Source organism: Paenibacillus sp. alder61 (genome assembly GCF_020179875.1).
In the GTDB taxonomy this organism is placed as follows: domain Bacteria; phylum Bacillota; class Bacilli; order Paenibacillales; family Paenibacillaceae; genus Fontibacillus; species Fontibacillus faecis.
This window is the reverse complement of sequence record NZ_JAIUDG010000032.1, coordinates 1-56,901: the sequence shown is the minus strand read 5'-3', so window position 1 is coordinate 56,901 and position 56,901 is coordinate 1. Positions and strand designations below refer to the sequence as shown.

The following is a 56,901-nucleotide window of genomic DNA, read 5'->3' as shown; positions in this document are numbered from 1 at the left end:
TCTGTTTCCAAAGAAATGCAGGATATCGCGCGGTTTCGGGTATGTTATACATATGGAATCCGAGACAAAGGAGGCGTCGCAGCAATGAATCCCAAATGGTGGAAAGAGAGCGTGGTCTACCAGATTTATCCGATCAGCTTCATGGATTCGAATGGAGACGGGATCGGTGATCTTCGCGGCATTATATCCAAGCTGGATTATTTGAAAGACCTTGGCGTCGACGTAATCTGGGTATGCCCGATCTATAAATCCCCCAATCATGACAACGGTTACGACATTAGCGATTATTGCGACATCATGAAGGAATTCGGCACCATGGAAGATTTTGATCTGATGCTGAAGGAAATCCATCTCCGCGGCATGAAGCTGATGATGGATCTGGTGCTGAACCACACTTCCCATGAGCACCCGTGGTTTCAAGAGTCCCGGAAATCCAAGGATAATCCGAAACGGGATTTCTACATATGGCGCAAAGGGAAAAACGGAGGCCCGCCGAACAACTGGGAATCTTACTTCAGCGGCTCGGTATGGGAGTATGACGAAGCGACCGACGAATACTATCTGCACCTTTATTCCAAATATCAGCCCGATTTAAACTGGGAACATCCCGAGGTTGTCGCGAAACTCCACGATATGGTCGAGTGGTGGCTGAAAAAAGGCGTGGACGGTTTCCGTTTCGACGCCATCGCGCACATTGTGAAGCAGCATGGGCTTCCGGACGCCGAGAATCCGCATCAGACCACGACGGTAAGGGCGTACGAGATGTTTTCCAATCTGGACGATGTGCATACCCTGCTGCAAAACTTGTATGACAAGGTACTCTATTTTTACGATATTATGACGGTGGGAGAAACTTCGGGACTCGGTCCCGAACAGGCGCTGGATTACGTGGGCGACGGACGACGCGAGTTAAACATGACCTTTCAGTTTGAGCATATGTTTCTCGACGCCGCTTCCGCGGGCAGCGGAAAGTGGGACACCGTGCCATGGAATCTGATCGAGCTGAAAAAAGTGATGAGCAACTGGCAGACGGTTCTCCATAACCGCGGATGGAACGCCAATTATTTGTGCAACCATGATCAGCCGCGATCGGTATCCCGCTTCGGCGACGATGTGACCTGCCGGGTACCTTCGGCAAAAATGCTCGCGACCTTTATTCATACGCTGGAAGGTACGCCGTATATATATCAGGGAGAAGAAATCGGCATGACCAACGTGGCCTTCGATTCCATCGACGAATACCGGGATGTGGAAACGCTGAATTACTATGAGGAGAAGCGGACAAGCGGAGTGCCGGAAGCAGAGATAATGCGGGCGATTCACAAGAAAAGCCGGGATAACGCCCGGACGCCGATGCAATGGGATGCCACCGAACACGCCGGTTTTACCGAGGGGACCCCTTGGATTAAAGTGAATTCCAATTATATGGAGATCAATGTGGTCCAAGCGATGAAGGACCCTGACTCGATTTATCATTATTACAAAAGGCTGATTCAACTGCGCAAGAAGTTCAAGGTTATCGTTTACGGAGAATATAGGCTGCTGCTACCGCTTCATGAGGAGATTTATGCCTATACCCGTACGCTTGATAATGAGGTTCTGCTTGTTATTTTGAATTTCTTCGGCAAAGAGCCGATCTTCGAAATGCCCGAAGGGCTCGATCCCCAAGGGATGGAACTGCTTATCTCCAATTACGAGCCGAGAAAGGGAGAGGACTTGGCCCGATTGAAACTGCGCCCGTTCGAGGCTCGGGTCTATTTGAAAAAGCTATAAGGGGTTAAGAAGGGGGCGTGCGTATGAGAATCGGAGTTGTGTCCGACACGCATATGCCGAAAAAGGGGAAGGAACTTCCGCCCGCGCTTTTGGCGGCTTTCCAGCGGCTTGATTTAATTATCCATCTGGGCGATTGGACCTCGCTTCTGGTGTATGACCAGTTGGCGGCTCTGGCCCCTGTCGAGGGAATTGCCGGGAACAACGACCCCGGGGAGATCGTCAGGCGGTTTGGTTACCGGAAAATATTGACCTTGGGCCACGGCCGGGTGAGAGTCGGATTAACCCACGGCCATTTGCCGGAAGGGCGGGGGACGGCCCGGGAAAAAGCGGGGCGGGCTTTCCCCGACGAACGGCTGGACGCGATTTTGTTCGGGCATTCCCATAAGCCGCTATTGGAGCGGGAAAACGGGATTTTGCTGTTCAATCCGGGATCCCCGACAGACAAACGGAAGCAGAAGTACTACTCGGCTGGAATCCTCGAGGTGACGAATTCGGGGCTAACGGCCAAGCATCTCTATTTTGAACGAAGCAACTGAGCCCGGGCGGGGCTCTTTTTTTCTTATAACTAGGAGGGTCAAACCCGTTGACGTATAATTGACCACCATTTAATATAGGAATAATACTTGCTTTAATACTTTCATCTATAAAAGCGGTAATAGGTTTGCGGTCTAAACAGTTGAAGCGACAAATTACTAAAAGGGAGAGGGGATCTAGAAATGAAGTTCAGGAAGAAGGTCAGTATGTTTTTGGCGGTATCGGCTTTATTGGTAGGTGTTGTAGGCTGCGGTAACAACGGGGGAAACAACGCGGCATCGGGAGCTAAGGGCGGTGAAGCCGCTCCGGCCAATTCCGGGGCCGCGGTGGAGACGGAAGGTAAAACGTACAAAATCGCGATCTCGCAATATGTGGAGCATCCGTCTTTGGACGCGACGCGCGAGGGTTTCATGGCGGCGCTGAAGGATGCCGGGCTGGTAGAGAACGAAAACCTGAAGGTGGATTACAACAACGCGCAGGCCGACCCGACCAATAATATGTCAATCGCGCAAAAAATCGCCGGCGAAAAATATGATTTGGTGCTTGCCATCGCTACGCCGCCGGCCATCGCGGTAGCGAGTCAGGTCAAAGAATCGCCGATCCTGTTTGCGGCGGTCACCGATCCGCTCGATGCTAAGCTTGTTAAAAACTTGGAGAAGCCGGGCGGCAACATCTCCGGCGCTTCCGATACGAACCCCGAGGCGATTTCCAAGCTTATGGATTTTATCGCCACCAACTTCAAGGATGTCAAAAATGTCGGCGTCGTCATGAATCAAGGGGAGCCGAACGCCGTCGTTATGACCGGATTGGCGGAGAAGGCGCTCGAGAAGCACGGGATTAAGCTTGTGAAAGCTTCCGTCACCAACACGTCCGAAGTGAAGCAGGCGGCCGAATCGCTCGTGGGACGCGTGGACGCCATTTACATTACCCTCGACAACACCGTTGTTGAAGCGGTTAATACGGTGATTCAGGTCGCTAACGAGCATGATATTCCTTTCTTCTCCAGCGACCGTGACACGGTAGAGAACGGAGCTTTTGCCACCGTCGGATTCAAGTATTACGATCACGGCTACCAAGTCGGCCAAATGGCGGTCGAGGTCTTGAAGAACGGCAAGAACGTCGGCGATATGAAAGTGACGATGCCGGATAAGCTGGATGTGATCATGAACCTGAAAGCGGCCTCCGAACAAGGCATTGAAGTAACCGACGCGATGAAGGACCAGGTTCAGGACAAGGAGAACAACATCATCGAATAGGTGCGGACGTTTTGCTGAATATTTAGGAGGTAATCACCATGATGAACTCATTACTCGGGGCCGTGGAATCAGGCTTGATTTATGCGCTGATGGCACTTGGCGTATACATTACTTTCCGGATTCTGGACTTTCCGGATTTGACCGTTGACGGGAGCTTTACGACCGGGGGCGCGATCGCCGCGGTTATGATCTCGGGGGGGAGCTCCCCCTGGATCGCTTCGATCTGCGCCATGTTGGGGGGATTTGTTGCCGGCGCCGTGACGGGCCTGCTGCATACCAAAGGCAAAATTAACGGTCTGTTGTCGGGGATCTTGATGATGATCGCCTTGCATTCCATCAATATGCGGATTATGAACAGTCCGAACGTCAGCTTGCTAGGGGAAAGTACGGTTTTCGAATCGATCAAGCCGCTCGTTCTCATGCCGATCATCGTCATCCTCGTCAAGGTGCTGCTCGACCTGTTTCTTCGCACGGAGCTGGGGCTTGCTCTCCGCGCGACGGGCGATAATCAGCGGATGATCCGCAGCTTCGGCACCCACACGGACAATACGATCATTTTGGGTCTCAGCCTTTCCAATGGCCTTGTCGCGTTGTCCGGCGCTTTTATCGCCCAGCAGTCCGGCTTTGCCGACATCTCTTCGGGGATCGGCATGATCGTCATCGGCTTGGCGTCGGTCATCATCGGCGAAGCGATTTTCGGCGCGAGAACCGTATTTTTCGCCACGCTTGCGGCGGTACTGGGCTCGATCGTATATCGCATCGTCGTGGCTTTGGCCTTGCGGATCGAATGGATGGAGCAAACCGACTTGAAGCTGATTACGGCCGTCATCGTCGTATTCGCTCTGGTGGTACCGACCGTCCGCCGCTCCTGGAAACAGAAAGGTCTGGCCCGCAAAAGAACGCTGGAGATTGTGTCCGGGGCCGAGCAGAAACAGATTGGAGGTGGTCTCTGATGCTGAAGCTATCGAGCGTATCCAAGCTGTTTCATCCCGGTTCGCCGGACGAGAAGATCGCCTTGGTCAATGTGAACTTGCATTTGCAGCCGGGTGATTTTGTGACCGTCATCGGAAGTAACGGGGCCGGCAAGTCGACGCTGATGAACATGATCTCCGGCGTCCTTAAACCGGATGCCGGGCAGATCCTGATAGGCGGCCGGGATATCGGCCATCTGCCGGAGTACAAGCGGAGCCGCTGGATCGGCCGCGTCTTCCAGGATCCGATGGCCGGGACGGCCCCGCACATGACCATCGAGGAGAATCTCGCGATGGCCTATTCCCGGGGGAAATCCCGCGGCCTGCGGATCGGCGTCTCGGCCAAGCGCCGCGGCATGTTCCGCGACGAACTCAGCCGCCTGGGCATCGGCCTGGAAGGGCGGCTGAAGGCGAAGGTCGGTACGTTGTCCGGCGGTGAGCGCCAGGCGCTAAGCCTGCTGATGGCGACGTTTACGAAGCCGGAAATTTTGCTCCTTGACGAGCATACGGCCGCGCTCGATCCGGCCCGGGCCGAACTGGTCACGCGCCTGACGCAGTCGATCGTCAGCGAACTGAAACTGACGACTTTGATGGTCACCCATAACATGGAGCAGGCGATCCGACTCGGCAACCGCCTGATTATGATGGACCGCGGCCGCATCATTCTCGACATCGACGAGAAAACGAAGCGCGACCTGACCATGGAACGGTTAATCGGGGAGTTTGAGCGGATCAGCGGTCACAAGCTGTCCGACGACCGGGTCGTCCTCGGCTCCTGACCACATAAAACAGCCTATTGTATGCGTGGCGTTTCCCTATCGCATACAATAGGCTTATTTTATTTCCTTATAATGAGGAATCCATAAGGAGATTAACGGACCCTCATATTCTCATCGCGGCGGATTCCGTCCTTAAGCAGCCAAATATGGAATGCGTATTCAAACAGCCCCAAGACCAGAGCGATCAAGAATATTTCACCCATGGAGAGCGTCCAGCCGGCATTGGCGGAGATCGCCCAAATGAACGCGAAGGCCAGGACAAAGTCGGAGAGGGTGGCGACGATATTGTTGGTTCGAGGCAGGATGAACAAATCGCCCAACAAATAAGCCAATGCGGACAGCGCAACGGCCGTCAGAAGCGAACCGATAAAAGAGGCATTGCTGAGAAGCATCATCATAGCGACGACGATGACCCCGTTCCCGAGCAGCTTTACCAAAATTTTATCCATGATTTCACCTCCTTTGAATTGAAACCTGATTTTACTGTTTATATAGAACCTAGGCTTCCCTGCTACATTACCTCATATGCGGGATGCATGAAACAGGAGGGAGATAAACAATATTAGTAAAGGCGCAACGGGTTTAAAAACGACAATACGAAATTATAAGGAGCGGAGATAAACATGGTACAGGATTGTATCATCGTAGGTGGAGGGATAGCCGGGCTGCAGGCGGCGATTCAGTTGGGACGGTATGACGTTCACCGAATTCTCGTGCTTGACGCTGAGCGGGGGAGGTCCGTGCTCTGCCGGAATTACCGGAACATTCTCGGATTTCCGGAAGGGATATCGGGCCCGGAGCTGCGAAAAAGAGGGCGGTTGCAGGCCGAATCCCTGGGAGTGCTCTTTCAGACAGCGGAAGTGGTCAAGGCGGAACGGGCGGAGGAGACGTTTAAGCTGACCGATCAGGCGGGGAACACCTATATTACGCGAACGCTGCTGCTCGCCACCGGAATCACCGATCGTATTCCCGGGATTGCCGGTATGGCCGACGTGCTGGGCTCCACGGTCTATATTTGTCCAGACTGCGACGGCCATGAGATTCAGGACCGGGACACGGTGTTGATGGGCGCCGGAGATGCGGGAGCGGACATGGCTCTAGTATTGGCGGAACGCGCCCGTTCCTTAGTGTACATTAACCATGAAGCCATCCGGGTCACGGAGGACCGAATGGCCAAGCTGCGGGCAGCCGGCATACGATACGAAACCGGGATCATTTCTGAAGTCGTGGCCAAGCAAGGCGACCGGATCGATGCGGTTATTTTGGAAGATGGGCGAACCTTTGCCGCCGAGCGGGGATTTATCGCGTTTGGAGGCAACCGGGTTCATTCGGATCTGGCGGGGCAGTTAGGCGTTGAACTTAGCGGAAACCGGCATGTGCTGACCGATCCGCGGAGCAAAAAAACAAATGTGGAGGGCGTGTTTGCTGCCGGAGATCTGGGAGTTCACGCGGAGCAGGTGACCGTCGCCATGGGCGAGGGATCGCTCGCGGCGATTTGGATACATAAAGCGCTCCGTCCGTGATATAATCAGAAATCGGAGGGGATGACCATGATATTGGAAGTAGCCGAGCTGAATGTCAAGCCGGGTTTAATCAATGAATTTGAGAGCAATTTCCGCCAAGCTTCCAAAATCATTTCGCAAATGCCCGGGTACATAGAGCATGAGCTCCACAAATGCGTGGAAACGGCGGATAAGTATCTGCTGCTCGTCAAGTGGCATTCGATTACCGATCACGAAGTAGGCTTCCGCAAATCGCCGCAATATGAGGAGTGGAAGGCTTTGCTGCATCATTTCTACGATCCTTTTCCAACGGTCGAGCATTATGTCCAGATCCGAATTTAAAGACTATATGATCGATGACGCGACGTTGGAGGATTTGAAGGAGATCGTGGAGATCTATAACGAAACGATTGCGGGCCGGATGGTTACCGCCGATTTGGAACCGATTACCGTGGAGAGCCGGCTTGGCTGGTTTAAGGAGCATTCGCCCGATTTTCGTCCACTGTGGGTGATGAGAGCGAACGGAAAGGTCATCGCGTGGCTTAGTTTTCAATCCTTCTACGGAAGGCCGGCTTATTTGGCAACGGCTGAAATCAGTATTTACATCTCGGGCGAATACCGTTCCCGGGGAATCGGCAGTATCTTGCTGAGGAGGGCATTGGCGTATTGTCCGCGAATTGCCGTCAAGACGGTTTTGGGATTTGTGTTTGCCCATAATGGACCTAGCCTGGCTCTTCTGGAGAAGCACGGCTTTGAGAAGTGGGCCTTTTTGCCCCGCGTAGCCAATATGGATGGGGTGGAACGAGATTTGGTCATTCTGGGGAGAAGAGTCGAACCAGGCGACGGAATGGGGAACGAAGGCGTTGAACGAGCTTATTGAACATTTCACCGGATGGCTGTTGGAAATTACCGGACTTACGGGCTTCGGTATTCTGTTGATTACGCTTCCCCTGGCCCTGATTCAAGGGATCGTGGGAGTTTTTCCTTTTGCTACTTTAGTTATGCTGCATATTTCCGTGCTGGGTGTCAAGGAAGGATTGCTGGCCAGTTGGGTTGCCGGATCTTTCGCCGGCATGGTGGTATATCTGCTCTGTAAATTTTTGTTTGCCGACCGGTTTCACCGCAGATGGTTGTCCAAACTGAACAAATACGAAAAATGGCAAAAAAGCCTGGACAGATACGGCGTATGGGCCGTTATTTTTCTTCGTACTATCCCGATCATGCCCAACAACCTGATCTCGTTCATGTCCGCCATTTCCAACATCAAAACGCGTTCGTACACCTGGTCGAATATCGTAGGCAATTTGTCGAGTATTTGGCTGTTCGGCATCCTCAGCGCTTCCATCGTTTTTCCCGGCATGGATTTGCGAATCCTGATACTTTCCTACCTTGTTTTCTTGATCGTCCTGCTGGCGTTGTTCTTTGTCCGGCAGCGGCTGCTGATTAAGAAAGACCGGGGAATGTCCGCGCAAGCGAAATAAAAGCTGCGTTTCCCTATCAGGGAGGCGCAGCTTTTTGGTGTAAGCTTATTTTTTGTGAAAAGATTAGCATTATTTGCTAAAATAAGTAGCAAGCTATACATACGTGTATAACATGCTGACAAGTGGGGGAGACATTTATGAATTCTGCGGAAACGCCGGCTAAGCCGGGGCAGCGAAAGCTGCTCTTCAGCGCCGGACTCAGCTGGATGTTCGATGCGATGGATGTCGGCATCATTTCATTTATTGCGGCCGCTCTGGCTACCGAGTGGAGCTTGACGCCGCAGCAAACCGGGTTATTCACCAGTATGAACTCCGTCGGGATGGCTGTAGGGGCCGCGATCGCCGGAATTATGGCCGATAAATACGGAAGGAGAGCGGTGCTGCTTTGGACGCTGCTGATCTTCTCCATCGCCAGCGGATTATCGGCCGCGGCCACCAGTTTTGCGGTGTTGCTGCTGCTTCGCTTTATTGCCGGTTTTGGGCTCGGCGGAGAGTTACCTGTGGCCTCCACGCTCGTTTCCGAATCCGTCCCGGTGAAAGACCGGGGGAGGGCGGTGGTCCTGCTGGAAAGTTTTTGGGCCGCCGGATGGATCGCCGCCGCTCTAATCGCCTATTTCGTCATCCCGAAATACGGCTGGCAGACCGCCTTTATCATCGGTGCCGTTCCAGCGCTCTATGCGCTCTATTTGCGCAAATCGATTCAAGACCCGCCGCGGTTTAAGGAGCAGGCCCGCGCCGGCGCCGCGGCAAGACTGTCCGTCCGGGAGCGCTTCGTATCGGTATGGGCAAGCCCGCACCGAAAATCCACGATCATGCTGTGGGTTCTCTGGTTTACGGTGGTATTTTCCTATTACGGCATGTTTCTGTGGCTGCCCAATGTGATGCTGCTTAAAGGCTTCAGTTTGGTAAAAAGCTTCGAGTACGTGCTGATTATGACGCTGGCCCAATTGCCGGGCTACTTTACGGCGGCTTACTTCATCGAGAAGTTTGGCCGTAAATTCGTCCTGGTCGTCTATTTGCTCCTGACCGCGGCCAGTGCCGCATGGTTCGGCAATTCGACCAGCGAGGGAATGCTGATCGCCGCCGGCATTTGCCTTTCCTTCTTCAACCTGGGAGCATGGGGCGGCATGTACGCTTATACCCCGGAGCTGTATCCGACCCGCGTGCGATCCACGGGAGTGGGCTTGGCCGCCTCCTTTGGCCGGATCGGCGGGATTATCGGGCCTTATCTGGTGGGCATGCTCGTCGCCCGGGAGGTCGCGATCGGGGCGATTTTCTGGATTTTCTTCGCCGCGATTCTCATTGGGGCCGCGGCGGTGTTGTGGCTGGGAACCGAAACCAAAGGCCGGGAATTAACCGACTGAAAAAAGCAATGCTAAAAAGTCTCCATCGCTCATATAAAAAGGAGCGTGGAGACTTTTTAGCATGCCGTGTCAGCTCCAGGAATCGGTGTCGAGACTCTCGCCCGGCTTCAGGGCATGCCCTTGAATTTGGAGCTTGCCGAGGCGGTTCACGAATTGTTCGCCGTCTTGGGCGATCAACCCGAACGTGTTGTAATGGACGGGAACGACGTGTTTAGGCTCCAGCCATTCGGCCGCAATGAGCGCTTCTTCCGGCCCCATGGTAAAGTAATCGCCGATCGGGAGAAACGCGAGATTGATCGAATGGCGCATCTTGATCAGCTTCATGTCGCTGAACAGAGCGGTATCTCCCGCGTGATAAATAATAAAGCCGTTCAGGTCAAGCACGATGCCCGCCGCAACGCCAAGGTAAACATTCGTTCCGTTTATCACTACGGAGGAACTATGCAGGGCGGGGGTGAATGTCAAGCGGCCGAAGGGAAACTGAAACGATCCGCCGAGATTCATCCCGACCGTGGTCAATCCCTTCGCTTTAAAGTAGTCCGCCAGCTCCACGATGCCCACGATCGTAGCCCCGGTGTGTTTGGCGATGGCCTCGGCATCCCCGAGATGGTCGAAGTGACCGTGAGTGAGCAGCACGTAATCCGCTTCGATCTCGTCAGCTTTCGCTGCGGCGGCAGGATTTCCGGTCAGGAAAGGATCAATAATCAACCGGTACTGGCCTGTGTCGATGTGTACGCAGGAATGTCCCAAATAGGTCAATTTCATCATGGATCGCTCCTTTACTCATTGGAATTACACTCTTTTCCATTATAAACGGAGCGATCCAAACTCTCAAAATCTAGGATTACCCCCCCGGTCAGTTTTCCGGCCAGGATACCGTAGCGATGTGCGGGCGGTCATAGGCGGAGGCCCAATAATATCCGCCGGCCACGATCCGCTGAGGCCAGAAACCGACCATGCCGGAGGCAGGCGGGAGTGCTTCGGAGGTCGCCGTGGCGTAGCCGTCGGCATCGGTCTGCAGATCCACGTATTTGCCGCCGTTATAAACAAAGCGGCCATGCACCTCTGCGGGGATGCCTTCGCCGGTTTCCAGATCGATCACCTGCAGGGTGACTTTCGCCCGGGTACCGTCAAACGTAACGTTCATGTCGCCGACGATCATCGGGCGCAGATAGGTGGAGGTGGTGACGGATGCCACCTCGGCGGAAGCCGGGCCGATATTTCCGCTGATGTCCACCGCCGCCACTCTGTAGTAATAAACGGTATCCGGAAGCAGCCCGGAATCCCGGTAAGACAAATCGCGGGATCTGCCCCCGATAAGAGAGTCGTCCGGTACGAATCCGGGCTCCGTGCTGCGATAAATGATATATTCTTCGATATCGGAATCGTCGGTGGCGCGGCCGTAATTCAAATCGATGGAGCTATGATTGACCGTCGAAGCCGTAGGGTCTCCGTTCAAGGGAGAAGGCGGCGAAACGTCGGGCGGATCCATCGTCCACTTGAAGCCGCCGGGCCCCCATTCGGAGGGAAGCCAGCGAATGGAATCGTAATGGTGCATGGCGATACCGCCAAACGCCGGATGCTCCGCAAATGCGGCGTACACCTTATCCAGCTCCGCTTCCATATAGGTTCTGCCTTCCTCGCGGAACGTGATCGTTTCGGGATCTCCGCTGTTGGCGATATCGAGCGTTTCCACGCCGACGACGACCGAACCGGGTTTCCCGATAGAAGCCGCGTAATCCAGTTCGCCTTGCGCCTGAACGATAATGCCCGCGCTGCCATCCGCGGTGTCCCGGTAATCCATGATCGAGATGTAATCGCTCATATCCTGAACATGCTCGGAGAGCCATTTGGTTTCACCGTTCCAGGTGATATCCTGGGCGACATCGCTGCTGTCGAACCAGCGGGGAATAGCGGGACCGAAGGGAAGGTGAATCCCGGCCGTATCCCTGCGTTCAATCATTTTTTGCAGAATGTCCAGGTATTGAAGCTGTACTTCCGGTTTTTGCGCACGGAATTCGGGCAGAATATAAGGCTCGATATCGACATTGACCCCGTCAAACCGCTCTTCGGGTGCGGAGGACAGATTGTAGTTGATCACCTTCTCCATCTCGCGGATGGCATAGCCGTGAAAGGGAGCGAGCGCGCCATAGTAGGGAGGAACGGTCCCCCCGGCGATACAGGCATGCACCTGATAACCGTTGTCGTGGGCCCATTTCACAAATTCCCGGACCCGTTCCGGCTCATCTTCAAGAATATCCACGCCTTCATACGGGAACACTCCGATGTAAAACGTGGTGATCGGATCGGACCCGAAGGTGTCCGTATCGTCCGCAAGCGCTTTCAATGCATGTTTCGAACCGGGATTCAAAAAGAGATTATACGCGGCTTTTTCCCAAATCCAGATCGCCCGGTCTTGAGGTTGGAGCGTATTAGGCTCCACATTCTTCAGTCCCGTGTAAACATACGAGGTCGTGCTGCGGCCTTCGTTTCCGTATTCATCGATCGCTCTGGCTTCGATGCTGAAGGTTTCGTTCTTGGATTTCTTGGTGTTCCAAATGTACTCGTACTGCCCTTTTCGGGGCAGAGCCGTTGCCCAGGGACCGCCGTTGATCCGGACCTCGACACGATCGATGTCGTTTTTGGCGTCTACCCGGACTTTGACGGGAAGCTTCGTGGATCTTTTGATTTTTGACCCGTCTTCGGGACTGACAATTTGCACCTGCGGGATGCTAACCTGCGGATTATCCACGTAGACGGCAGTGGTGGCACTGGATACGCCGTAACGGGTGGAGGTCTGGGTGCCTTTGGCCACAAGGGAGATCGTTCCATCGAACCTGGAGGTGTCGAGATCGGCAAACCACGTGCCGCTTTCCGAGCCATAGGTGGCTTCCATGACGGTGGGGATTTGCCGGAGCCCGTTCACGACCAGCTTGATATCATAGGTTTCGGAATACTGCCCGCTAATCCTGACTATACCCGGGGGAAGCTGTTCACCCTCCGCAGGGGAATCTAGAGTCAGTCTGGATTCGGCAAAAGCGCTTGGAGCCGGTATTGCGATCAGAGGGACGAGACAGAGGAAGATACAAGCAAACAACCACCTGAACCGAAAGATGCCGGAGAAACGGTGAAGCACAACCTGTTCACGTCTTGGCATAGGGAACCCTCTCTTTCCGGAGCGGCAGCATCGGTCGTTTCCGTTTAGGGGATATGAAAGATAGTGGATACGCTCCAACATCTAATTTTGTAATATTGTGATGCACTTTTTTTGCAGTTGCAATAACCTTAAATTGTCCTTTTTTTGTCAAACATTGATAAAAATATAAAACCCCGTTCCAGCCGGAAGATCAGGACTGAAGATCGGGGTTTTGTTAACCTATTGCTTATTGCGCTACTTTTTGAAGGGCGAGGTCCATCCAACCGACGAGGTCATGGACGGCGATCCCGCCGAAGGAGGAATGTGAGCCGCCCATTTGTTCCAGCAGGACGAGCTGTTCGTTCAATACATCAATGCCTTCTTCGTAAAAAGTAATGGAATTCCCTTCTTTTGAAGGTTTGGTTTCGACACCGGTGTAGATTTTCTTGTTCATGCCTTCACCTTCGGCAAACTCCGTTTTGGCCGTATCGTAGATCGCTTTGGCGCTGTCCCGGTAGGACATGAGAGTGACGCTATCGAATTTGGAGATCATCCAGGAACTTAACGATTGCTCGCTGTCCGGCACTTTGTAATTATCCAGCCAGAAAGGAAGCGCGGCCGAAAGCGGAAGACCTATGTCCGAAGCCTGGGCGACCAGTTGATTGATATTATTCTGCCACTGGTTCACCAGGGCGGCGTAATCCGTTTTCCAGATCGGCAGCAGATAAGGTTCGATGTCTACTTGGATTCCTGCCAGCTTTTCTTCCGGGGCTGCACTTCGTTGATAATCGCGAATCCATGTCATAAACGCGTCCAATTTCGGACGGCTTGTTTCGAGCGCCCAATCCGGGGCGCCGTTCAAGGCATGAATCTCAATGCCCATTTCCGTGGCCTGGCGAATAAAAGAACGGTAGGAGGCAAGATCCACTTTCGTACTGATTTGCAGATACAGGATTCCGACGCCTTGGGACTTTGCAAAGTCAAGCAATTCGGACGAGTCAGTCTGGATAAGAGCGGTGTGCCACAACCAGGTCGTTCTCGCTTTGGAGACGCTCCCGGATTCAGCGTGAACGAACGGGCCGACCAGAAGCGAGCAAAGCAGAAGAGCAGCAAGCAGCACGGCAAATTTGCGGGGGGTAGCGATAGTTTTCACGGAAGATGTACACTCCTTTATTGATCTTCGAGTTGTGGAATTGCGACTAGGAGTAGCGGACGACACAAAAAGGGAACAGATGGAACTCCAGGCCTTACCTCCCGCAAAAGAAAGTCCTCCAGTCTTTAGGTCGAATATCCCTGAATGTCGAGGGAATTATGACTTAAGAAAGGGTTATGCTCATATTTTCGTCAGGATTGTCGAATTTTGACATAGGTCAAAAGGATTATTTTTGCTAAAAAAATAGAAATATTAACAGGGGTATCCAGTTTTCGACGGGTTCACCGGGAACTATAGGCCGGTGGTCCGGTTTATGCGATATAATGAAAAGAAGCTTCAAAGGCCTACAGGTCGGTTATCATAGAAATAAAGGATTTTAAAAGGAGCGGGGCGAAATGAAAATTATCATCACCCAAAGCGAAGCGGTGGAAAGAGGGATCTGGAAACAGGTGATGGAAGCGTTCGGCATCTCTTCCGAAGACGAGATTTGGGAGACGGAACAATTCATTCTGACGGAGGATCAGGCCAGGGAGATGGGGCTGATTCGGTAACACAACGACACTCCCGCATGAAAATAAGGAGTACGCTGGGAAAACATAAGGAGGAGCTAATGCATGAAGGTGGAAATTTGGTCGGACTATGCTTGTCCGTTTTGCTATTTGGGGAAAAGACGATTTGAAAAAGCGCTTGATCTCTTCAAACATAAAGACGAAGTCGAAGTGATCTTCCGCAGTTTTGAGCTTGATCCCTCCATGTCCAAGGAGGTTCAATCGAGCATGCAGGAACTGTTGGCGGCCAAATACGGAATGTCGCTGGAGGAGGCCAAAGCCGCCAATGACCGGGTAGCGGAACAGGCGGAGCAAGAAGGGTTGGTATACAGATTTGCCACGATGATCCCTACCAATACCTTCGATGCGCACCGTTTAACGCAGTATGCCAAAAAGCAAGGGAAGATGGCGGAGATTTCCGAGCGGTTGTTTAAAGCGTATTTTACGGACTCCTTGCATATCGGAGATACCGAAACGTTAATTTTCCTGGCGCAAGGGGCAGGTCTAAACGGGGAAGAGGTGAGCGACCTGCTTAAATCGGACGATTACGGCGAACAGGTGCGTGCGGATGAGAGGCTAGCCGGGGAGTTGGGGATCCGTGCGGTGCCTTGCTTCGTGCTGGACGGAAAATATGCCGTGACGGGAGCCCAGCCCACAGAGGTGTTCCTGAATACGCTGGAACAGGTTTGGGCCGATCGCGAACCCGTGTAAATGGAGTTTCTTTCAGAGGAGTTTACGAAAGAGGGGAACAAAAAACGCTGGTCCCAGGGACCAGCGTATATTATCATTCATAAAAAATAATCTTGTAAAATAACATTAAATGTGTTAGAATGACGGATAGTCAAATAAAAGGCAAATCAATTCAACATTGCTTATATAATAGCATAATAGCACTAATTTGTCAAATAGGGTATGCCGTCGTTAGAAAAAAAATTGTTACTGTTTTCCATTACTAGGGTGGGGGTCTGAGCCATGACAGAGGATTTGACAAAAGGCAGTGAACTTGATTTTACAGATGACCTGAGTCTGCCGCCGGGCGTCAAAATTGATGATCCGGTTCGCATGTATCTTAAAGAAATCGGGCGCGTCCCCCTTTTGTCCGCGGATGAAGAAATTCAGCTTGCCCAGCGTATCGAGCAGGGGGACGAAGATGCCAAACGCCGTCTCGCCGAGGCGAATCTCCGGCTCGTTGTCAGCATCGCCCGGCGCTATGTTGGCCGAGGTATGGTATTCCTGGATCTGATCCAAGAGGGGAATATGGGCTTGATTAAAGCGGTGGAGAAGTTCGACTATTCCAAAGGCTTTAAATTCAGCACCTATGCCACCTGGTGGATTCGTCAGGCGATCACGCGGGCGATTGCGGACCAGGCAAGAACGATCCGGATCCCGGTTCATATGGTGGAAACGATCAATAAACTGATCCGGGTATCTCGGCAATTGCTGCAGGAGATCGGCCGCGAACCGACTCCGGAGGAAATCGCCAAGGAGATGGATCTTACGCCCGAGAAAGTGCGCGAAATTATGAAAATCGCGCAAGAGCCGGTATCGTTGGAAACGCCGATCGGCGAGGAGAACGATTCCAATTTGGGCGACTTTATCGAGGATCACGATGCTCCGGCTCCCGCTGAAGCCGCGGCTTACGAGCTGCTGAAGGAACAGCTGGAAGAAGTGCTGGACACGTTGACCGAGCGGGAAGAGAACGTGCTTCGCTTGCGTTTTGGCATGGACGACGGACGGACTCGTACGCTCGAAGAAGTGGGTAAAGAGTTTGGAGTTACCCGCGAACGGATCCGTCAGATTGAAGCCAAAGCGCTGCGGAAGCTGAGACATCCGAGCCGCAGCAAACGACTGAAGGATTTTATGGAATAAACCGCAGCTTGAAACAAAAAAGCTCCCTCCAGGACCCCGTCCTGGAGAGAGCTTTTTTTATTTTGTCTTTTTTCCAACGGTTCGGCATTTTCGGGGACGCAGAGATTTGATGATTTTCCCCGATAAGGGTTGTACGCACATAAACTTTTGCTTGCTTCCGCGTCCCGGGGAGTTAAGCTGGCATTTTCGGGCCGATGCGACGCGGGTCCCAAATACCCGCATGAACCAATCCACCGGGTAAGCGATCGACAACCGCCCTTCATCCGATCCGGCAAAATTGACCGCAGCGGCCAGGTTTCCGCACCGCGTCAGCCAGACGGACCCCGAATCCCCGCTTAAGGAAACAGGGCGTTTTCCGCGGATCACGCTTTGGTTTTTGAAAGTGATTGTCCCTAGCCCTCCGTAATCCCCGTAGTCAACCTGGATATCCGTATGGATCGACTCCACCGTCCCCGTCACGACACCGGTCGTACGGCCGACTTTTTTCAATTTGTCGCCGATTTTGTAGGTCCGCACATAGCCGGGAACGCGTCCGAACACGGCGTATTCCGGACGAAGCAGGCTGCGGCGAAACGGCTTGGAAGTAGCGGCGTCAAGGAAGTTGGGTTTCGTCTTCCGCAGCCGGACAAACCGGTCCATCACGCCGATTTGATCGCGTGGTAGCGTCCCGCCGTCGGCGCCGCCGGGCTGAAGCGTAAGGGAGCGGCGGTCCGTGTTCTCGTTTACGAGCACATGGTTGTTGCTGAGGATATATCGGCTCTTCGGACAGCCTTTGTCGCTAATGATGAGTCCCGCCGTTCCGGAAACATTCGGGGTTCCGACACTGTAACCGGCAATCACCGGGCGAATGCGCCGTCTAAATTTTAATCCGTCTAAGCCGTGTTTACGAAACTTGCCTGTTCGTACGATACGAACCGGGACTGCCGATTTTAATTTGGCCGGCAAAACCACCGCGCGAGTGGATTTGGCTTTTCCACGTTTTCGCCCGGCGGCGGCAGAGGTGGCGGCATCCGCATAAACGATGACCGCCGCCCCTTTCCGGGGCTTGGCCGGATCTTTGAAACCGACGCCGATCCCGTGAACGCCGAGCTGTTTAAGCATCTGTGCGGCGTAGCGCTGCTTGAGCAAGTAGGCCTTACGATAGCTGGACAATGGCATCACCTTTTCTTTGGAGTTGCTTTATTCTATGCGCGGAGGGCGAATAGGGGATGATGGAACCAAGTTTATTGACGGGCCTGATTGCATGGGATAAACTATTCTGGTTTACTGCGCTGAAATGTATTTATTTTGGAGGAAAAAAGGGGCGTTTACATATGAAACTAAACAAAGGGCGCGCCTGGAGAGGAAAATCGGCGGATCCGCTTTCGTATGCGGCTTATCCGGGCTCGTTTCTAAAATGGCTGCTGCTGGGGAGCGCGGTCGGCGTTATGGCGGGAAGCGCATCGGCGGTTTTTTTGCTAAGTCTCGATTTTGTTACGGGGCAACGGGTAAGACATGAGTGGCTGCTCTATCTGCTTCCGGCCGGGGGCGCGATGATCAGCTATTTGTATATGAAATTCGGTAACAATAGCGGCAAAGGTAATAATTTAATTCTTGAACGCATTCAAGACGGAACCGAACGGATCCCGCTTCGCATGGCCCCATTGGTGCTGCTGGGTACGCTTGGAACCCACCTGTTCGGCGGATCGGCGGGAAGGGAAGGAACCGCGGTACAGATGGGCGGGAGTCTGGCCGAGTGGTTTGGAAACATGATAAAGATTAATGAACCGGAACGAAAAATTCTCTTGATGTGCGGCATAAGCGGCGGTTTCGGCTCGGTGTTCGGCACTCCGCTGGCCGGAACCGTATTTGGGCTGGAGGTGGCCGCGTTCGGGCTGATCAGTCATCGCGCATTAGTTCCTTGTTTTGCCGCCAGTTTTGTAGGTGACCTGATTGCTACTGAGATCTGGGGAGTACATCATTTGCATTACGGGATGGGCCCCGTCCCGGCTTTGTCGGCTGCGGTATTGCTGAAGGTGGTGTTGGCCTCGATCCTGTTCGGGCTCGCCGCCTTAAGCTTTAGCGGGCTTACGCATGCTTTGAAGCGCCAGTTCACCAGGTTGTTGCCGAATCCGGTGCTGAAAAGCGCGGTGGGCGGTATTCTGATTATCGCGTTCGTTTACGTACTGGGAACCCGCGATTATTTGGGGCTGGGGACTTCCCTGATCGCGGATTCTTTTCAAAGTGAGGGTGGTGTTATATCGCCGCTCGCATTCCTTTGGAAACTTCTGTTTACCGCGTTGACTCTGGGCACCGGATTTCAGGGAGGGGAAGTGACCCCGCTGTTCGCTATCGGATCGACTCTGGGGCATTCCTTGGCGGGATGGCTGCATTTATATGCTCCTTTTCTCGCCGCGTTGGGATTTGTCGCGGTTTTTAGCGGGGCCGCAAATACGCCGTTGGCTTGTTTTATTATGGGGATCGAGCTGTTCGGTTCCGAAGGGGCGCTCTATCTTTTTATCGCCTGTATGGTCAGTTACGTCTTCTCGGGACACAGCGGGATTTACAGTTCCCAGCAAATCGGCTCCTCCAAAAGCGGCCGATGGCCGATGGCCGAAGGCATGACCCTGGCGGCGTGGAAGAATCGCAAAAATAAATAACGCCATAAAGAAGAAGGATCCGGTCGAGCCGGATCCTCTTTGCATTGCTGCATATTAGGGGGCATCCATTAAGTGATAATGGTGATCGACGGAGCCGAAATGGTCGGCTGCGTCGTAATCGCCGAGGTTACGCCGGCAAAGCTGGAGATTTCCAGTTGAACCGGGACTCCGGGAGTCAGGTCCGTCGTGGCCAATACCAGGCTTGCCGTAGTCAATGTCGAAAGGGAAGCTTGCTGAAGGACGCCGTTGATATACACGTTGAAGTAATCGCTGGCCGTCAACGCGGGGAGTGTCGTAACGGCCCCGTCCGCATCGTCGACAAAGCTGGCGGCGGGAATCGTCGTCTCCGTGGCTCCGATCATACCCGCCGTGATCGTGGCAAAAAACCGGCTGGTTTCGGGAGTTACCGTAGTGGTGACGGCTCCCCCGGTGGCAACCGGTGCCGTAGCTACGGCTGTAAATACGGGCTTGATTACAGGCATGCTGTTCACCTCCTTGTCGGAAGGGGATATCGAAACGATTTTCGACTCCATTTATTAAATGTTTCTTTCTCGGCGGTGAGACGGCGGTTTTCCCTTGCCAGTAGTCTCTTTTTCATAACAGAAGGTCACTCGCCTATCCCGCGGTTGGGTGAACGGCATATGATAAGGAGCAGAGGAATCAAACGGAGGTGGCAGCTTGATGGGAAAAACCGCAAGACGGAAAAGGATAAGACTTCTCAAGCGATGCCGGCGCCGCCGCCCGACACGGCCCCTGAAAAAAAGGAGAACTTGTCGAGTCAGGCGCTCCCGAAAACATTTGACGAATCCGGAAGGATCGCCGAATGGCGGAGGAGGACAGGGCTCGTCTGGGTACAGCTCTCCCCCCGGCACTCCGGGGAGCCCCGGGGCCGACGGGCCGCGGGGGAGCGAGGGAGCGATAGGGGCTGCGGGCCCGGATGGAAAGCAGGGTCCACCGGGGGAGAAGGGCCATGCGGGAGCGCCGGGTCAGCCGGGACCGCATGGCCTTCCAGGGCACGCGGGACCGGTAGGACCGGCGGGGATGGAAGGCAGGCAGGGTCCGCCGGGAAACGCGGGCCATGCGGGAGCGCCGGGTCAGCCGGGACCGCAAGGAGTTCCAGGGCACCCGGGATCGGTAGGACCGGCGGGGATGGAAGGCAGGCAAGGGCCTCCAGGGAACGCGGGTCCCGCGGGAGCGCCGGGTCAGCCGGGACCGCAAGGGCCTCCAGGGCCCTCGGGGCCGGTAGGACCGGCGGGGATGGAAGGCAGGCAAGGGCCGCCAGGGAACGCGGGCACCGCGGGGGAGCCGGGTCAGGCCGGACCGCAAGGACCGCCGGGAGCTGCAGGACCGATGGGACCGACGGGTCCGATGGGTCCGGTAGGTCCCCAAGGCACACCTGGCCCGGCAGGCCCTGAAGGGCCGGAAGGACCAACCGGTCCGCCGGGTCCACCGGGAGGCGACTTCACGGTTGTACCTGCCGTCTATCGATATTTTTATTTGCCGGAGGAGAATCTCCATTCCCAAATCACGATTCAGGCCAATCAATTTACGGATGATGAAGGGAAGACCGCAGCGGCTTTCGCCGGGTTATCCGAGAGCAGTTACACCAATTTATTCATCAATGGCGTTTTGCAGGAAAAACGTCTGTATTCCATCTCCTCCACGGCTTTGACGCTGGACCTTGGTTCGGATATCATACTCGCGGGGACTCCTGTTATTATAGAGAACGTGGAAATGAAAGTACTTATTAAGTCGGGGTAAATAGGCAATTTCCGGGGGCCGGGAATTTCCCGGTCCTGAAGACACCAAGGAGAAGGAGATTAGAGGCAGGCATGAGCATTCAGGGCATCAATCATTTTTGTTTTTCCGTTTCCGACTTGGAGAGGTCCATCACATTTTACCGCCAGGTTTTCGAGGCTAAGCTGCTTGCGAAAGGAAGGTCGTTGGCATATTTTGACCTCAACGGCCATTGGTTGGCGCTTAATCGGGAGGAGGTTGAGCGGAACGAAGCTCCCCGCACATACACCCATATCGCTTTTTCCGTTAAAGACGAAGATTGGGCGCATGTTCTGGAACGGCTTCGGACAGCGGGGGCGGAAATCCTGCCAGGTCGAACGCGGGACGAGCGGGACGGCAAATCGGTTTATTTTTTGGATCCGGACGGGCATATGTTCGAGTTCCATACGGGGACGCTCGCCGACAGGCTGGCCTACTACAAGGCGGACAAGCCGCATATCGAGTTTTTCGATTAGTTTACGATAAATTTTTCGGGTTGGGCCAAACGGAAAAATACGCTACACTGATAAGGATAGTAATCAAGCCACCATTATGAAGAGAAGCAGGTTATAGCCATCATGAAAAAGTTCAAGAAGTTCTACATCGAGACGACCAGCATTTGCAATTTGGCGTGCAGCTTCTGTCCGCCGACTCAGCGGCAAGCTCAATTTATCAAGCTTGAGGATTTCCGTAAAATTTTGGACGAGATTAAGCCCCATACCGACTATATTTATTTTCACGTGAAAGGGGAGCCGCTGCTGCATCCCAAAATCGATCAACTGCTGGATGTCAGCCATGAAAAAGGATTTAAAGTCAATATTACGACAAACGGAACGCTGCTGCATAAAGCCGCACATAAGCTGCTGGGCAAGCCCGCCTTGAGGCAGATCAACTTTTCGCTGCACAGCTTTGACGGACATGAAGGCTCCACGGACCGGGAAGAGTATATCACGAGCGTGTTGTCCTTTGTTCGCGAGGCCACGGCCATATCGGATCTGATCGTCTCTTTCCGGTTATGGAATCTGACGCAGGATAATGAGACGAATCTGCAGAGAAGCCGCAACCGCGCCACATTGGAGCTGATTGAACGGGAGTTTGGGCTGGATTTTCGCATTGAAGAAAAGGTCATCCCCGGCAGCGGCATCAAGCTGGCCGAACGCGTCTATTTGAACCAGGACCACGAATTTGACTGGCCAAGTCTAACCGCCCCGGAAGACGACGGCCGGGGGTTTTGCCATGCGCTGCGCAATCAGGCGGGGATTCTGGTGGACGGAACGGTCATTCCCTGCTGCCTGGATGGAGAAGGCGTGATCAATTTGGGGAATGTGCACAACATCCCATTCTCCGAAATTATCGAGGGCGAGCGGGCCACCCGGTTGTATGAAGGGTTTTCCCAGCGGATCGCCGTGGAGGAGTTATGCCGGAAGTGCGGATACCGTAAACGTTTTGGAGGGGCAGAGTGAAAGGGATTACTACCTTCGGCTGTGGCACCCGTATTTTGCTTTTAGTGCCAATCTGTATTTCCTTTGAAAGCTGGGCAGGGGAATCGTGATAAAAGCTTTTTAAACCGCGATTTTGTCGAATTCGGCTTAGCGCCGGGAAATAGCGGCTTTTTAGGGCCTTATTTTAGGGGAAAACGGGCCGAAAACCGATTTTTGGACTCGCATCAGAGAAATAAGGCCTTTTTTAGCCGCTATTTTTCCCGAAAAAGCGAATTTGGGTGAAATAGCAGCCCAAAAGGCCGCTATATAACGGGCGGCAAGTGAGATTGCGGGATGGGCAACACCATGTCAGGTTTAAAACAACGCCAGTGCTTTTTGACCGCTATTTTCTCAGTGGAGGCGAATCCGACCGGAATAACGGCCCAAAATGCCGCTAAGTCAGCAACAGCGGGAGCTGGGGAAATTGTGGTGGGGGCTTGAAGAATTGAGTCCGCTAAGCCGAGGCGAAAAATCTTAAAAAAACTCCTACTACAATGGGTGCTGGCAATAGGTGGAATACCTCCGGATAATCAACGAGGCGGTGTATCGTTATAATCCTCAAAGGGATATGAAATCAGATCTTATATGTAAAAAAGAAATGGCGACCATTTGGTCGCCATTTTGAACTAGTGCCCCATCAGATAACCTTGTTAACATAGAATTCCTGCAAATATGCATGCTTTTTCTTGTGCGAGAACAAAAAATGGAAAATTCCTGCGATTCTGCAGGAATTTTCGGCGAAACCGGCTCGTTTCTCTAAAATCGCAGGAAATGCCTGCAGATTTGCATCTTTTTTCGCAATCCCTCGTGAATCAGCCTAAAATACCTGCAGATTTGCATCTTTTTTTGGAGTTGGAGATGTTGGAAAGTTCGCCATGCACCTTGATCGGCGTGAGCCAATACGACTTGGATGTCTATGGGCGTGAAATTGCGTTTTTATCGAGCACCTCACTCCAAAGCATAGTTGTATTAGCGACATATTCTCATTTTCTCCACTACGATGTCTGATGAGGTATTAGAGCGAATCTCGTTATCTAACCAACATCCAAGGGGAATTTTTAATTTACTTTAACAAGGCGAGGTCCACTTCGGGCACCAAACCTTCGCGCGCGGCACGCGCCAACAGCGCGGTTACCGCAGCGTAGCCGTCCTCTCCCAGGTTTGCCGTGTATTCGTTAACGTATAAGTCGATGTGCGCGCGGGTTACGTCCGGCGACATCTCCTGGGCGTGCTCCAAAACGTAAACCGCGGAGGCTTCCGGATGCGCCCAGGCGTATTCGACCGAAGCGCGAATCCAGGCGGAAAGGGAAGCGAGATCCAAATCCCGCCGCGCGATAATCGCACCGAGCGGGATCGGAAGTCCCGTATCGGCTTCCCACCAGCTGCCGAGATCGGCCAGCATTTGGAGGCCATACGACGGATAGGTGAACCGCGCTTCGTGGATGACAAGACCGGCGTCGATGGAGCCGTTTTGCACGGCCGGCATGATTTCGTCGAACGGAAGGACGACGATTTCTCCAATCCCGCCGGGCACATGGCGCGCGGCCCACAGCCGGAACAGCAGGTAAGCGGTGGAACGCTCGCTCGGCACCGCGACGCGTTTACCGGCGAGGCTCTCGGCTCCTTGACCCTTCTCCCGGGTCAGGACCAGCGGGCCGCAGCCGCGGCCGAGCGCGCCTCCGCAGGGGAGAAGAGCGTATTTGTCCAACACCCAGGGGAGAGCGGCATAAGATATTTTAAGAATTTCGGGTCCCTGGCCTTCGGCCGCCAGACCGTTGGTAATGTCGATATCCGCATAGGTGACGTCGAACTCCGGGGCACCCGGAATCAGCCCATGCACCAGGGCATGAAAAACAAACGTGTCGTTCGGACACGGAGAAAACGCGATATTCATGATTGCAGCACCTCCGGTAAGTATGAGCAGGCCAGTTCCAACGCCTGCAGGGCGTCGCCGATCTTCCACAGCTCGCGCTGACGGGGGCCGACGGCGTTGGAAATCGCGCGGATTTCCAGCACGGGGAGGCCCAAACGCCGGGCCGCTACGGCCACGCCGAAGCCTTCCATCGCTTCGGCCGCAGCGCCGGGCACCCGCGCGGCCAGCAGTTCGGCGGTGGCGGCCGTGCCGGTAACCGTCGACAGCGTCAGCACGGGCCCGCTGCACACGGGCAGGCCGGCGGACTCTAGCGCCGCCGTCCAGCGCGCAGCCAGCCCTTCGGTGACCGGCACGCGTGCCGAGCCGAAGCCGAGCTCGTCCACGGCGGCGAAGCCGTCCGCCGTCTCCGCGCCCAGGTCGGCGGCGACGATGTCGCTCGCGACGACGAGCGAGCCGACGGGCGCGCGGCCGGGGAAGCCGCCGCCGATGCCGGCGCAGACGACGAGCTCATAGCCGCCGTCCGCGGCTAGCTCGGCGGCCGTCGCTGCGGCCGCCAGCGCGGAGCCGACGCCGGCGAGCCGCACGTCGAAAGCGGGCCCCCCGTCACGGGCGGGGGCCGAAGCTGCGCCGCCGCGGCTCAGCCCGCGCAGCACCGCGTTCCGCTCCGCTTCGACCGCGGTCATGATCAGCACGCGCCGCGGAGCACCCCCCTGCGGGGCCGCCGTTTCCTGCGTAGTGGAATCCTTCATCAGCTTTCTTCACTCCTTAGCATTGTCTTTGTTCCTTGCTACTCCTTGCTATGATTCCACTGCCAAACGGCCTAGGCCCGGCCATACGGCGCAGGCCGGTCGATCTCGGCCCCAAGCTCCTTGGCGGCGTTCCAGGCCCAGTAGGGGTTTCTCAACAGCTCGCGGCCGAGAAACACCAGGTCGGCCCGTCCGTTGCCGAGGATTTCTTCGGCTTGTGCGGCGGTCGTGATCAAGCCGACGGCACCGGTGGCTATGCCGGCCTGTTTGCGGATTTGATCGGCCAAATCGACCTGGTAACCCGGGAAAACCTCGATTTTGGCGGGAACGACCCCGCCGGAGCTGCAGTCGATCAGATCTACGCCCTGGGCTTTCATTTTACGGGAGTACTCGATATACTGCTCCAGCGAGTTTCCGCGATCGTCGTACTCCTTGGCGGAAAGACGGACGAAGATCGGTCCGTCCCAAACCGTTTGGACCGCGTCGATGATCTCGCCGAGCAGCCGGTACCGGTTCTCCGGCGTCCCGCCGTACTCGTCCTCGCGTTGGTTCACCAGCGGGGACAAAAACTGGTTGATCAAGTAGCCGTGCGCAGCATGCAGTTCGATAATATCGAAACCGGCTTCCTTGGCGCGGCGGGCGCCCTCCCGAAACCCGGCGATCACTTCGCGGATCTGTTCCCGGCTTGCCGGGGCGGGCATCTTCATTTCCGGAAACGGAACCGCCGACGGGGCGATAATCGGCTCTTCCAGCTTGGCTTTACGGCCGGCATGAGCCAATTGAATCGCCGCTTTGGCTCCATGCTGGTGGATCAAATCCACCACATTTTTCAGCCCGGGAATATGGTCGTCGGTCCAAATGCCGAGGTCGCGATAGGAGATACGGCCCTCCGGCAGGACCGCCGTGGCTTCCACAACAATTAGTCCCACCCCGCCGACAGCGCGGGTGGCGTAGTGGATCCGGTGCCAGTCGGCCACCTTCCCGTCATGATTCGGGGAAGAGTACATGCACATCGGCGACATGACGATCCGATTTTTTAGGGTAACGTTCCTCAGCGTGTACGGAGCAAACAGTTTGGCCATGTTGATTCCACTCCCTTTTTCACGAAATATATATTCAAAACGTGATTTTCTTCTCCTTGTATATGTTAGATCAAACCAAATACTTGTACAAGTCGAAGGGACAGCTAGCGCTGGGACCTTGACCTATGGCGCCCGGTCGTGTATTATATATTTCACTTTGTTCCCTAGGGTTCCGCGGCGACGCTTGCGCCGGTCCGGTCCGAGAGGGAGCGTGCGGCGAATACGCCGCGGACACGGAGGGATAAAAGCCCGGGAGGATATCGAAGGAGATATCTTCCCGGGTTTTTCGCTGCATGTGAATGAGAACAATTTTTAAAGGCAAAGAGGAGGGGGAGCTTGTGAATCGTTACTGGAATTTGATCTGGATCGCGGGTGCTTTGGAAATCGGATGGGTGATCGGGCTGAAGCATTCCTATAACGTCTGGACTTGGGGAGGAACGATCCTCGCTTTGGCGCTGAGTACCTATCTGTTAATCCGGTCGACCGCCAAGCTGCCGGTGGGGACGGCGTATGCGGTATTCACGGGGATTGGCACGGCGGGGACGGTGTTGGCCGAGATGGTCATTTTCGGCGAGCCGTTCCGTATTCTGAAAATTTTACTGATTTTGCTGCTTGTATCCGGAGTAATCGGATTAAAAGTCGTTACAGCCGACGGCGGCCCGGAATCGGGGCCTGAGGCTGAGCCGGGAGGGGGAAGATAAGATGGCTTGGTTATTATTGGTTTTGGCCGGCATGGGCGAGGTCATCGGCGTAGCCGGAATCAGCCGGTTAAATCGTTCCCGCGATCCGCTGTCCTTTGTTCTGCTGATCGGCGGCTTTGTCCTTAGTTTAACGTTTCTGTCGATCGCGATGCAGTCCATTTCGATGGGAACGGCCTATGCGGTTTGGACCGGCATGGGAACGGTGGGGAGCACGCTGGTCGGGATGTTTTTGTACGGGGAATCCAAGGACGCGAGGAGACTCCTGTTCATCGCCATGGTTTTGTCGGCGGCGGTAGGTTTGAAGTTAATCGCCTGAATTACCGAGTCATGTGGGAAGCATAACCACCCGTCAAACGTGGTTTGCTCTTAGGCTATAAGCCTTTATTACCGGTTCGAGTTTAAAGGCGCTAGCATTCACTTCGTTCAAGCTACTATGCCATTGCCGCTTTTGCCTACCCCGTCAGACAACCTTGATAATATACAATTCCGCATATGTGCATGTTTTTTTCTTGTTCAGGGCCTAACATTTCAAAATTCCTGCAAATCTGCAGGAATTTTTGACGAAACCGGCTCGTTTCTCTAAAATCGCTGGAAATTCCTGCTGATTTGCATCTTTTTTCGCATTCCCGTGGGGACCGGCCAGAAATACCTGCAGATTTGCATCTTTTTGGAGTTGGAAGCTTGGAAGCAAGCACACTAGGCGCCTCTTTGTATGTGACATCTCACTTCGATTAGTCATTAAGCCACCTTTTCGTTTCGGTATAAATAGTAGCTTGAACACTCCTATGATAACCAATCCATTAGCTGGTTTTTTGCTGCAAGCATCACTACGCACGCTTCGCGTGCTCAACTGGCTAATGCCAAACAAAAATAGCCCGTCCAGTGTCCCGGACGGACTATTCACCTGGCGGCCGCTAGGCTAGGCTCTCTTCGTGGCCTGGGCGAACCGGTCCTTGATCTGCTTGTTATTGCGCTTCATCGCCGTGCGCTGCTCGCGAAGGATTTGCGACGAGTTTTTCGACGCGGGAGCGAACAATAGCGCTTCTTTAGGCTGGGCTCCTACGGCTTTGCTGACCCGACCGTTTTTGGATACGAACACTCCGGCACTCATGGCTGCATTCCTCCCAAGCATAATTTGATCAATTCGATGATGAGCGGATTTTTACTCATTATAGCATGGTTGATACTCTCTTTGTAGTGGATGAATTTCTTATAATTCCAGTCCGGATCGGCCGGATAATGCAAGGTGATTACATAGGAGCCGGATCGGATACAGTGGTAGAACATTTTTTTCGCTTCTTTAAAAAACACCTGTTCACCAGGGTCCCCCAAGTCCAGCGTCAGTACGGCGTACGAACTTTTGTCGTCCAGTGAAAAGGCCGGTACGGATGCCGCATCGCCCGTTTTGGCGACCAAGCATAGTTCTCTATCCCGCAGTACATAAAGGGTTGCGGCGCAGCAATCCTCGTATCGGCCGACGCATTCGGACATATAGGGGCCGTAACGCTGCTCGATATCTCCGCCCTCCAGTTTGCCCACGACGAGCCCAAGAAATTTATCCGGTTGCCGAAGACCCGTAATATGAAGGGCGGGGAGTAATCCGGCCAGCAATTCAAAGGCTGCGTCAAAATCATCCAGCCTTGCGGCGTTCTGCTCAATGGACTCTTCCAAAGGAAGCAGGAGGGAGCCCCGGCGAAGCAAATCGCTGAAATAAGCTTTCCAGTCGATCGTTACGCCTAACGACAAGTCGTCGATATAGACCTTCCGCATCATCATGTCTTGGAGAAAATACCAAACGTAGGGATCGATCTCCCGGGGAACGCGCTCATCCCGCTTTAGCATTTCCATCATATGAGGCGGGGAGGGAAAACGGTCCTCCTTGGCAATGGATTGATCGATGTAGTGGTCCAGCAGAGGCTTCACCCGGCCGAAAAAAGCGGACTTCACTTCGACATCGCCGAACACGAGGATGGTTTTCTCCTGTTCGTAAGCTTTAATGAACTCCATATGGGTTATCGTTCGCATCGCTTTGGAATCGTATGTACCCGCCTTGCCGCCGATAAAGAGCAGATAAATGTCGCACTCCGCAACCGCTTCCAAACATCGGACCACCGGGTCGACATGGGCTGGCCAAGGCCCGAGATTCTCCTCCCACATCAGAGGCTCGTGTCCCATAGCCTCCAGCTCCTTGAATACTTTGCGACGAAGCGGTTTAAGACCATCTTCGTTGACGGAGCTGATGAATATTTTGGTTCTTGCCATCAGCAAGCTCCCTTCCATCGCTATTTCTCCCATTATAACCCAAATTCAACTGCCCGTTGAGATTAAAGTTTTTCAAAAAATAGACTTGCAAACCAAAAATAATTTAAGTAATATAATAACGTCAGCTACTAAATAAATGTAAGTATGAGTGGTACGAGTGAGCGGATGAAGATTAATCCTGGGCTCACTGGGTAAACTAACCTAAAATATCGAAGGAGAGATTGAAGAAATGAGCGAATTTTTGAATGCGATCAAAAAAAGACGCAGCGTATATGCGTTGAACCAAGAAATCCCGGTTTCCGAGGACCGGATTGAGGAAATCGTCAAGGAAGCCGTACTGCACACGCCGTCTTCCTTTAACTCGCAAAGCGCTAGAGCGGTCGTTTTGTTTGGCGAGCAGCACCACAAGCTTTGGGACTTGACCAAAGAGACGCTGCGCAAGGTCGTACCGGCCGACAGCTTTGCACCGACGGAAGAAAAGATGGCCTCTTTCCGCAGTGCCCGCGGTACGGTGTTGTTCTTTGAAGACCAAACGGTCATCAAAGGGCTTCAGGACCAATTTGCGGCCTACGCCGAAAACTTCCCGATCTGGTCCCAACAATCCAACGGCATGCTTCAATTTGTGGTATGGACGGCGTTGGCGCAAGAGGGCGTAGGCGCTTCCCTCCAGCACTACAACCCGTTGATCGACGAAGAAGTGAGCAAAGAATGGAATGTGCCGGCCAGCTGGAAGCTGATCGCGCAAATGCCTTTCGGCGGAATCGCCGCAGCGCCTGGAGATAAGGACTTCGCGCCGCTGGACACTCGCTTGAAAGTATTCAAATAAATTCGAGAAGAAAAGTTTCGAGCCTGCAAGGATCCGTACGGATTCTGCAGGCTCTTTGCGTTCGGACCAGGGAAGCCCGCCAGTTCTAATACGGGGAGATCCGGGAAAAATTTAGGCTGGAGCCGCATCCGGCTTCTCCGCCGTCGTCAGCCAAATGTTTTTAAAATCCATCCACCCCAAGTTATTAATGACGATCCCCCGGACGGAAGGATGGACGTAGGTATTCAATTGCCGGTGAACCAGGAACAGGATTTGCGCTTCCTCCTGCAGCCGGATTTCGATCTGCTCCAGCAGAGCCCGGCGTTTTTCTTTGGAGGGGCTCGCGTAAATATCGTTCACAACCTGATGAATCCACCTGCGGAGCCCGGGGGCGAGATGTTGGAAGATGACGCTGTTTTGCTGCAGTAAGCTCTCCAACTCGCAGATCTCGTCGTCGGCAAAAACGAGGCATATTAGCTGGGCGTCCGCTTCCTGAGCCGTTTCGATCCGCGCCAGCATGCCCCTGTCTCCGTAACGGATCTCCACCGGTATACCGATCGAAGCACATTGGCTGGCAATCCACTCGGCTTCATCCCGTTCCGCTTCGGACGCGATCAGCCGGATGGGGGACCCGTCGTAACCGGACTGTGCCAGCAGCTGCTTGGCCGCCTCCGGGTCGGGCCGGCGGTAACCGAGTGCGGCTTCTCCCATAGGCAGAAAGCCGCGGGCGGGATAACCGGGTCTACCCGTGCTTCGGATCAAATCGGACCGGTCGATGATCAGATTGACGGCCTGACGGAAGGAAAGGGACTCCTGCGGCCCGCCTTTGTTCCGGTTCCAACTGATCAGACTGCACCCTTGGCTGAGCGTTTCGATCCGCTGCCAGTCGCCTCCCGCATCGGCCGGTACCCTTGCGTCATTGGCGATCAACTGCTCCCATTTTAGTCGGGAAAGGTTCGGAATATTCTCCGGCATAAAAATCAGCTTAACCCCATCCAGATAAGGCCTGCCGAGGAAATAGCGCGTATGGACCTCCAGCTCGATTCCATTGCTGCCCCAATGGGTAATCCGAAAAGGTCCCGTTCCGCTCGGGAGCCGCCAGAAGCTGCTCTCGTCCAACCCGTTCAGGTCCGACGGGATAATGGAGGCGCAGGAAGAGCAGAGCAGGCGGGGGAACAGCCAGTTCGGCTGGCGCAGTGCAATTCGAACCGTGCGCGAATCGATCGCCGTTACGGTCTCCATCGTCTCCATCATCCAGGCGTTCATGGTTCCGTTCCGCAGCCGCTCCAACGTATAAACGACATCTTCCGCCGTCAGCACTTTTCCGTGGTGAAAGAGAACGCCTTTTCGAAGGTAAAACGTCCATAGACTGCCCGTGTCGTCGCTCTCCCAATGGTGGGCCAGCATCGGCTTGATTCTTTGCTGGTCCGAGTCATACTCCATCAGGCGGTCGAAACATTGCCTCACCAGATGGGAATCGAAGCCGAAGTACAGCTTCGACGGATCGAGCGTGAGCGGAGCGCGATAGACCGGGAGGCGGAACACATCCTTCGCCTGGGTTTCGGCCCCGACTTTTTCCATGCCGAATTGGCCGTTCAGCCATTGGAGGAACTGATCCAACACCGCCCGGTCCTCCTCGTGCTGATACAGGAATTCAAACGCGGAGCGGTATTCCCCTTTTTCCGTCAACCGTTTGGCGTACTCCAGCAAAAAAAGGTCGCGTTTGACCAGAAAGCGGATTTTCGACTTGTTTCCCCGGCCTCTGCCGGGCAGCCACTCAATCCAATGCTCATCCTGTAACCTGCGGACGATCAATTTGACATTTCGTTCCGTACAGTGGAAGAGCCTCGTCAGTTCCTCGAGCGCCACTTCGTACTCCTCCTGTTCCCGTGGAGCCGGCCCTACAAAATGATTGATCAAAGCCATGTAGCGTTCGGCCGACAACATGACACATCTCACCTCCGGTACACCGCCTTTCCCACTAAAAGGGGAAAATCGTTTTTCATAGTGTACACTTTTTCTTCCTATTTTCAAAGGGGATAATGAGACCAAGATCACACCCGGCCGGCAAAAGAAAGGGAGAGAGCAGGAATGAATTACGAAGAGCATTTCCGCAGGGAACTGGAATTACAAAAATTTCATCAGGCCATTCATGAGCCGTTTGCCTTTCATATCGGAAAGAGCGAAGCGGGAACTCCCCGGCTGATCAAAAAGAAAACCTGGATCACCAGGTTTTGGAAGGCGGTTATTGACGTGAAAGGGTCTGTTTGAATTCACGGGTTAAAAGGGGAACCACTTCGAACAAATCCCCCACGATTCCGTAATCGGCGATCTTGAAAATCGGCGCTTCGGGATCTTTGTTAATGGCGATGATGATCCGCGATTGGCTCATCCCGGCCAAATGCTGGATGGCACCGCTGATACCGCAGGCGATGTACAGCTCGGGGGTCACAACCTTTCCGGTCTGCCCGATTTGCAGCGCATAATCGCAGTAGCCGGCGTCGCATGCCCCGCGGGAGGCTCCGACCGCGCCTTGCAGCACCTCGGCAAGCTCCTCCAGCGGTTTAAAACCGTCCGCGCTCTTCACGCCCCGCCCGCCCGACACGACGACCTTGGCCTCGGTGAGGTCCACCTTGCCTGTCGTCTTGCGGACGATATCCCGGATTACGGTTTGAAGCGGGGTTCCCGACACCGTATCGCCGGCCGGCACGATTTCCGCGGGACTCGCGACCGGCCCGGCGGGAGGCAGGTTGTTGGGCCGCAGCGTGACGACGCCCCGGCTTCCGGTAAGCCGCTTCTTCTCGAACGCTTTACCGGCAAACAGCGGGCGGGTGAACAGGGCGCCCTCATCCGTTATTTCGAGCGCGGTCACATCGGAGATTTGACCGGCATCGAGCCGCGCGGCGAGTTGAGGGGCTAGGTCCCGCCCAACCGCCGTATGCCCGAGCAGGACGAGATCGGGCTGGTCCTCGTCGAGCAGCCGGGAAAAAGCGAGGTAGTAAGCCTCGGCCGAGTAGGTCTTTAAATCCGGGTGGTCCAATGTAATCACCCGGCCTTCGACGTGCCCGGCGAGTTCGCGGGCGGGAGCGTCAAGCCCGTGTCCCGGGAGGACGGCGATGATCTCGTCACCTTCCTCTTTGAGGGTGTAGGCCGCATGAAGCGCTTCCAAAGAAACCTGCCGCAGTTTTCCGTCCTTCGTCTCCGCCACGACCATCATCCGTTTACCCATCGTAAGTCCCTCCTTGATTTTCGGCTAAATCCGCCTATCGGCTCACATGAATTTGGCTTCGGTTTTTAACAGCGAAACCAGCTCGACCGCCTGTTCGTTCGGCGTTCCTTCCAGCATCCGTCCGGCTTGGCGTTTCGGGGGAGCGAAGAGGAGCGTGCGCTCCGTTTTCGGGGCGAGGTCCGCGGCGCTTACCCCAAGATCGCCCGGTTCGAGCCGCTGAAAAGGTTTCTTCTTGGCCTTCATAATCCCGGGCAGGGAAGGGTAGCGGGGTTCGTTCAACCCTTGCTGGGCGGTAAACAGCGCCGGCAGCGGGAGTTCGACCGTTTCCGAATCCCCCTCGGCGTCGCGGACCGCGACCGCTCGATCGCCGGAAACATCGAGCTTGACGATCGCCGACACATGGGGGATTCCGAGCAGCCGGGCCAACCGGACGGCCACCTGACCGGCGCCGTTGTCGACCGAAAAATAGCCGCCCAGGATGAAGTCGAAGCGCCGATCCCGGAAGTAGGCGGCCAACAATGCGGCGACGCCGGATTCGTCCGTCCGGATCCCGTCGTCCGAGATCAGCACGGCTTCATCGGCGCCCATGGCGAGAGCCGTCCGCAACGCTTCCGCGGCGCGTTCGGGACCGACGGACACCGCCGTCACGGTTCCGCCGTGCCGTTCTTTCAGGCGGATCGCCTCCTCCACGGCGTATTCGTCATAAGGGTTGATGATATGCTTCACACCGTCTTCACGGATTTCGCCGCCTTCTATCGTAATCTTTTCCTCCGTGTCAAAAGTTTGCTTCAGGATTACATAAAGATCCATCGTCGATTCTCCTTTCAACCTCGTATGGAGTGACCTTCGTTACTTTAAGCCCCTCAGGAAAAAATCCACCGTCTTGTCAACCTGGGCGGACAAGGAGTATTTCCGCCCGGAAATCAGCCAGGAGGTCACGACCTCGTCCATCGCGCCGAACAGAAGATGCCGGGTCAGCTTCGTATCGAGATCCGCGCGAAAGCTCTTTTCCGCGATGCCCCGAATCAAAATATTCTCGATCAGTTGGATGTAAGGCTTCACCGATAAGCCGATCGCTTTACGCAGTTCGAGTGAGCTTTGACGAAGTTCGATCTGCGTCACATAAGCCAGGTTGACATTTTGTTCGAGCTGGGTGAAGTGGATCTCACACACTTTGCGCAAGGCTTCGGCGGCCGTGCTCGATTCCTCGATGCTCGCGTTAAACAAAGCGACCAGTTTCCCCAGCCGATCTTCAAACAGCGAAATCAGAATGTCTTCTTTTTTCTTGAAATATAAGTAAATCGTACCGTCCGCAACTCCAGCCTCCTTGGCGATTTTGGAAACCTGGGATCCGTGGAACCCGTTTTCGGCAATGACTTTCTCCGCCGCATCCAAAATCATTTCAAATTTTTCCTGTTTCCTACTTGTCATGACGACACCTCAATGCTAAAATTTAAAACAACTGAATGAATACTCATTCATTTTCTATATCTTAGGAAAAACCGAGCGCTTTGTCAATAGAAGCGCCTTATAAAATCAAAGCATTGTAAACGCTTACCGGCGCTTGTCTATCTCAGTTTCATGCATTCATTTTTGACGGCTTATTTCATTAAGGAAAGGCGGGAGCAAAAATGGTGTGGCCGTTGATTCAATTCATGCTGTTTTTAGGCGTAACGGGAGTCGCTATCTATCTGTTCTGGAGAGTCGTGTATCACCGTTATTTGTATGTGCGGTCTGGACGTCCTTTCGATTTCCGCAGTCGCATGAAGGGAGGGGGGCGGGAGTTCGCAACTCAGGTTTTCGGTCAAAGCAAGCTGTTGAAGGACCCGAGGAGCGGGATCATGCACGCGGTGGTCTTTTACGGGTTCATCATTTTGCAGTTTGGAGCGGTTGACTTGATCGTTAAAGGGCTGACGCAAGGCGGGCATCTTCCGCTGCCGGCCTATGAGGCGTTCGGGTTCCTGCAGGAGTTAACCGTCCTGCTTGTTCTGGCGGCTATGGGCTACGCCGCTTATCGCCGTTACGGGGAGCGGCTTCCCCGGTTAAAACGAGGCTGGAAACCCAGTATCGTCATCCTCTTTATTTTCGCTTTAATGCTCACCGTCATCCTTTCCCTGGGTTTCGAGCGGCTGTGGCTCGGCATGGAGCCTTCCGCGCTCGCTCCGCTATCCTCGTTCATTGCGGCTGCGTTTGCCGGGTTTTCCGCTTCCGGCGCGGAAATCGCGTTCTATGTGTTCTGGTGGCTGCATCTGCTGACCTTGCTTTCCTTTCTCGTCTATGTCCCGCAATCGAAACACTTTCATCTCATCACGGCACCGCTCAATATCGGGCTCCGGAGGAGAGAGCCTGCCGGACGGCTCGTTTCGCTCGATCTGGAAGATGAGGAGGCGGAAAGCTTCGGTGCCGGAAAAATCGAAGATTTTACCCAAAAGCAAATGCTGGATTTCTACGCTTGCGTGGAGTGCGGACGGTGTACTAACGTCTGTCCCGCTTCGAATACGGGCAAGACGCTGTCCCCGATGCACCTGATCACGAAGCTGCGCGATCATTTGACGGAAAAAGGCGCAGTGCTCACCGGTAAACCGCCGTGGTCGCCGGGATTCGTCTTTTCGCCAGAGGGAGCCGTCACGCATGGCGTCTCGGCGGAAAACGCCTCTTCCGTCGATTGGGCGGAACCGGCTGAAGGGATCACCGATATCCGGCCGACCCTCGCCTGGCAGATGCGAAGCTGGGCGAAACGGGAATCCGGCACGGACCCCGCCGGCCTGGAATTGATCGGCGACGTGATGACGGAGGACGAAATCTGGTCGTGCACCACCTGCCGCAACTGCGAGGATCAATGCCCCGTCGGCAACGAACATGTCGATAAAATCATCGACCTGCGCCGCCATCTGGTATTGATGCAGGGGAGCGTCCCCCAGGAAGGGCAGCGGGCGCTGATGAACATCGAGCGTCAGGGCAACCCCTGGGGCATCAGCCGGAGCGACAGGGCCGAGTGGACGGGCGAAGTGGAAGGCCTTAAAGTGCCGACCGTCAAAGAACGCCCCGATTTTGAGTATCTGTTTTTCGTCGGTTCCATGGGCTCCTACGACCTGCGCAGCCGTAAAGTCACCCGGGCGTTTGTCCGGCTTCTGCAGCGGGCGGACGTGAGTTTCGCCATCCTGGGGAACGAGGAGAAGAACTCGGGCGATACGCCGCGGCGCATGGGCAATGAGTTGCTGTTCCAGCAGCTGTGCCGGGAGAACATCGACCTTTTTCGGAAATATGGCGTCAAAAAGATCGTCACGGCCTGCCCGCATACCTTTAATACGTTCAAAAACGAATATCCGGAATTCGGATTGGAGGGGGTGGAGGTGCTGCATCATTCGCAGCTGCTGGACCAGTTGATTCAAGCTGGCCGGCTGCGCCCCCAATATGAAATAAAGGAGCGAATTACCTATCATGATTCCTGTTATCTGGGGCGTTACAACAGCGTCTATGAACCGCCGCGAAATGTCCTGCGGGCGATCCCGGGCGCCGAATTGGTGGAGATGGCGCGTTCCAGGGAGAACGCCATGTGCTGCGGGGCCGGCGGCGGACTGATGTGGATGGAGGAAAGCGGCGGCAAACGGATCAATCTGGCCCGCACGGAGCAGGCGCTGGAAGCCAAGCCGGGCGTCATCAGCAGCGCTTGCCCTTACTGCCTGACCATGCTGGAGGACGGGACGAAAATGAAGGAGGTGGAAATGAACGTTCAAGCGAAGGATATCGCCGAACTGCTGGAGTTATCCGTATTCGGCTTCGGCGAAAGCTCCAAACCAAATTGAGTCCATTCATTAGAACGGAGGGTTCATGAATATGATGAGAACAATTCGGCAAGCCGCCGTTATCGGGTCCGGCATCATGGGGTCGGGCATCGCCGCCCAGTTGGCGAACGCGGGCATCCCCTGCCTGCTCGTCGATCTTGCGCCGACCGGGCTGACCCCGGAGGGGGAGGCCCGCGGCTGCACACTGCAGCAGCCCGCCGTGCGAAACCGGCTGGCCATTTCGGCGATCGAGCGGTTGACGAAGGCGTCCCCCGCTCCCTTGTACGACCGTGATTTTGCCGGCCGGATCACTCCGGGAAATCTGGAGGACGATCTTGCCCGGATCGGGGAGGCGGATTGGGTTATTGAAGCGGTGATCGAGAACCTGAGCGTCAAAAAAGAGCTCTTCTCCAAGCTGGAACCGCATCTGCGTCCGGGCACCATCATCAGCACGAACACTTCGGGAATTTCCGTCAATGCCATGGCCGAAGGGAGGTCTCCGGAATTCCGCAAGCATTTTCTCGGGACGCATTTTTTTAATCCGCCCAGATATATGCAGCTGCTCGAAATCATTCCCGGGGAGTCGACCGATCCCGGCCTGGTCAAGGAATTGAGCGCTTTTTGCGAATCCAGGCTGGGAAAAACCGTGGTGCGGGCCAAAGACACCCCGAATTTCATCGCCAACCGGATCGGCACCTACGGTTTATTAATGACGCTTAAAATCATGCTGGAAAAAGGCTACACCGTGGAGGAGGTCGATGCGGTGACGGGGCCGGCGCTGGGGCGGCCCAAAAGCGCGACCTTCCGCACGCTGGATTTGGTCGGGCTCGATACGTTTCTTCATGTAGTGAACAATGTGCATGCGAATACGGCCGACCCGGATGAAAAAGCTGCCTTTGCGGTCCCCGAGCTGATAAAGAGCATGGTAGCGCAGGGACGGCTGGGGGAGAAAGCGGGCCAAGGGTTTTACCGGAAGGAAAAGGGACCGGGCGGAAGCCGAATCCTGGCGCTCGATTTGAACAGCTTGGATTACCGGCCGCAAAGCAGGCCGGCCTCGGGTTCGTTGAAGGCGGCCAAATTGGCGAAAGGGGCTGCGGCCAAAACCGCCGCATTATTGGCCGGAAAAGACCGCTATTCGGAATTGGCCTGGGAAGTGCTGAAGCCGGTGCTGATCTACGCCGCCGGGAAACTCGGAGAGATCGCGGACAGTGTCCGGGATATCGATGAAGCGATGAAGTGGGGGTTCAATTGGGAAATGGGCCCGTTCGAACTATGGGACGCCATCGGATTGGAGCGCTCCGCTTCCCGGATGGAAGCGGAAGGGGCGGTACTTCCCGCCTGGGTGAAGGAATGGATTGCCGCCGGAAACCGTTCGTTTTACAAACGGGAAGACGGCAAGCTGTTCCACGTCAGCGAGGGCCGCTACAAAAGTGTGGAATTTCCGCCGGAGGTCATCTCATTGCGGGAGCTGAGGGAACGGAACAAGGTGGTCAAGTCGAATAGCGGCGCAAGTCTCATCGACTTGGGCGACGGGGTGGCCTGCCTGGAGTTTCACTCGCCGAACAATGCGATCGGAGCGGATATCCTGACGATGATTACGCAAAGCGTGGAGGAGGTTCGGCGGAATTTTACGGGCCTGGTCATCGCCAATCAGGGCAAAAATTTCTGCGTCGGAGCCAACTTGATGCTGCTGCTGATGGAGGCTCAGGACGAAGAATGGGATGAAGTGGATGAGATCATCCGGCTGTTCCAGAACACGATGTACCGGTTGAAGCGGTTCGAGAAGCCGGTCGTGGCCGCTCCGCACCGGATGACGCTGGGCGGCGGTGTCGAAGCCTGCATGCCCGCGGATCAGGTGATCGCGGCAGCGGAGACTTACTACGGCTTGGTGGAGGTTGGTGTCGGCCTCATCCCCGCCGGAGGCGGCTGCAAGGAAATGGCGCTGCGGGCCAGCGAGCGGGTCGGACTTCCCGAAGCGGATCTGCAGCCCTATCTCAGCCGGATTTTCGAGACGATCGGGACGGCGAAGGTGTCCACCAGCGGCCATGACGCCATCAAGCTCGGTTACTTGCGGGAAACCGACCGGGTCGTGATGCATCCGGACCACCGCATTTACGAAGCGAAGCGGGCGGTGCTGCGGATGGCCGCCGCGGGTTACGAGCCTATCCCCGAGAAGAAGATCCGCGTTATCGGTTCCGAAGGCAAGGCGGTGCTTCGCCTCGGCGCACTCGGCATGAGAGAAAGCGGGTTTATCAGCGATCATGATCTGCTGATCGCGGGCAAGCTGGCGCATGTACTCTCCGGGGGGGATGTTCCCGCAGGGTCCCTGGTGACGGAGCAGTATTTGCTCGATCTGGAGCGGGAAGCGTTCTTGAGTCTTTGCGGCGAACCGAAAACAAGAGAGCGGATGCAGCATATGCTTGCCAAGGGAAAGCCGCTGCGGAATTGATTAGTTTGGGGAGGATGATGAGATGAAGGAAGCGGTTATTGTTTCGCTGGCCCGGACTGCGGTAGGGAAGGCGAAGAGGGGCAGCCTGGCGCAAACCCGTGCGGACGATCTGGGCAAGGCGGTGCTGGAGGCGGTGATCGAGCGGGCGCCGGGGTTGGAGAAGGCCGACGTGGAGGATATCATTATCGGCTGTGCCATGCCGGAAGGAGAGCAGGGGCTGAATTTTGCCCGGATCATGTCGCTGTATGCCGGGTTTCCGGTAACCGTTCCGGCTATTACGATCAACCGGTTCTGCTCCTCGGGCCTCCAGTCGATCGCGTTCGCGGCGGAGCGGATCATGCTGGGGCACGCGGAGGTCGTTATCGCCGGCGGGGTGGAAAGCATGAGCCACGTGCCGATGACGGGGTTCAAGGTGTCGCCGAATCCGAGAATCGTGGATCAGATGCCGGAGGTATACATGGCGATGGGGCATACCGCGGAACGTGTGGCCGAACGCTTCGGCATCACCCGCGAGGACCAAGACCGGTTCGCGCTCCGCTCGCATCAGAAGGCCGCCACGGCGATTGCCGAAGGCAAGTTCAAGGAGGAGATCGTGCCGTTTCAGGCGGAATTTACGCAGATCGGCGATGCTGGAAAACCGGTGAAGAAGACGCTGACGTTCGATACGGACGAAGGCGTTCGTCCGGACACGTCCTTGGACGCTTTGGCGAAGCTAAAGCCGGGATTTAAAGCGGGCGGGACGGTGACGGCGGGGAATACGTCGCAGATGAGCGACTGCGCCGCGGCGGTCGCCGTGATGAGCCGGGAACGCGCCGATCGGCTGGGACTCCGGCCGCTGGCGACCTTTCGTTCCTTCGCCCTGTCCGGGGTGGAGCCGGAACTGATGGGCGTCGGGCCGGTCGAAGCGATTCCCAAGGCGCTGCGGCTGGCCGGCATCGGGCTTCAAGACGTTTCGCTGTTTGAAATTAACGAGGCCTTTGCCTCCCAAAGCCTGCATATTATCCGCGAGTTAAACCTTGACGAGGACAAAGTCAACGTCAACGGCGGAGCGATTGCGCTCGGTCATCCGCTCGGATGTACCGGCACGAAGCTGAGCGCCACCCTGATTCAGGAGCTGCGCCGCCGCGGGGGCGGTTACGGTGTGGTCTCCATGTGTATCGGCGGCGGTATGGGAGCCGCCGGCGTGTTTGAGGTTCATAGTTAATCCGAGACGAAGGAGAGGATCATGATGAATCATGAGACGATGAGCAAGGTGCTGGGCGGAAGCTTTGTCATTGAAGACGGCGATTACCGAAGCGTTGTCGTTCCCGAGGATTTTACCGAGGAGCAGCGCATGATTGCGGATACGACGGTGCAGTTCGTCGAGGGGGAGATCGTTCCCAGGGACGAGGCGATCGAGAATCTCGACTATGGGCTGACGGTCGAACTGCTCCGCAAGGCCGGGGATTTGGGGCTGCTCGGCGCCGATGTTCCCGAGGCCTATGGCGGGCTCGGATTGGATAAGGTCAGCACCACGCTGATCAACGAGAAGCTGACCAAAGCCTCCTCGTTTGCGTTATCCTTCGGCGCCCATGTCGGGATCGGCACGCTGCCGATCGTATATTTCGGGACGGAGGCCCAGAAACGGAAATACTTGCCGGAGCTAGCCAGCGGCGCCAAAATCGCCGCCTACTGCCTGACCGAGCCCTCTTCCGGCTCGGATGCGCTCGGGGCCAAAGCGACGGCGAAGCTGGCGGAAGACGGCACCCATTACGTGCTGAACGGAACGAAGCAGTTCATTACGAACGCGGGATTTGCCGATATCTTTATCGTTTATGCCAAAGTGGACGGGAAAGACTTCAGCACGTTCATCGTCGAGCGGGAGATGGAAGGCGTCAGCGTCGGACCGGAGGAAAAGAAAATGGGCATCAAGGGTTCGTCCACGTGCCCGCTGATTCTGGAGGATGTCAAAGTGCCTGCGGAGAACCTGCTGTGGGAGGTCGGCAAAGGTCATTTGATCGCCTTCAACATCCTGAACATCGGCCGCTTTAAGCTGGCGGCGGGCTGCGTGGGCACGGCGAAGGACGCCATCGAGCTTAGCGCCGCATATGCTAATGAACGGACCCAGTTCGGCCGGAGTCTCTCTTCATTCCCGCTCGTCGGAAGAAAGCTGGCCGAGATGAATATCCGCACCTTCGTCATGGAGAGCATGGTCTATCGGACCGCCGGGCTGTTCGATATCGGGCTGGCCGAGGTGAATTATGAAAGCCCGGACGTCGGATACCAATCGGCCAAAGCGATCGCGGAATATCAGCTCGAGTGCTCGATCAATAAAGTGTTCGCTTCGGAAGCGCTGGATTTCGTGGCGGACGAAGGCGTTCAAATCCATGGGGGATACGGGTTTACCCGGGAATACCGCATCGAGCGGATCTACCGCGATTCCAGGATCAACCGGATCTTCGAAGGGACGAATGAGATCAATCGTCTGCTGATCCCCGGGGCCCTGATCAAACGGGCGATGAAAGGGGAGCTTCCGCTGATGGAAAAGGCTCTGAAACTGCAGGCCGAACTGATGGAGCCGCTGCCCGCCAGGTCCTTTGAAGGAACGCTGGAACAGGAAACGCATCTGCTGGCCATGGCGAAAAAAATCTTCCTGATGGCCGGAGCCCAAGCGGTCCAGAAATACCAGACGAAACTGGATCAGGAGCAGGAAATTCTGGCGCATCTGGCGGATATGATGATTGCGATCTACGCGATGGAAAGCGCTCTCTTCCGAACCCGGAAAATGATCGACCGGTCCGGAGAGGATAAGGCGCGGCTGGCCATCCAAATGACAACCGCCTTCGTTCACGACCAGTTTGGCCTGATCGCAAGCGGTGCGAGGGAGGTGCTGTCGGCGATGGAAAGCGGGGACACCTTGCGAACCCAGTTGTCCATCCTCAAAAAACTGGCGAAGCAGCCGGCCGTGGATCTGCTGCATTTAAAACGGTCCATCGCCGAGCAGGTCGTCCGCGCGGAGAAATATGTGGTATAGAAGGAAGCTGATCTACGGGAGGGAAGGCGATGTTGTTCGACAAGCCCTGGTTAAGACATTATCCCGCCGAAGTACCACCGACCTACGCTTATCCTGAGCAAAATTTGGCCCAATTTCTTGTGCAATCCGCCGAAGCGAATCCGAAAGGATGCGCGCTTGATTTTTTCGGTAAAAAAACGACTTACGCCCGTCTGCTGGAACAGAGTTACCGCTTTGCCCGGGCGCTGCTGCGCCTCGGGATCGTCAAAGGGGACCGGGTGGCCGTGATGCTCCCGAATTGCCCCCAAGCCGCTATCGCCTATTACGGCACCTTGCTGATGGGCGGTATCGTGGTGATGACCAATCCGCTGTATATGCCCCGGGAACTGGAGCATCAACTCACGGATTCGGGGGCGCGTCTCATCGTGACGCTCGACGTTCTGGTCTCCAGAGTGAAATCGTCCATGCGGGATCGTCCGCTGGAGAAGATCATCGTTACCCGGTTGCAGGACTACCTGCCTTTCCCCAAAAATGCGCTATACCCGCTTAAGGCCCGCAAAGAAGGGATGAAAGCCGATGTGGAATACGGTGAAAAGGTGCTCTCCTTCACGGCCTTGTTAAGGCAATCCTCGCCCGACCCTGTCGAGGTGCCGCTAAAGCCGGCCGAGGATTTGGCGCTCCTGCAGTATACGGGCGGAACGACCGGTTATGCCAAGGGGGTCATGCTGACCCACAGCAACCTGGTCGCCAACACCTTGCAAACCCGGCTGTGGTTTTACCGCTCCCGGGCTGGGCGCGAACGGTATATGGCGGCGCTCCCCTTTTTTCATGTGTTCGGTATGACCGTTCTGCTTAACCAGGCCATTTCGCTGGGCTGTACCCTCCTGCTTGTCCCGCGCTTTGAAGTCGGGCAGGTGCTGCGGTTGATCGACCGAAAGAAACCGACGGTTTTTCCCGGAGCGCCCACGATGTACGTGGCTATGATCCATCACCCCGACATCGGCCGATACGATTTGTCTTCGATCCGGGTGTGCATCAGCGGGGCGGCGTCGCTGCCCCTTGAAGTGCAGTCCCGGTTCGAGTCGCTGTCCGGCGGGAAACTGATCGAAGGGTACGGATTAACGGAGGCCTCGCCGGTGACGCATGCCAATAATATCTGGGAGAAGCGCAAGAACGGTTCCATCGGCATTCCTTTCCCCGACACGGAGGCCAAGATCGTCGAGCCGGATACGTTAACGGAAGTGGCGCCCGGGGAGATCGGCGAACTGGCCGTGAAGGGCCCGCAAGTGATGAAGGGGTACTGGAATCAGCCGGAGGAAACCTATAAATGCCTGAAGGACGGCTGGCTTTTGACCGGGGACTTGGGGAGGATGGACGAGGACGGGTTCTTTTATATATTGGACCGGAGGAAGGACCTCATTATTGCCGGCGGCTATAACATCTATCCCCGGGAAGTGGAGGAAGTGCTGTTCGAGCATCCCGCCGTGGAGGAAGCCATTGTCGCGGGGGTGTATGATCCCTATCGCGGCGAAACGGTGAAGGCTTATATCGTACCGCGGGCCGGCGCCGTTCCCGATGAGGAAGAGCTGAAGCTGTGGTGCAAAGGCAAGCTTGCGGCTTACAAGGTCCCCAAAATCTACGAGTTTCGGGAGAGTCTTCCCAAGACGCTGGCCGGAAAGGTGCTCCGCCGTAAATTGGTCGAGGAAGAAGCCGCAAGGCTGCAAGGACCGAGCGACGATGAAATGGAGCGGAAAGGAGGGTGATGTTATGAAAACGAATACAGAAGGGCGGCATCCGGATTGGGAGATATGGGATAAAGCCGCTAAGGGCACTTTATGGGAGCTGCTCGGCTGCAAGCTGGAAGCCGCGGATGACCGGAAAGTTGTCGCTACGCTCGAGATTCAGCCGCATCACTTGAACATGATCGGAATACTGCACGGCGGGGTTCACGCGGCGATGATGGACTCGACGATGGGGCTGCTGGCGATGATCTTGAAACCGGGCGCGAGCGTCGTGACGACCAATCTCAATCTTAACTATGTGGCCAAGGCGGAGTCCGGACAGGGGCCGGTTACCGTCACGGCCGAGGCGATCCATGTTTCGCGCAAATCGGTTACCGCCCAAGCAACGCTTCATACGAGGGATGGGGACTTGTGCGCCTTTGGTACGGGGACGTTTCGGGTAACTTAGCGTCACTACTAGACTCGTCGGTCTTATGCCGAACGGGTCTTTTATTTGTGGCTTTAACCAGTTGAACTCGCGAAGCGTGCGAAACAAGAAAACACCTGCTATGTGGGTGGTATAGTGCTGCTAATAGCAAAAACACCTGATGGGGTCGTTATCAAAGGAGTGTTCAAGCTACGATGTATAACGAAAGGAAAAGGTGGCTTAATGGCTAATCGAAGTGATATGTCACATCCAAAGAGGCGCCTAGTGTGCTTGCTTCCAAGCTTCCAACGCTAAAGATGCAATCTGCAGGAATTTAGGCCGTTCCCCGAGGGGAAAGGTCTAATGGCCGTAATCTCGCCACCCTTAGAAGCCGGGCGAGTGATAAGGGCTTTTTGAGGCGCTATTTTGTCGAATTCGTCCCTTCGGCGAGAAATAGCGGTCCTTTGGGGCCTTATTTTAAGGAAAAGCGGGTCGAAAACCGATTTTTGGACTCGCACCAGAGAAATAAAGCCCTTTTTAGCCGCTATTTTCCCCGAAAAAGCGAATTTGGGCGAAATAGCAGCCCAAAACGCCGCTATTTTAACGGGCGGCAAGTGAGATTGCGGGGTCGGCAACACTATGTCAGGTTTAATGCAACGACAGTGGCAGATTTGCAGGAATTATGAAATTTTTGGCCCCAAACAAAAAAACATGCACATCATATGCAGGAATTTTATGTCGAGGTTGTCTGACGGGGTACCAGTATAATCGATCCCTGCAGGGGTAGGCAAAGCGGCAACGGCATAGTAGCTTGAACGTAGTAGAGCTAGCGCCTTTAGGCGCGAGCCGGTAATAAAGGCTTATAGCCTTAGAGCAAACCGCCCGTCAGATGGGGGGGATGATTTTGACCTTCGCCGTTGACGGAATTAGTTGCTTTTGTTATAGTTGTTTAAGCAACTAATTTAAGAGAGGACGTTCTGTATGGAAGCGCAGGATACTCATCTGGCTATCGGTTTTATTATGGGCGTCACTTACCGGAAAATTGCTGGCCTCCTGCAAAGCAGGCTGCGGGAATACGATATCACGCCGGAACAGTGGTCCGTCCTGTTTCAGATCGACCGTGCCGAAGGCCTGATTCAGCGGGAAATCGCCCGCCGTACGGGAAAAGACAAGCCAACCACCACCCGGATTCTCGATCATCTGGAGACGAAGGGGTTGGTCCACAAAAAGGCGGGAATACAGGATCGCCGCTCCTTTCTCGTCTTCAGCACGGAACGGGGCAAGGCGCTGATCCGGGACACGATCGCCATTGAGGCCGGAGTCACCGAGGACGTAAAGGCGTGTATGACCGAGGAGGAATACGGGCAATTGCTCGAACTTCTCCTGCGGATTAACCGTCATGTAGGCAGCCTGATCGAGGCCGAAGGTACTTCTTAGACAAGATAGAGTGGGAGAGATCAACTTGAATCAAGAGTTACACGGGGACAGGCTATGGGGCAAATCGTTCATATCCTTGACGGTATGCTCCTTTTTATTGTTCTTGAATTTGCAAATGCTGTTGTCGTCGTTTCCAGCCTATGTCAAAAATGAATTTCATGCCGGGGATTTGCAGGTCAGTCTGGTCACGAGCGTTTTTGCGCTCTCGGCCATCCTTACTCGTTTCCTGACGGCGGCGATGTTAAAAAGATGGTCCAGAAACGCGCTGCTGTTTGCCGGTCTGATCATCGCCGCCGTCACGACAGGGATCTATGTATGGGCCGGGTCGGTCGAAAGCCTGCTGCTGATGCGCGCCGGTTACGGGGTTGGGTTCGGCATGGCCAGTACCATTTTACCGACCCTTGTTTCGCAAATCATCCCTCTTCGTCGTATGGGGGAGGGGATCGGCTATTTCGGCCTGTCCACGAGCCTGGCGATGTCGATCGGGCCGATGGTCGGTTTGAATGTGATGAAGCAGGCCGGATTCGGTACGCTTAGTGCGGCCGGTACGGTCACGGTCGCTTTGATCCTGCCGATCTTGCTGCTGACCCGCTCGATTCCCCCGGCCCCGCAGATCTCGAGTCCCGGAGGGGAGGCAGGGGAAAGAAAGCCGGCCAAATTCAACACGGAACTGCTGCTGCCGGCCCTGCTCAATGTGACGTTATCGATTACTTATAGCGGTTTGTTGAGTTTTATCGCTCTATACGGCGATTTCAGGCACCTTGCTCAAGTCGGATTGTTCTTTCTGTTTAACGCGGTGACGATCATCGTCATTCGGCCGGTTTCGGGACGCGTGTTTGACCGCAGAGGCCCCGCGGCGGTGCTGATACCGGCCGCGATCCTGGTCGTGGCGAGCATGACTGTGTTGTCGTACGCGGGATCGATGCCGCTGTTGATTCTGTCGGCGCTCCTTTACGGCTTGGGCTTCGGCGCCATTCAGCCGACGATTCAAGCCTGGATGCTTCGCTCTTCGGCTCCCGAGCAGTACGGCACGGCGAACAGTATGTTCTACAATTCCACGGATTTTGGAGTGGCCATTGGCGCCTTGATCCTCGGGGCGATTGCTTCCGCGACCGATTATGCGGTTATGTATCGTTATTCCGCCGGTTTTATGGTACTTTTTCTTGTGATGTTTCTGGCCTTTATGCTGGTCACCAGAAGTAAAAAGTCAGCTTGATTCCATCATCATCCAGAGCATGGATTACCCGCCCGCCGAATGCCTTTCGTTCCTGGCTCGGCGGGCTTTTCGTACTCGGGCGGCGAGCTGGGCCGCGGCGAAGCTGAGGCAGATGAACACCCCTACGGTGAGCGTGTCGATCCACGCCGCCTCGTAATACATAGCGGTGGATTTCCGAAACAGGCCTGAAACGGCCAGTCCCAAGGCCTGAACGGCATAGATCAGCAGCGTATCCACAAGCGGGCGGAACCAGCGCCGGGTAGCTCTCCAATACCTGCCGAAGATAAAGAGCGCGACCGTATTGATCAAGATGAACGTAAACGATGGCGAATTTTCCGAGAATACGTCTTCGGCCACCTCCCAATTCGGCATCCATAAGGCGGCGATCAGCAGGTTGACCATGAGAAGAACCAAATATAAAGGTTTAAACCATTTCTTATCGTGCTGTTGTCGCTTTAATTCCCGGGCCTGTTCCATTTCCGGACTGCGCCAAGCCGGGAGGTCTTTTCTTGTAATCGTTCCGATGTCATTCAAATCGGCTTCGCCCGCGTAAGATTGTTTCTCCAATTGCCCGTAACCGGTTTGGTAATCCGCAGGAGCGGCCAGGGAGACATTTGCGGTGGAAGTCATCACGGTCACCCCCTGGCTCAAAAATCGCCCGACCCATTGAATTACCTCCTCTTTGTTCTCCATCCCGAAAAAAGCGTAATCCGTTTCCCCACGCTTATCCTCCCACTGGATGATCATCTGGGCGCCAATACGGTAGGATCCCGGCCTGTTCCCGCCGGTGGGGAGATAGCGTGTTTTTCGGGCAATCAAAACCTCTCTCATGCTGCCGTAGGGAATCAGATGCTTCCTTTCCGTTCCTTGTTTCAGATCCTTGTAATAGCTGAAGAATCCCTCGTCATTCAGCCCCGTTTCAAACCGGTGATCGGTATATAATTTGCTGTTCTTCCATGTGAACCAGGCCGCCCAGGAGATAACGGCGCCGGTAACCAGGGACAGCAGCGCGCCGCCCCACAACCCCGTCCAAAGCAGATAAGCGCCTAATCCGAAGCCGCCGAGACTCAACAGGGCCAGAAAGAAGAAAATCACGAGATGTGCGATCTTCGCCCAGCCCGGAATCTGATTGGAGTAATTCAAACTGTCGCCTTTGCGCATTTCAATCACGGATCATTCTCTCCCTTTGACTTGTGTTGTTTCCATCTGATTATAACATTAATAGCGCTTGGCTTTTGAAGAATACCGTCGAAAGAGTGGGGTATATTACAAAATACGACAAATGCGGAAAGGGTAAGGGGTAATGGTGGGTAAAGGAAACCAGGATTCCAACGAAAACCTTCCTTCGGATCTATCGCAAAGCGTTGAGATCTTCCGGAACCGCCTGGGCAAAAGCTCCGATTTTAAAGCCCGGGAGATCATCTTGCCCGGAGAAAGCTCTCCCGTCGCGGCGATTTGTTATTTCAACGGGCTGGTGGACCTGAAGAGCATCAATAAAATGATAGCCACCGTCAACGATTTTTTACTGGGGGAAAATCAAGGGAAACCTTCCCCTTCCTCCATCGTGGATATCATCCCAGGTGATTTGAGAAAGTCGGGCAACATCGATAACTTGATTCAGGCCGTCCTTGACGGTTCAACGGTCATGTTGATCGACGGAATTCCGAGCGCGGCGATCGTTTCACTTCCAGGGGGAAGGAGGAGATCCGTAGAGGAACCTTCTTCGCAAACGGTGATCCGTGGCCCCAAGGAGGGATTTACGGAGGACGTCGCAACCAACATTGCGCTGATCCGGCGAAAAATCCGATCCCCGGAGTTAAGATTTGAAGACCGCACGATCGGACGCGTGACGAAAACGCGGGTCTCGGTGGCTTATATCAATGGGATCGCTAAAGATGAAGTCGTAAAAGAAGTGTTGACCCGGCTCGATCGTATTGATGTGGATAGTATCCTGGAAAGCGGGTATATCGAGGAGTATATCCAAGACACGACGGCTACGCCTTTTCCGACGCTTATTAACACGGAGCGTCCGGATGCCGTCGCGGGAAATCTTCTGGACGGTCAGGTCGCCATTCTGGTGGACGGCAGTCCATTTGTGTTGGTTGCTCCCGTGACTTTCTTCAAGTTCTTTCTTGCGAGTGAGGACTACTACCAGCGTTATGATATTTCCAGCTTTCTCCGTCTGATCCGGCTTTTTTCCTTCTTGGTGGCTTTGCTGCTGCCCTCGCTCTATATCGCGGTGACGACATTTCAGCAGGAAATGATTCCGACCACGCTGCTGATCAGTCTCGCCGCCCAGCGGGAGGGAACGCCGCTGCCGGCCTTGCTTGAAGCTTTGCTGATGGAGCTGACTTTCGAAGTCATCCGCGAAGCCGGCGTACGCATGCCTAGGGTGGTCGGGCCGGCCATTTCCATTGTCGGCGCGCTCGTATTAGGGCAGGCCGCCGTACAGGCGGGGCTCGTGTCCGCCGCGATGGTTATTATCGTTTCCTTTACGGCGATCTCGAATTTTGTGATCCCTTACTTCAGTATGTCCGCGGCGGTCCGGCTCGTCCGCTTCGCGCTGATGCTGCTTGCCGGCACTTTCGGACTGTACGGAATTCTGGCGGGCGGGATTCCCTTATTGATACACATGGTTTCGCTGAAATCGTTTGGAGTTCCCTATTTCCTGCCCCTTGCTCCGTTAAGCTTTACAAATCTGAAGGATGTGTTGATCCGGGCGCCTTGGCCGCTGCTTAAAACGCGTCCGTCCTACATTAGCTCGGATAATCGGGACCGCCAAGCCTCCAAAAAGCAAAGCAAGAATTCAAAATAAGGAGAACCTCAGATGCGCAGGATCCGAACTTGTTGCCTATTGGTGCTGTTATCCTTGTTTGTAACCGGATGTTGGAACCGGACGGAACTGAACGAACTGGGGATCACGGTTGCCACCGGATTCGACCGGGAGAACGGGAAATGGTCGATGTCGTATCAGATCGCCGTGCCGTCGGCGATGGGAACCGCTCAGAGCGGGAGCGGCGGTGGAGGTGGGGGAGGAAAGCCCAGCGTCCATGTATTTACGACCGTAGGCTCTTCAATTAGGGAGGCGGCGGATTTGGGATATGTGGAAAATCCGCGCAGACTGTATTTCGCCCATACGGATCTTTTGGTGATTGGACGAGAAGCGGCCGAATTCGGCATCAGTGAGATTTTGGGACTCTACTTTCGGAACAATGATGCGCGGGAGACGGTATTGGTCGCCCTGACGGACGGTAAAGCCCGCGATATTTTAACTAAAGTCGTACCTTCCGAAACGATGCCGGGTACGGCCTTGGCCGAAATTATTCAAAAAGAAAGCAACTTTTCCTCCATTTTTCCTAAAGTCAAAGTATATGAGCTCGCCCAAAAGGTACTTTCGGACGCGGGGGCGGCGGGCGTCCCCGTGTTAGAATTCACCGGCAAAGGACAAAGCGGGATGGAATCGTTGGAGCAGACGACATCTTCACCGGGTACGTTAAAACTCACCCGGCTGGGTGTGTTTCACCGCGATCGTTTCGTAGGCTGGATGAACCGGGAGGAGAGCTTCGGCATTTCCTGGCTATCCGATCACGTCAAAGGGAGTACATTGGCATTTGGTTGTTCTGAAGGGAGTCAGGAAAAAAAGCAGTCATCATTCCGGATCACCAACGCGAAAACAACCGTCACGCCGATCAAGTCCGGGGAGCATTTCAAAATGAAGATCAAGGTAAAAGCCAAAGGAGATTTACTGGAGTTCCAATGCAATGGCGATTTGACCAAACCGGAAGTGATCCGCAAGATCGAAAAAACGCTGGAAGAAGACATTCTCGCAATTATACAGGCCGGGTGGAAAGCAAGCAAACGGATGCGTGTCGATCTGCCGGGATTCGCCGATAAAGTACATCGTAAATACCCGAAAACATGGAGAGAGATCAAGGCTACCTGGGAAGACGAATTGGCTCACATCGAACTGGATACGGAAGTCCATGTTTCCGTACAGCGACCGGGACTCATCAAAAAATCGTTCGAGCAGCTTCAAAAAGAGACCGGAGAGCAGGACAGATAACAAGGTGGAAGAGGGGGGAGTAGGATGAACGAAGAGAGCAGATTAGCCGAATTGATCGCCTGTTTTATCCTCTTTGAAATCGGCAGCACCACCCTGTTTCAGATGGCTGCGGATGCCGGCCAGGATGCCTGGCTCTCCATGCTGATCGGGTCCGCCGTCGGCTTTATGCTGCTTCTTTTGTATCTCTGGATCCACAAGATGAATCCGAATCGAAGCCTTTACGAACTGTGCATCCACTTTTTGGGAAAGTGGATTGGTAAGGGCGTCGGTTTCATGTTGGTGTTCTACTTTGCCTACGAGTCCTCCCGGAACTTACGCGACCTAGGAGAGCTTGCCGCATTTGCGCTGTTGAATCGGACTCCGTTGGCGGTCCTCATGTTAATCGGAATTCTCGTCGTGGGCAACAGTGTCCGTTACGGGCCCCATATTGTATTTTTAGTTTGTCTCGCTCTGCTGCCTACCGTAATTTTAAGCTATCTGCTGCTGATCTTTATGATCATAGGAAAAGGAATGGTTCATCTTGAATTTATGCAGCCCGTTCTCGAGAACGGGTTAGGACCGGTTATTTCGGCGGCTTTACCTGAAACGGTCTCGTTTCCGTTCGGGCAGAGCTTGCTGTTCCTCGTCTTCTTCCCGTTGGTAAAGAAAGGTAAAAGCTTGGGAAAAGCCATGATGATCTCGTATATCTGCACCGCGATCGGGTTGACGATCATCAATCAAATCAATATTTTGGTGATGGGGCCGGCATTGACAAAAGTAATTATGTTTCCGCTGCTTCAAGTCGTGCAATTAATCGAAGCTGCGGAGGTTTTTGAACGAATGGACGTGCTGTTTGTCATCGTCCTGTTTGTCGGGTTGGGGGTTAAAATTCTCATGTTCTATATCGGAGCCGTTACAGGACTTGCTCAAATTACAAAAATCGGATACCGGAAATGGGTGATCCCGACCGGGCTGCTGATTTTTGCCGCATCCTTTGCCTCCCCGAACTTTTCGCACCATCTTTGGCTCGGCATCGACGTGGTCGTAAACCGGGTGGACCCCTATTTTCAGTTCGGGATGCCGCTTGTTCTGCTTAGCGTCATGCTGCTGCGGCGGAAAAAAAGAATGCAGAAATAACGCCGCCTAGTCGGGTTAGTTATTTGCCTTTTCGGGTGAGTTCCGTGAGGCGGTCCCACTCTTCTTTGGACAGCTCGGCGAGGTCGTTGAACTGGCCCGCTCCCCTCAACCATTCGCCGCCGTCGATGGCGATAACTTCGCCATTGATGTAAGAAGCGGCGTCGGAAACCAGGAAAGCGGCGAGATCCGCCAATTCGCCGGGCGAACCGGTTCGGCCGAGAGGCAGGCGCGCCCTCATTTTGGCCTCCAGCTCGGGGGTCGGGGAGAGGCGGGAGCCCGCGCCTTCCGTAGGGAAGACCCCGGGAGCGATGGCGACCTGGCGAATGCCGTAGGGCGCCCACTCGACCGCGAGGGAGCGGGTCAGGGCGAGGACGCCGGCTTTAGCCGCAGCGGACGGGACCACATAAGCGGAGCCCGTCATGGCGTAGGTCGTGACGATGTTCAGCATCACGCCTTGGCGTCGTTGCCCGATCCAGCGCTTGCCGACTTCCAGCGCCGTGTAAAAAGTCCCGTGCAGGACGATGCCCAGCACGGCGTCGACCGCCCTGGGGGACAGGCGCTCCGTGGGACTGATGAAGTTGCCCGCCGCATTGTTCACGAGCACATCGATGCCACCGTAACGGGTTTCCACCGCTTCCACCAGTTCTCTAACCTGATCCGGCTCCCTTACATCGCATGTCTTATAGAAAACGGGGCTGCCGTTTCGGGCTTCAAGCTCCTCGGCTGCCTGGCGCAGGACTTCTTCCCGTCGGCCGCAAATGGCCAGCCTTGCCCCCAGTTCCAAAAACCGGTTCCCCATCTCCAATCCAAGCCCGGTTCCGCCCCCGGTCACCAAGACGACTTTGCCTTGCAGCAGATTTTCCTGAAAGACGCCCATCTAAAGCTCCCCTTTCGGATTAAATTCGCATATTCTAGAAGTATTCGATCCGAAGGCGCTTTAAACCTTTATGAGTCATCCGAGTTTGCAACGAAAAAACCGCCCCGGAAGGATCTTCCGAGACGGCCTGGCCAAAGCGAGCTTATTCTTTTGCGGACTTGGAATCGGTAAAGGCTACCGGCTTGGCAACCCATTCATCGGCTTCCGGTTCGATATCCACACCGTTTTCCATCTTCTTCTTTTCTGCCATAGAATCTCCTTGATGCGGCTTATTGCGAAGTTCGGATTCATCGTGATATCGGTTATTCTCCTGATTAGGCATGGTCAAATCCTCCTTTAGGTGTCGGTTTCTGGGGTGACTCCTTATTTATAGTTACCCGTTCCGACTATTTACAAACATCTTTTCGATTCAAGATAAAAGCGCTTTAACTTTCGGTAAAAATGGTATATAATACCTTTGTAGGACATCCTTGTTAACACAGAATTCCGCCCTGCAGTTTCTATTATGAACACTTAAGGAGGAATGATCATGGTAAGGTCAAGGACAAATGGTACGAGACACGGCAAGAGGCAATGGAAGTGGATGAAAATTTTGTTGATGGTGGTGCTGCTTGTGCCAACGGTTTCTTTTTTATCCGAGAATGACGCCCAAGCTGCCGCGCCTAACCGGCCGTTTCCCCAGCAAGTGGATTACCCCGGCATCATAAAACCCGCCCACGTCACGCAGAGCGACATGAATCGATCCGTTTCCGCTTACTATGATTACTGGAAGTCCAAGTATTTGAAGCATGATTTGAAATCATTGCCCGGAGGGTTTTACGTCAAAGGCAATATAACCGGCGATCCCGACGGATTTAAGGCGTTAGGCTCGTCCGAAGGCCAAGGCTACGGGATGATCATCGCCGCCCTGATGGCCGGACACGATCCGGAGGCTCAAACGATCTACAATGGACTATTCAAAACTGCACGCGCTTACAAGAGCTCGGGAAATCCCAACCTGATGGGTTGGATCGTAGCCGATGACGTTCGGGCTCAAGGCCATTTCGGTTCCGCCACGGATGGGGACCTGGATATCGCTTATTCGTTGATCCTGGCCCATTATCAATGGGGATCGGACGGTGAGATCCATTATTTGAACGAAGCGCGGAAAATGATCAACGAAGGAATTAAAGCGAGCTACGTAACGAACCAGCGCCGGGTCAATCTTGGGGATTGGGATAGTAAGAACGCCTTGAATACCCGGCCGTCGGATTGGATGCTGAGCCATTTCCGGGCTTTTCACGAGGTTACCGGAGACCCGGTTTGGATCGAAGTGATCGATAATCTTTATCAGGTTTACAATCAATTCAGCTCGCGGTATTCCTCCGCAACCGGCCTGATTTCCGATTTTGTCGTCGAAGATCCGCCCAAACCGGCTCCGGAATATTACTTGGATGAATTTAAAGAAACGAACCAATATTACTATAATGCGAGCCGTTTTCCGCTTCGGATTGTGATGGACTACGCTTTCTACGGAGATCCCAGAGGGAAGGCCGTGGCGGACAAGCTGGCCAACTGGATCAAGTCCAAGAGCGGCAATAAGCCGGCCAATGTGAAGAACGGGTACAAGATGGACGGGACGCCGATCGGCGACTATGCGACCGCCGTGTTTGTCTCTCCGCTGATCGCCGCGGGAACGGCGAACGGGGCGCATCAAACCTGGGTAAATGCCGGTTGGGATTGGATGAAGAATAAGAAAGAGGATTACTTCAGCGACACTTATAATCTGCTGTGCATGCTTTATTTGTCCGGCAACTGGTGGATTCCGTCAGGGCAAGCCCCGGAGCCGGTCGAGAACCTGGCGCTGAACAAACCCGCGTTCGCCAGTTCGATCGAGGGAACGGGATTTGAAGCGGGCAAAGCGTTCGACGGCAATCTGGTTTCCCGCTGGGCCAGCAACGAAGGGACGGATCCCGAATGGATCTATGTGGACTTGGGCAGCACCCGCTCCGTTTCCGGCGTAAAGTTGAAATGGGAGGACGCTTACGCTATCCAATTTAAAATTCAGGTATCTTCCGATGCCGGCGGAACACCGGTTCATTGGACCGATGCGGCTACGATCTCTAATGGGGATGGAGGGGAGGACGAGATTACCTTCACTCCGCAAAACGCCAGGTATGTAAGAATGTATGGAATCCAGCGGGGGACGCCGTATGGCTATTCGCTGTACGAGTTTGAGGTGTACGGAGAAAACTAAAGATGTGAAAGAATCAGGAAGTCGGGCGCTAACGTCCGGCTTCCTTTGCATTTGCGGGAATGTTCCCGTGAGTCACGCCTAGCATGGCATCCCGATACCGGGACGGAGATAAGCCGGTTACACGCTTAAACATTTTTGAAAAGAGGAGCGGGTCGCTGTAGCCGACGGAGCGAGCGACATCGGCGATGGACAGGTTTAGCGACTCCAGCAGTTCCTTCGCTTTGTTCATGCGAAATTGCAGTAAATATTTCTGGGGCGATATCTTCATTCTTTCTTTGAACAAGGTGGAAAGGTAAACCCGGTCGATCCCGATGATCCGGGCGAGCTCGGTGATGCTGACCGGATTGGAGTAGTTCATCCGGATATATTCGATCGTCCGGTCCACATAGCGGGTTTTGGAAGCCGGTTGGGAGGCGTTTCCGACGCTCGAGAGCATTTCTCCCAACCAGTCGGCGAAAAAACGGTATAACCCGCTGCGCAGGGCCAATCCGCAGATCGGCTCGGGTCTGGCGGCGGCCGCCGCGAATTCGTCCAAATACGTATCGAACCAGGCGGGACGGGAGCAGGCGAATACGGGACGCTCCCGGCATAATCCCGCAGCCGAGAGCATCGTCTCCGCGTCTTCCCCCTCGAAGGCGATCCAGGAATAAACCCAAGGATCCGCTTCGTCCGCCCGCATGCAGCAGATCTGCCCGGGATAAACGGCAAATCCCGCTCCTTTTGCGAGTTCGTAGGTGTGACCGTTAAAGTCGTACCGGCCCTTCCCCTCATGGATGAACAGCAGCTTGTACTGCTCTTTGATGCCCGGGCCCCAGCAATATCCGCGCTCACAGTGCTGCTTGCCGTGGTAGCAGTAAGTTATCTCGTATTGCGTCGTCATGATTTGTACGCTCCTGTTCTTGAAGTGTAATTACATTATGCCATGAAGATTCAACATGCGGATATTTATTTATCGGCTTATTGCCCGGTATAATCAGGATGTAAACGTTTTTCTTATTAATATGATGACATGCGAAAAAGATCCTCCGGGGAGGATCTGAGTCATGCGGAGGTACATGAATAAGATCGCTCCGGGGAGGATCTGGGTCATGGGGGTGACTATGCCATCAGGGGAGTAAAGTGCCTAGCGCACTTTCAACCCTTCCAACTCCAAAAAGATGCAAATCTGCAGGTATTTAGGCCCGATCGACGAGGGAATGAGAAAAAAGATGCAAATCTGCAGGCATTTCTAGCGATTTTAGAGAAACGAGCCCGTTTTGTCGAAAATTCCTGCAGATTTGCAGGAATTTTCGAATTTTTGTTCCGAACAAGAAAAAAACATGCAGAAATGCAGGAATTAGAGCCTAGCTGTCGTTGCAATATCGGCATTTTGGGCCGTTATTCCGGCCCGATTCGCCTCCACTGAGAAAATAGCGGTAAAAAAAGGTCTTATTTCCTGCTTCAGGGGCCGATAATCAGGTTTTGACCCGCTTTTTCCTAAAATAGGGCCCTAAAATGCAGCAATCTTGCAAAAAAAATGACATAACAAGTAAGAAGAATAATTTACAAAAAAAGGAGACCCCAGTTATCGTAGAATTGTACAGATACATACGAAAGGAGGTCTCCTTGAATACAAAGATACC

At 54.6% G+C, this 56,901-nt stretch carries 52 protein-coding genes, 1 pseudogene and 1 riboswitch; of the genes and pseudogenes, 34 read left to right on the top strand and 19 right to left on the bottom strand.

The genetic code is table 11. From position 1 onward, the window contains the following. Positions 1-84: 84 nt before the first annotated feature. From LBW89_RS25380 to LBW89_RS25360, 5 genes are all read left to right on the top strand, one after another. Positions 85-1,773 carry a glycoside hydrolase family 13 protein gene (locus LBW89_RS25380; protein ID WP_225040746.1) on the top strand — a complete coding sequence of 563 codons (1,689 nt, stop codon included), beginning with the start codon at positions 85-87 and terminating at the stop codon, positions 1,771-1,773. Between the two features lie 23 nt (positions 1,774-1,796). Next, positions 1,797-2,309, top strand: a complete 513-nt coding sequence (locus tag LBW89_RS25375; protein ID WP_225040745.1) for a metallophosphoesterase family protein — start codon at positions 1,797-1,799, stop codon at positions 2,307-2,309. 180 nt (positions 2,310-2,489) lie between these two features. Continuing rightward, positions 2,490-3,563 (top strand): ABC transporter substrate-binding protein, encoded by a 1,074-nt coding sequence (locus tag LBW89_RS25370; protein ID WP_148449635.1) that lies wholly within the window; start codon positions 2,490-2,492, stop codon positions 3,561-3,563. 38 nt (positions 3,564-3,601) lie between these two features. After that, entirely contained in the window at positions 3,602-4,516 is a 915-nt protein-coding gene (locus LBW89_RS25365) for an ABC transporter permease (protein WP_148449634.1), read from the top strand. After that, on the top strand, positions 4,516-5,313 hold the full coding sequence (locus LBW89_RS25360) for an ABC transporter ATP-binding protein (RefSeq protein ID WP_148449632.1): 798 nt from the start codon (positions 4,516-4,518) through the stop codon (positions 5,311-5,313). The genes LBW89_RS25365 and LBW89_RS25360 overlap by 1 nt, the downstream gene beginning before the upstream one ends. Before the next feature lie 92 nt (positions 5,314-5,405). Here the strand turns inward: LBW89_RS25360 and LBW89_RS25355 are convergent, their stop codons facing one another. After that, on the bottom strand, positions 5,406-5,762 hold the full coding sequence (locus LBW89_RS25355) for a DUF2512 family protein (RefSeq protein WP_225040744.1): 357 nt from the start codon (positions 5,760-5,762) through the stop codon (positions 5,406-5,408). A gap of 174 nt (positions 5,763-5,936) precedes the next feature. Between LBW89_RS25355 and LBW89_RS25350 the strand changes: the two genes are divergently transcribed. The 5 genes from LBW89_RS25350 (at position 5,937) to LBW89_RS25330 (ending at position 9,660) form a co-directional block, all read left to right on the top strand. Continuing rightward, positions 5,937-6,836, top strand: a complete 900-nt coding sequence (locus tag LBW89_RS25350; RefSeq protein WP_148449628.1) for an NAD(P)/FAD-dependent oxidoreductase — start codon at positions 5,937-5,939, stop codon at positions 6,834-6,836. A gap of 27 nt (positions 6,837-6,863) precedes the next feature. Then, positions 6,864-7,157, top strand: coding sequence for an antibiotic biosynthesis monooxygenase family protein (locus LBW89_RS25345; RefSeq protein ID WP_148449626.1), 294 nt, complete (start codon positions 6,864-6,866; stop codon positions 7,155-7,157). Next, positions 7,138-7,695: a GNAT family N-acetyltransferase gene (locus LBW89_RS25340; protein WP_148449624.1), complete on the top strand. Its 558-nt coding sequence runs from the start codon at positions 7,138-7,140 to the stop codon at positions 7,693-7,695. The genes LBW89_RS25345 and LBW89_RS25340 overlap by 20 nt, the downstream gene beginning before the upstream one ends. Then, entirely contained in the window at positions 7,679-8,296 is a 618-nt protein-coding gene (locus tag LBW89_RS25335; protein ID WP_148449623.1) for a TVP38/TMEM64 family protein, read from the top strand. Before LBW89_RS25340 ends, LBW89_RS25335 begins: the two co-directional genes overlap by 17 nt. Positions 8,297-8,433: 137 nt before the next feature. Continuing rightward, positions 8,434-9,660 carry an MFS transporter gene (locus tag LBW89_RS25330; RefSeq protein ID WP_148449621.1) on the top strand — a complete coding sequence of 409 codons (1,227 nt, stop codon included), beginning with the start codon at positions 8,434-8,436 and terminating at the stop codon, positions 9,658-9,660. Between the two features lie 69 nt (positions 9,661-9,729). Here LBW89_RS25330 and LBW89_RS25325 read toward each other — a convergent pair whose 3' ends face one another. From LBW89_RS25325 to LBW89_RS25315, 3 genes are all read right to left on the bottom strand, one after another. Further along, a complete protein-coding gene (locus tag LBW89_RS25325; protein ID WP_148451131.1) occupies positions 9,730-10,425 on the bottom strand; it encodes a metal-dependent hydrolase in 696 nt (231 codons plus the stop codon). A gap of 91 nt (positions 10,426-10,516) precedes the next feature. Further along, on the bottom strand, positions 10,517-12,817 hold the full coding sequence (locus LBW89_RS25320) for an Ig-like domain-containing protein (RefSeq protein ID WP_225040743.1): 2,301 nt from the start codon (positions 12,815-12,817) through the stop codon (positions 10,517-10,519). A gap of 226 nt (positions 12,818-13,043) precedes the next feature. After that, positions 13,044-13,949: a hypothetical protein gene (locus tag LBW89_RS25315; protein WP_148449619.1), complete on the bottom strand. Its 906-nt coding sequence runs from the start codon at positions 13,947-13,949 to the stop codon at positions 13,044-13,046. A gap of 395 nt (positions 13,950-14,344) precedes the next feature. On the opposite strand from LBW89_RS25315, the gene LBW89_RS25310 reads away from it, so the two are divergent. From LBW89_RS25310 to rpoD, 3 genes are all read left to right on the top strand, one after another. Then, positions 14,345-14,500 carry a hypothetical protein gene (locus LBW89_RS25310; RefSeq protein WP_170286986.1) on the top strand — a complete coding sequence of 52 codons (156 nt, stop codon included), beginning with the start codon at positions 14,345-14,347 and terminating at the stop codon, positions 14,498-14,500. 63 nt (positions 14,501-14,563) lie between these two features. Further along, positions 14,564-15,208, top strand: a complete 645-nt coding sequence (locus tag LBW89_RS25305) for a DsbA family oxidoreductase (RefSeq protein WP_148449617.1) — start codon at positions 14,564-14,566, stop codon at positions 15,206-15,208. Between the two features lie 261 nt (positions 15,209-15,469). Continuing rightward, positions 15,470-16,366 (top strand): RNA polymerase sigma factor RpoD, encoded by an 897-nt coding sequence (gene rpoD / locus LBW89_RS25300; protein WP_148449615.1) that lies wholly within the window; start codon positions 15,470-15,472, stop codon positions 16,364-16,366. Positions 16,367-16,423: 57 nt separating this feature from the next. Here rpoD and LBW89_RS25295 read toward each other — a convergent pair whose 3' ends face one another. Beyond that, on the bottom strand, positions 16,424-17,518 hold the full coding sequence (locus LBW89_RS25295; RefSeq protein ID WP_225040741.1) for a S1 family peptidase: 1,095 nt from the start codon (positions 17,516-17,518) through the stop codon (positions 16,424-16,426). 161 nt (positions 17,519-17,679) lie between these two features. On the opposite strand from LBW89_RS25295, the gene LBW89_RS25290 reads away from it, so the two are divergent. Next, positions 17,680-19,005: a voltage-gated chloride channel family protein gene (locus LBW89_RS25290; protein ID WP_148449611.1), complete on the top strand. Its 1,326-nt coding sequence runs from the start codon at positions 17,680-17,682 to the stop codon at positions 19,003-19,005. Positions 19,006-19,073: 68 nt separating this feature from the next. Here the strand turns inward: LBW89_RS25290 and LBW89_RS25285 are convergent, their stop codons facing one another. Next, positions 19,074-19,487, bottom strand: a complete 414-nt coding sequence (locus tag LBW89_RS25285; protein ID WP_148449609.1) for a DUF4183 domain-containing protein — start codon at positions 19,485-19,487, stop codon at positions 19,074-19,076. Between the two features lie 316 nt (positions 19,488-19,803). Here LBW89_RS25285 and LBW89_RS27615 point away from each other — a divergent pair, with 316 nt between their 5' ends. The 3 genes from LBW89_RS27615 (at position 19,804) to LBW89_RS25265 (ending at position 22,244) form a co-directional block, all read left to right on the top strand. Further along, complete coding sequence (locus tag LBW89_RS27615; protein WP_170286985.1) at positions 19,804-20,766, top strand: DUF4183 domain-containing protein; 963 nt, start codon at positions 19,804-19,806, stop codon at positions 20,764-20,766. 71 nt (positions 20,767-20,837) lie between these two features. Then, positions 20,838-21,257 carry a metallothiol transferase FosB gene (gene fosB, locus LBW89_RS25270; protein WP_148449605.1) on the top strand — a complete coding sequence of 140 codons (420 nt, stop codon included), beginning with the start codon at positions 20,838-20,840 and terminating at the stop codon, positions 21,255-21,257. A 102-nt stretch (positions 21,258-21,359) separates the two neighbouring features. Then, a complete protein-coding gene (locus tag LBW89_RS25265; RefSeq protein ID WP_148449603.1) occupies positions 21,360-22,244 on the top strand; it encodes a radical SAM/SPASM domain-containing protein in 885 nt (294 codons plus the stop codon). Positions 22,245-23,325: 1,081 nt separating this feature from the next. Here the strand turns inward: LBW89_RS25265 and LBW89_RS25260 are convergent. From LBW89_RS25260 to namA, 3 genes are all read right to left on the bottom strand, one after another. Next, entirely contained in the window at positions 23,326-24,156 is an 831-nt protein-coding gene (locus LBW89_RS25260; RefSeq protein WP_148449598.1) for a 1,4-dihydroxy-6-naphthoate synthase, read from the bottom strand. After that, positions 24,153-24,884 carry a futalosine hydrolase gene (locus tag LBW89_RS25255; protein ID WP_148449597.1) on the bottom strand — a complete coding sequence of 244 codons (732 nt, stop codon included), beginning with the start codon at positions 24,882-24,884 and terminating at the stop codon, positions 24,153-24,155. The genes LBW89_RS25260 and LBW89_RS25255 overlap by 4 nt, the downstream gene beginning before the upstream one ends. A gap of 71 nt (positions 24,885-24,955) precedes the next feature. Next, complete coding sequence (gene namA / locus LBW89_RS25250; RefSeq protein WP_148449595.1) at positions 24,956-25,963, bottom strand: NADPH dehydrogenase NamA; 1,008 nt, start codon at positions 25,961-25,963, stop codon at positions 24,956-24,958. Between the two features lie 153 nt (positions 25,964-26,116). Beyond that, a riboswitch (guanidine-I (ykkC/yxkD leader) is annotated at positions 26,117-26,221 on the top strand. An 80-nt stretch (positions 26,222-26,301) separates the two neighbouring features. On the opposite strand from namA, the gene LBW89_RS25245 reads away from it, so the two are divergent. Both LBW89_RS25245 and LBW89_RS25240 read left to right on the top strand, forming a co-directional pair. Beyond that, entirely contained in the window at positions 26,302-26,664 is a 363-nt protein-coding gene (locus LBW89_RS25245; RefSeq protein ID WP_276508676.1) for a DMT family transporter, read from the top strand. Between the two features lies 1 nt (position 26,665). Continuing rightward, complete coding sequence (locus LBW89_RS25240) at positions 26,666-26,980, top strand: DMT family transporter (RefSeq protein ID WP_148449591.1); 315 nt, start codon at positions 26,666-26,668, stop codon at positions 26,978-26,980. Between the two features lie 603 nt (positions 26,981-27,583). Here LBW89_RS25240 and LBW89_RS25235 read toward each other — a convergent pair. Both LBW89_RS25235 and LBW89_RS25230 read right to left on the bottom strand, forming a co-directional pair. Beyond that, the gene (locus LBW89_RS25235) at positions 27,584-27,775 is read right to left on the bottom strand and encodes a hypothetical protein (RefSeq protein ID WP_148449589.1); all 192 of its coding nucleotides are present in this window, start codon (positions 27,773-27,775) and stop codon (positions 27,584-27,586) included. Continuing rightward, positions 27,772-28,944 (bottom strand): DUF4062 domain-containing protein, encoded by a 1,173-nt coding sequence (locus LBW89_RS25230; RefSeq protein ID WP_170286983.1) that lies wholly within the window; start codon positions 28,942-28,944, stop codon positions 27,772-27,774. The genes LBW89_RS25235 and LBW89_RS25230 overlap by 4 nt, the downstream gene beginning before the upstream one ends. A gap of 211 nt (positions 28,945-29,155) precedes the next feature. Between LBW89_RS25230 and LBW89_RS25225 the strand changes: the two genes are divergently transcribed. After that, positions 29,156-29,752 carry a nitroreductase family protein gene (locus LBW89_RS25225; RefSeq protein ID WP_148449585.1) on the top strand — a complete coding sequence of 199 codons (597 nt, stop codon included), beginning with the start codon at positions 29,156-29,158 and terminating at the stop codon, positions 29,750-29,752. A 111-nt stretch (positions 29,753-29,863) separates the two neighbouring features. Here the strand turns inward: LBW89_RS25225 and LBW89_RS25220 are convergent, their stop codons facing one another. Then, positions 29,864-31,678: an SgrR family transcriptional regulator gene (locus LBW89_RS25220; RefSeq protein WP_148449583.1), complete on the bottom strand. Its 1,815-nt coding sequence runs from the start codon at positions 31,676-31,678 to the stop codon at positions 29,864-29,866. Between the two features lie 144 nt (positions 31,679-31,822). On the opposite strand from LBW89_RS25220, the gene LBW89_RS25215 reads away from it, so the two are divergent. Then, a complete protein-coding gene (locus tag LBW89_RS25215; RefSeq protein ID WP_148449581.1) occupies positions 31,823-32,002 on the top strand; it encodes a hypothetical protein in 180 nt (59 codons plus the stop codon). Here the strand turns inward: LBW89_RS25215 and LBW89_RS25210 are convergent. From LBW89_RS25210 to LBW89_RS25200, 3 genes are read right to left on the bottom strand one after another with little or no spacing between them, the layout of a single operon-like run. Further along, entirely contained in the window at positions 31,977-32,960 is a 984-nt protein-coding gene (locus LBW89_RS25210) for an electron transfer flavoprotein subunit alpha/FixB family protein (protein WP_148449580.1), read from the bottom strand. The genes LBW89_RS25215 and LBW89_RS25210 overlap by 26 nt on opposite strands. A 42-nt stretch (positions 32,961-33,002) precedes the next feature. After that, the gene (locus LBW89_RS25205; protein ID WP_148449578.1) at positions 33,003-33,770 is read right to left on the bottom strand and encodes an electron transfer flavoprotein subunit beta/FixA family protein; all 768 of its coding nucleotides are present in this window, start codon (positions 33,768-33,770) and stop codon (positions 33,003-33,005) included. Positions 33,771-33,809: 39 nt separating this feature from the next. Next, complete coding sequence (locus LBW89_RS25200; protein ID WP_148449576.1) at positions 33,810-34,391, bottom strand: TetR/AcrR family transcriptional regulator; 582 nt, start codon at positions 34,389-34,391, stop codon at positions 33,810-33,812. 200 nt (positions 34,392-34,591) lie between these two features. Here LBW89_RS25200 and LBW89_RS25195 point away from each other — a divergent pair, with 200 nt between their 5' ends. The 8 genes from LBW89_RS25195 (at position 34,592) to LBW89_RS25160 (ending at position 46,987) form a co-directional block, all read left to right on the top strand. After that, positions 34,592-36,766, top strand: coding sequence for a (Fe-S)-binding protein (locus tag LBW89_RS25195; RefSeq protein ID WP_148449575.1), 2,175 nt, complete (start codon positions 34,592-34,594; stop codon positions 36,764-36,766). Between the two features lie 31 nt (positions 36,767-36,797). Then, the gene (locus tag LBW89_RS25190; RefSeq protein WP_148449573.1) at positions 36,798-39,194 is read left to right on the top strand and encodes a 3-hydroxyacyl-CoA dehydrogenase/enoyl-CoA hydratase family protein; all 2,397 of its coding nucleotides are present in this window, start codon (positions 36,798-36,800) and stop codon (positions 39,192-39,194) included. A 22-nt stretch (positions 39,195-39,216) separates the two neighbouring features. After that, the gene (locus LBW89_RS25185) at positions 39,217-40,398 is read left to right on the top strand and encodes an acetyl-CoA C-acyltransferase (RefSeq protein WP_148449571.1); all 1,182 of its coding nucleotides are present in this window, start codon (positions 39,217-39,219) and stop codon (positions 40,396-40,398) included. A gap of 24 nt (positions 40,399-40,422) precedes the next feature. Further along, on the top strand, positions 40,423-42,207 hold the full coding sequence (locus LBW89_RS25180; RefSeq protein ID WP_148451129.1) for an acyl-CoA dehydrogenase family protein: 1,785 nt from the start codon (positions 40,423-40,425) through the stop codon (positions 42,205-42,207). 32 nt (positions 42,208-42,239) lie between these two features. Beyond that, positions 42,240-43,949, top strand: coding sequence for a long-chain-fatty-acid--CoA ligase (locus tag LBW89_RS25175; RefSeq protein WP_276508680.1), 1,710 nt, complete (start codon positions 42,240-42,242; stop codon positions 43,947-43,949). A 4-nt stretch (positions 43,950-43,953) separates the two neighbouring features. Further along, positions 43,954-44,376: a PaaI family thioesterase gene (locus tag LBW89_RS25170; protein WP_148449569.1), complete on the top strand. Its 423-nt coding sequence runs from the start codon at positions 43,954-43,956 to the stop codon at positions 44,374-44,376. 939 nt (positions 44,377-45,315) lie between these two features. Continuing rightward, the gene (locus tag LBW89_RS25165) at positions 45,316-45,771 is read left to right on the top strand and encodes a MarR family winged helix-turn-helix transcriptional regulator (protein WP_148449568.1); all 456 of its coding nucleotides are present in this window, start codon (positions 45,316-45,318) and stop codon (positions 45,769-45,771) included. 25 nt (positions 45,772-45,796) lie between these two features. After that, positions 45,797-46,987 (top strand): MFS transporter, encoded by a 1,191-nt coding sequence (locus tag LBW89_RS25160; protein WP_263639314.1) that lies wholly within the window; start codon positions 45,797-45,799, stop codon positions 46,985-46,987. A gap of 24 nt (positions 46,988-47,011) precedes the next feature. On the opposite strand, the gene LBW89_RS25155 is transcribed toward LBW89_RS25160, so the two are convergent. Then, on the bottom strand, positions 47,012-48,157 hold the full coding sequence (locus LBW89_RS25155) for a hypothetical protein (RefSeq protein WP_148449567.1): 1,146 nt from the start codon (positions 48,155-48,157) through the stop codon (positions 47,012-47,014). A gap of 133 nt (positions 48,158-48,290) precedes the next feature. On the opposite strand from LBW89_RS25155, the gene LBW89_RS25150 reads away from it, so the two are divergent. Genes LBW89_RS25150 through LBW89_RS25140 form a run of 3 tightly spaced genes read left to right on the top strand, consistent with a single transcriptional unit; the run spans position 48,291 to position 52,166 of the window. Continuing rightward, on the top strand, positions 48,291-49,802 hold the full coding sequence (locus LBW89_RS25150) for a spore germination protein (RefSeq protein ID WP_148449566.1): 1,512 nt from the start codon (positions 48,291-48,293) through the stop codon (positions 49,800-49,802). Positions 49,803-49,814: 12 nt separating this feature from the next. Next, positions 49,815-51,050: a Ger(x)C family spore germination protein gene (locus LBW89_RS25145; protein WP_148449565.1), complete on the top strand. Its 1,236-nt coding sequence runs from the start codon at positions 49,815-49,817 to the stop codon at positions 51,048-51,050. Between the two features lie 24 nt (positions 51,051-51,074). Further along, positions 51,075-52,166: a GerAB/ArcD/ProY family transporter gene (locus tag LBW89_RS25140; RefSeq protein WP_170286982.1), complete on the top strand. Its 1,092-nt coding sequence runs from the start codon at positions 51,075-51,077 to the stop codon at positions 52,164-52,166. A 19-nt stretch (positions 52,167-52,185) separates the two neighbouring features. Here LBW89_RS25140 and LBW89_RS25135 read toward each other — a convergent pair whose 3' ends face one another. Further along, positions 52,186-53,043 (bottom strand): SDR family oxidoreductase, encoded by an 858-nt coding sequence (locus LBW89_RS25135; protein WP_148449564.1) that lies wholly within the window; start codon positions 53,041-53,043, stop codon positions 52,186-52,188. 142 nt (positions 53,044-53,185) lie between these two features. Continuing rightward, positions 53,186-53,365 (bottom strand): hypothetical protein, encoded by a 180-nt coding sequence (locus LBW89_RS25130; RefSeq protein WP_148449563.1) that lies wholly within the window; start codon positions 53,363-53,365, stop codon positions 53,186-53,188. 342 nt (positions 53,366-53,707) lie between these two features. Between LBW89_RS25130 and LBW89_RS25125 the strand changes: the two are divergent. Next, positions 53,708-54,850 (top strand): annotated as a pseudogene (locus LBW89_RS25125) (glycosyl hydrolase family 8); the annotation flags it as partial. Then, complete coding sequence (locus LBW89_RS25120; RefSeq protein ID WP_225040749.1) at positions 54,827-55,279, top strand: discoidin domain-containing protein; 453 nt, start codon at positions 54,827-54,829, stop codon at positions 55,277-55,279. The pseudogene LBW89_RS25125 and the gene LBW89_RS25120, both read left to right, overlap by 24 nt. A gap of 28 nt (positions 55,280-55,307) precedes the next feature. On the opposite strand, the gene LBW89_RS25115 is transcribed toward LBW89_RS25120, so the two are convergent. After that, entirely contained in the window at positions 55,308-56,159 is an 852-nt protein-coding gene (locus LBW89_RS25115; protein WP_148449561.1) for an AraC family transcriptional regulator, read from the bottom strand. Positions 56,160-56,901 lie beyond the last annotated feature (742 nt).

What these genes read in the sequence shown, in the direction of transcription:
- LBW89_RS25365 (WP_148449634.1), top strand. Translation starts at nt 3,602, where the DNA reads ATGATGAACTCATTACTCGGGGCCGTGGAATCAGGCTTGATTTATGCG.
- LBW89_RS25150 (WP_148449566.1), top strand. Translation starts at nt 48,291, where the DNA reads ATGGTGGGTAAAGGAAACCAGGATTCCAACGAAAACCTTCCTTCGGAT.
- LBW89_RS25265 (WP_148449603.1), top strand. Translation starts at nt 21,360, where the DNA reads ATGAAAAAGTTCAAGAAGTTCTACATCGAGACGACCAGCATTTGCAAT.
- LBW89_RS25340 (WP_148449624.1), top strand. Translation starts at nt 7,138, where the DNA reads ATGTCCAGATCCGAATTTAAAGACTATATGATCGATGACGCGACGTTG.
- LBW89_RS25320 (WP_225040743.1), bottom strand. Translation starts at nt 12,817, where the DNA reads ATGCCAAGACGTGAACAGGTTGTGCTTCACCGTTTCTCCGGCATCTTT.
- LBW89_RS25210 (WP_148449580.1), bottom strand. Translation starts at nt 32,960, where the DNA reads ATGGGTAAACGGATGATGGTCGTGGCGGAGACGAAGGACGGAAAACTG.
- LBW89_RS25355 (WP_225040744.1), bottom strand. Translation starts at nt 5,762, where the DNA reads ATGGATAAAATTTTGGTAAAGCTGCTCGGGAACGGGGTCATCGTCGTC.
- LBW89_RS25290 (WP_148449611.1), top strand. Translation starts at nt 17,680, where the DNA reads ATGAAACTAAACAAAGGGCGCGCCTGGAGAGGAAAATCGGCGGATCCG.
- LBW89_RS25165 (WP_148449568.1), top strand. Translation starts at nt 45,316, where the DNA reads ATGGAAGCGCAGGATACTCATCTGGCTATCGGTTTTATTATGGGCGTC.
- LBW89_RS25170 (WP_148449569.1), top strand. Translation starts at nt 43,954, where the DNA reads ATGAAAACGAATACAGAAGGGCGGCATCCGGATTGGGAGATATGGGAT.
- LBW89_RS25180 (WP_148451129.1), top strand. Translation starts at nt 40,423, where the DNA reads ATGAATCATGAGACGATGAGCAAGGTGCTGGGCGGAAGCTTTGTCATT.
- LBW89_RS25255 (WP_148449597.1), bottom strand. Translation starts at nt 24,884, where the DNA reads ATGAAGGATTCCACTACGCAGGAAACGGCGGCCCCGCAGGGGGGTGCT.
- LBW89_RS25380 (WP_225040746.1), top strand. Translation starts at nt 85, where the DNA reads ATGAATCCCAAATGGTGGAAAGAGAGCGTGGTCTACCAGATTTATCCG.
- rpoD (WP_148449615.1), top strand. Translation starts at nt 15,470, where the DNA reads ATGACAGAGGATTTGACAAAAGGCAGTGAACTTGATTTTACAGATGAC.
- LBW89_RS25220 (WP_148449583.1), bottom strand. Translation starts at nt 31,678, where the DNA reads ATGTTGTCGGCCGAACGCTACATGGCTTTGATCAATCATTTTGTAGGG.
- LBW89_RS25345 (WP_148449626.1), top strand. Translation starts at nt 6,864, where the DNA reads ATGATATTGGAAGTAGCCGAGCTGAATGTCAAGCCGGGTTTAATCAAT.
- LBW89_RS25195 (WP_148449575.1), top strand. Translation starts at nt 34,592, where the DNA reads ATGGTGTGGCCGTTGATTCAATTCATGCTGTTTTTAGGCGTAACGGGA.
- LBW89_RS25310 (WP_170286986.1), top strand. Translation starts at nt 14,345, where the DNA reads ATGAAAATTATCATCACCCAAAGCGAAGCGGTGGAAAGAGGGATCTGG.
- LBW89_RS25135 (WP_148449564.1), bottom strand. Translation starts at nt 53,043, where the DNA reads ATGGGCGTCTTTCAGGAAAATCTGCTGCAAGGCAAAGTCGTCTTGGTG.
- namA (WP_148449595.1), bottom strand. Translation starts at nt 25,963, where the DNA reads ATGGCCAAACTGTTTGCTCCGTACACGCTGAGGAACGTTACCCTAAAA.
- LBW89_RS25305 (WP_148449617.1), top strand. Translation starts at nt 14,564, where the DNA reads ATGAAGGTGGAAATTTGGTCGGACTATGCTTGTCCGTTTTGCTATTTG.
- LBW89_RS25225 (WP_148449585.1), top strand. Translation starts at nt 29,156, where the DNA reads ATGAGCGAATTTTTGAATGCGATCAAAAAAAGACGCAGCGTATATGCG.
- LBW89_RS25140 (WP_170286982.1), top strand. Translation starts at nt 51,075, where the DNA reads ATGAACGAAGAGAGCAGATTAGCCGAATTGATCGCCTGTTTTATCCTC.
- LBW89_RS25200 (WP_148449576.1), bottom strand. Translation starts at nt 34,391, where the DNA reads ATGACAAGTAGGAAACAGGAAAAATTTGAAATGATTTTGGATGCGGCG.
- LBW89_RS25330 (WP_148449621.1), top strand. Translation starts at nt 8,434, where the DNA reads ATGAATTCTGCGGAAACGCCGGCTAAGCCGGGGCAGCGAAAGCTGCTC.
- LBW89_RS25145 (WP_148449565.1), top strand. Translation starts at nt 49,815, where the DNA reads ATGCGCAGGATCCGAACTTGTTGCCTATTGGTGCTGTTATCCTTGTTT.
- LBW89_RS25215 (WP_148449581.1), top strand. Translation starts at nt 31,823, where the DNA reads ATGAATTACGAAGAGCATTTCCGCAGGGAACTGGAATTACAAAAATTT.
- LBW89_RS25325 (WP_148451131.1), bottom strand. Translation starts at nt 10,425, where the DNA reads ATGAAATTGACCTATTTGGGACATTCCTGCGTACACATCGACACAGGC.
- LBW89_RS25235 (WP_148449589.1), bottom strand. Translation starts at nt 27,775, where the DNA reads ATGAGTGCCGGAGTGTTCGTATCCAAAAACGGTCGGGTCAGCAAAGCC.
- LBW89_RS25350 (WP_148449628.1), top strand. Translation starts at nt 5,937, where the DNA reads ATGGTACAGGATTGTATCATCGTAGGTGGAGGGATAGCCGGGCTGCAG.
- LBW89_RS25230 (WP_170286983.1), bottom strand. Translation starts at nt 28,944, where the DNA reads ATGGAAGGGAGCTTGCTGATGGCAAGAACCAAAATATTCATCAGCTCC.
- LBW89_RS25375 (WP_225040745.1), top strand. Translation starts at nt 1,797, where the DNA reads ATGAGAATCGGAGTTGTGTCCGACACGCATATGCCGAAAAAGGGGAAG.
- LBW89_RS25370 (WP_148449635.1), top strand. Translation starts at nt 2,490, where the DNA reads ATGAAGTTCAGGAAGAAGGTCAGTATGTTTTTGGCGGTATCGGCTTTA.
- LBW89_RS25285 (WP_148449609.1), bottom strand. Translation starts at nt 19,487, where the DNA reads ATGCCTGTAATCAAGCCCGTATTTACAGCCGTAGCTACGGCACCGGTT.
- LBW89_RS25205 (WP_148449578.1), bottom strand. Translation starts at nt 33,770, where the DNA reads ATGGATCTTTATGTAATCCTGAAGCAAACTTTTGACACGGAGGAAAAG.
- LBW89_RS25190 (WP_148449573.1), top strand. Translation starts at nt 36,798, where the DNA reads ATGATGAGAACAATTCGGCAAGCCGCCGTTATCGGGTCCGGCATCATG.
- LBW89_RS25115 (WP_148449561.1), bottom strand. Translation starts at nt 56,159, where the DNA reads ATGACGACGCAATACGAGATAACTTACTGCTACCACGGCAAGCAGCAC.
- LBW89_RS25240 (WP_148449591.1), top strand. Translation starts at nt 26,666, where the DNA reads ATGGCTTGGTTATTATTGGTTTTGGCCGGCATGGGCGAGGTCATCGGC.
- LBW89_RS25185 (WP_148449571.1), top strand. Translation starts at nt 39,217, where the DNA reads ATGAAGGAAGCGGTTATTGTTTCGCTGGCCCGGACTGCGGTAGGGAAG.
- LBW89_RS25260 (WP_148449598.1), bottom strand. Translation starts at nt 24,156, where the DNA reads ATGAATATCGCGTTTTCTCCGTGTCCGAACGACACGTTTGTTTTTCAT.
- LBW89_RS25130 (WP_148449563.1), bottom strand. Translation starts at nt 53,365, where the DNA reads ATGCCTAATCAGGAGAATAACCGATATCACGATGAATCCGAACTTCGC.
- fosB (WP_148449605.1), top strand. Translation starts at nt 20,838, where the DNA reads ATGAGCATTCAGGGCATCAATCATTTTTGTTTTTCCGTTTCCGACTTG.
- LBW89_RS25360 (WP_148449632.1), top strand. Translation starts at nt 4,516, where the DNA reads ATGCTGAAGCTATCGAGCGTATCCAAGCTGTTTCATCCCGGTTCGCCG.